Annotated in this window: 59 protein-coding genes, 7 tRNA genes, 1 riboswitch and 1 other annotated feature (1 of these 68 cut by a window edge); of the genes, 46 read left to right on the forward strand and 20 right to left on the reverse strand. The window is 46.6% G+C overall.

The genetic code is table 11. The annotated features are described in order from the left end of the window. Positions 1-37 precede the first annotated feature (37 nt). The 7 genes from V7728_RS03835 (at position 38) to V7728_RS03865 (ending at position 637) form a co-directional block, all read left to right on the forward strand. Positions 38-113, forward strand: a tRNA-Phe gene (locus V7728_RS03835). A gap of 20 nt (positions 114-133) precedes the next feature. Continuing rightward, positions 134-209: transfer RNA gene (locus tag V7728_RS03840), tRNA-His, on the forward strand. An 8-nt stretch (positions 210-217) separates the two neighbouring features. Continuing rightward, positions 218-291, forward strand: a tRNA-Gly gene (locus V7728_RS03845). A gap of 15 nt (positions 292-306) precedes the next feature. Beyond that, positions 307-383, forward strand: a tRNA-Ile gene (locus tag V7728_RS03850). A gap of 10 nt (positions 384-393) precedes the next feature. After that, positions 394-468, forward strand: a tRNA-Asn gene (locus V7728_RS03855). A 3-nt stretch (positions 469-471) separates the two neighbouring features. Further along, a tRNA-Ser gene (locus tag V7728_RS03860) sits at positions 472-562 on the forward strand. Between the two features lie 3 nt (positions 563-565). Next, positions 566-637, forward strand: a tRNA-Glu gene (locus V7728_RS03865). A 34-nt stretch (positions 638-671) separates the two neighbouring features. Here V7728_RS03865 and V7728_RS03870 read toward each other — a convergent pair. Together V7728_RS03870 and V7728_RS03875 are read right to left on the reverse strand one after the other, a co-directional pair. Continuing rightward, positions 672-1,142 carry a TspO/MBR family protein gene (locus V7728_RS03870; RefSeq protein WP_099567034.1) on the reverse strand — a complete coding sequence of 157 codons (471 nt, stop codon included), beginning with the start codon at positions 1,140-1,142 and terminating at the stop codon, positions 672-674. Positions 1,143-1,298: 156 nt separating this feature from the next. Further along, complete coding sequence (locus V7728_RS03875; RefSeq protein ID WP_007408850.1) at positions 1,299-2,018, reverse strand: TraR/DksA C4-type zinc finger protein; 720 nt, start codon at positions 2,016-2,018, stop codon at positions 1,299-1,301. Between the two features lie 282 nt (positions 2,019-2,300). On the opposite strand from V7728_RS03875, the gene V7728_RS03880 reads away from it, so the two are divergent. From V7728_RS03880 to menC, 6 genes are all read left to right on the forward strand, one after another. Continuing rightward, positions 2,301-3,716 carry an isochorismate synthase gene (locus V7728_RS03880; protein ID WP_025285163.1) on the forward strand — a complete coding sequence of 472 codons (1,416 nt, stop codon included), beginning with the start codon at positions 2,301-2,303 and terminating at the stop codon, positions 3,714-3,716. Next, positions 3,713-5,449, forward strand: coding sequence for a 2-succinyl-5-enolpyruvyl-6-hydroxy-3-cyclohexene-1-carboxylic-acid synthase (gene menD / locus V7728_RS03885; protein WP_099567033.1), 1,737 nt, complete (start codon positions 3,713-3,715; stop codon positions 5,447-5,449). The genes V7728_RS03880 and menD overlap by 4 nt, the downstream gene beginning before the upstream one ends. Then, complete coding sequence (gene menH, locus V7728_RS03890) at positions 5,437-6,261, forward strand: 2-succinyl-6-hydroxy-2,4-cyclohexadiene-1-carboxylate synthase (RefSeq protein WP_012118267.1); 825 nt, start codon at positions 5,437-5,439, stop codon at positions 6,259-6,261. The genes menD and menH overlap by 13 nt, the downstream gene beginning before the upstream one ends. 58 nt (positions 6,262-6,319) lie before the next feature. Then, a complete protein-coding gene (gene menB / locus V7728_RS03895; RefSeq protein ID WP_007408846.1) occupies positions 6,320-7,138 on the forward strand; it encodes a 1,4-dihydroxy-2-naphthoyl-CoA synthase in 819 nt (272 codons plus the stop codon). 87 nt (positions 7,139-7,225) lie between these two features. After that, the gene (locus V7728_RS03900; RefSeq protein WP_015240439.1) at positions 7,226-8,689 is read left to right on the forward strand and encodes an o-succinylbenzoate--CoA ligase; all 1,464 of its coding nucleotides are present in this window, start codon (positions 7,226-7,228) and stop codon (positions 8,687-8,689) included. Next, the gene (gene menC, locus V7728_RS03905; RefSeq protein ID WP_015240438.1) at positions 8,686-9,801 is read left to right on the forward strand and encodes an o-succinylbenzoate synthase; all 1,116 of its coding nucleotides are present in this window, start codon (positions 8,686-8,688) and stop codon (positions 9,799-9,801) included. The genes V7728_RS03900 and menC overlap by 4 nt, the downstream gene beginning before the upstream one ends. Positions 9,802-10,186: 385 nt before the next feature. Here the strand turns inward: menC and V7728_RS03910 are convergent, their stop codons facing one another. From V7728_RS03910 to V7728_RS03920, 3 genes are read right to left on the reverse strand one after another with little or no spacing between them, the layout of a single operon-like run. After that, positions 10,187-10,345 (reverse strand): DUF1540 domain-containing protein, encoded by a 159-nt coding sequence (locus V7728_RS03910; protein ID WP_007408842.1) that lies wholly within the window; start codon positions 10,343-10,345, stop codon positions 10,187-10,189. Between the two features lie 57 nt (positions 10,346-10,402). Further along, positions 10,403-11,443, reverse strand: a complete 1,041-nt coding sequence (locus V7728_RS03915; RefSeq protein ID WP_025285160.1) for a cytochrome d ubiquinol oxidase subunit II — start codon at positions 11,441-11,443, stop codon at positions 10,403-10,405. 22 nt (positions 11,444-11,465) lie between these two features. After that, positions 11,466-12,797 (reverse strand): cytochrome ubiquinol oxidase subunit I, encoded by a 1,332-nt coding sequence (locus tag V7728_RS03920; RefSeq protein ID WP_003152226.1) that lies wholly within the window; start codon positions 12,795-12,797, stop codon positions 11,466-11,468. Positions 12,798-12,994: 197 nt separating this feature from the next. Between V7728_RS03920 and V7728_RS03925 the strand changes: the two genes are divergently transcribed. Both V7728_RS03925 and V7728_RS03930 read left to right on the forward strand, forming a co-directional pair. Continuing rightward, a complete protein-coding gene (locus V7728_RS03925) occupies positions 12,995-13,243 on the forward strand; it encodes a type B 50S ribosomal protein L31 (protein ID WP_007613295.1) in 249 nt (82 codons plus the stop codon). Between the two features lie 118 nt (positions 13,244-13,361). After that, positions 13,362-13,931, forward strand: a complete 570-nt coding sequence (locus V7728_RS03930) for a beta-class carbonic anhydrase (protein WP_015240436.1) — start codon at positions 13,362-13,364, stop codon at positions 13,929-13,931. Here V7728_RS03930 and yidD read toward each other — a convergent pair. Then, positions 13,928-14,155: a membrane protein insertion efficiency factor YidD gene (yidD, locus tag V7728_RS03935; protein WP_003152235.1), complete on the reverse strand. Its 228-nt coding sequence runs from the start codon at positions 14,153-14,155 to the stop codon at positions 13,928-13,930. The genes V7728_RS03930 and yidD overlap by 4 nt on opposite strands. 124 nt (positions 14,156-14,279) lie before the next feature. Here yidD and V7728_RS03940 point away from each other — a divergent pair, with 124 nt between their 5' ends. After that, the gene (locus tag V7728_RS03940) at positions 14,280-14,753 is read left to right on the forward strand and encodes an S-ribosylhomocysteine lyase (RefSeq protein ID WP_003152237.1); all 474 of its coding nucleotides are present in this window, start codon (positions 14,280-14,282) and stop codon (positions 14,751-14,753) included. Positions 14,754-14,867: 114 nt separating this feature from the next. Beyond that, the gene (locus tag V7728_RS03945; protein ID WP_099567031.1) at positions 14,868-15,311 is read left to right on the forward strand and encodes a FixH family protein; all 444 of its coding nucleotides are present in this window, start codon (positions 14,868-14,870) and stop codon (positions 15,309-15,311) included. On the opposite strand, the gene ytzI is transcribed toward V7728_RS03945, so the two are convergent. Beyond that, entirely contained in the window at positions 15,308-15,457 is a 150-nt protein-coding gene (gene ytzI / locus V7728_RS03950; protein ID WP_015240433.1) for a YtzI protein, read from the reverse strand. The genes V7728_RS03945 and ytzI overlap by 4 nt on opposite strands. 124 nt (positions 15,458-15,581) lie before the next feature. Here ytzI and V7728_RS03955 point away from each other — a divergent pair, with 124 nt between their 5' ends. The 3 genes from V7728_RS03955 to ytkD all read left to right on the forward strand — a co-directional run bounded on the left by V7728_RS03955 (position 15,582) and on the right by ytkD (position 17,187). Further along, positions 15,582-16,019, forward strand: a complete 438-nt coding sequence (locus V7728_RS03955) for a Dps family protein (RefSeq protein WP_007408835.1) — start codon at positions 15,582-15,584, stop codon at positions 16,017-16,019. Between the two features lie 151 nt (positions 16,020-16,170). After that, positions 16,171-16,575 carry a phage holin family protein gene (locus tag V7728_RS03960; RefSeq protein ID WP_007408834.1) on the forward strand — a complete coding sequence of 135 codons (405 nt, stop codon included), beginning with the start codon at positions 16,171-16,173 and terminating at the stop codon, positions 16,573-16,575. A 132-nt stretch (positions 16,576-16,707) separates the two neighbouring features. Beyond that, positions 16,708-17,187: an RNA deprotection pyrophosphohydrolase gene (gene ytkD / locus V7728_RS03965; protein ID WP_003152244.1), complete on the forward strand. Its 480-nt coding sequence runs from the start codon at positions 16,708-16,710 to the stop codon at positions 17,185-17,187. Between the two features lie 35 nt (positions 17,188-17,222). On the opposite strand, the gene V7728_RS03970 is transcribed toward ytkD, so the two are convergent. Genes V7728_RS03970 through V7728_RS03980 form a run of 3 tightly spaced genes read right to left on the reverse strand, consistent with a single transcriptional unit; the run spans position 17,223 to position 19,808 of the window. Further along, positions 17,223-18,035, reverse strand: coding sequence for an ABC transporter permease (locus tag V7728_RS03970; RefSeq protein WP_014418698.1), 813 nt, complete (start codon positions 18,033-18,035; stop codon positions 17,223-17,225). Then, the gene (locus V7728_RS03975; RefSeq protein WP_072589486.1) at positions 18,010-18,792 is read right to left on the reverse strand and encodes an ABC transporter ATP-binding protein; all 783 of its coding nucleotides are present in this window, start codon (positions 18,790-18,792) and stop codon (positions 18,010-18,012) included. The genes V7728_RS03970 and V7728_RS03975 overlap by 26 nt, the downstream gene beginning before the upstream one ends. Before the next feature lie 11 nt (positions 18,793-18,803). Further along, complete coding sequence (locus V7728_RS03980; RefSeq protein WP_099567030.1) at positions 18,804-19,808, reverse strand: ABC transporter substrate-binding protein; 1,005 nt, start codon at positions 19,806-19,808, stop codon at positions 18,804-18,806. Between the two features lie 137 nt (positions 19,809-19,945). Between V7728_RS03980 and V7728_RS03985 the strand changes: the two genes are divergently transcribed. Both V7728_RS03985 and V7728_RS03990 read left to right on the forward strand, forming a co-directional pair. Then, complete coding sequence (locus V7728_RS03985; RefSeq protein ID WP_025285158.1) at positions 19,946-20,719, forward strand: alpha/beta hydrolase family protein; 774 nt, start codon at positions 19,946-19,948, stop codon at positions 20,717-20,719. A 57-nt stretch (positions 20,720-20,776) separates the two neighbouring features. Further along, a complete protein-coding gene (locus V7728_RS03990) occupies positions 20,777-21,019 on the forward strand; it encodes a DUF2584 domain-containing protein (protein WP_003152249.1) in 243 nt (80 codons plus the stop codon). 42 nt (positions 21,020-21,061) lie between these two features. Here V7728_RS03990 and pckA read toward each other — a convergent pair whose 3' ends face one another. Beyond that, positions 21,062-22,645 carry a phosphoenolpyruvate carboxykinase (ATP) gene (gene pckA, locus V7728_RS03995; protein ID WP_025285157.1) on the reverse strand — a complete coding sequence of 528 codons (1,584 nt, stop codon included), beginning with the start codon at positions 22,643-22,645 and terminating at the stop codon, positions 21,062-21,064. A 197-nt stretch (positions 22,646-22,842) separates the two neighbouring features. Then, a riboswitch (SAM riboswitch) is annotated at positions 22,843-22,982 on the forward strand. Between the two features lie 169 nt (positions 22,983-23,151). Here pckA and metK point away from each other — a divergent pair. From metK to alaP, 3 genes are all read left to right on the forward strand, one after another. Beyond that, complete coding sequence (gene metK, locus V7728_RS04000) at positions 23,152-24,354, forward strand: methionine adenosyltransferase (protein ID WP_003152253.1); 1,203 nt, start codon at positions 23,152-23,154, stop codon at positions 24,352-24,354. Positions 24,355-24,497: 143 nt separating this feature from the next. Then, complete coding sequence (gene asnB / locus V7728_RS04005; protein WP_003152255.1) at positions 24,498-26,396, forward strand: asparagine synthase (glutamine-hydrolyzing); 1,899 nt, start codon at positions 24,498-24,500, stop codon at positions 26,394-26,396. A gap of 205 nt (positions 26,397-26,601) precedes the next feature. Continuing rightward, positions 26,602-28,005, forward strand: a complete 1,404-nt coding sequence (gene alaP, locus V7728_RS04010) for an alanine permease AlaP (protein ID WP_099567029.1) — start codon at positions 26,602-26,604, stop codon at positions 28,003-28,005. Positions 28,006-28,179: 174 nt separating this feature from the next. On the opposite strand, the gene V7728_RS04015 is transcribed toward alaP, so the two are convergent. Further along, positions 28,180-28,695 carry a gamma carbonic anhydrase gene (locus V7728_RS04015; RefSeq protein ID WP_099567286.1) on the reverse strand — a complete coding sequence of 172 codons (516 nt, stop codon included), beginning with the start codon at positions 28,693-28,695 and terminating at the stop codon, positions 28,180-28,182. 46 nt (positions 28,696-28,741) lie between these two features. Between V7728_RS04015 and V7728_RS04020 the strand changes: the two genes are divergently transcribed. The 3 genes from V7728_RS04020 to V7728_RS04030 all read left to right on the forward strand — a co-directional run bounded on the left by V7728_RS04020 (position 28,742) and on the right by V7728_RS04030 (position 31,541). Continuing rightward, positions 28,742-29,521 carry an alpha/beta hydrolase gene (locus V7728_RS04020; protein ID WP_085342271.1) on the forward strand — a complete coding sequence of 260 codons (780 nt, stop codon included), beginning with the start codon at positions 28,742-28,744 and terminating at the stop codon, positions 29,519-29,521. 20 nt (positions 29,522-29,541) lie between these two features. Beyond that, positions 29,542-30,621 (forward strand): tetraprenyl-beta-curcumene synthase family protein, encoded by a 1,080-nt coding sequence (locus V7728_RS04025; protein WP_025285155.1) that lies wholly within the window; start codon positions 29,542-29,544, stop codon positions 30,619-30,621. 110 nt (positions 30,622-30,731) lie between these two features. After that, on the forward strand, positions 30,732-31,541 hold the full coding sequence (locus V7728_RS04030) for a glycerophosphodiester phosphodiesterase family protein (RefSeq protein ID WP_099567028.1): 810 nt from the start codon (positions 30,732-30,734) through the stop codon (positions 31,539-31,541). 17 nt (positions 31,542-31,558) lie between these two features. Here the strand turns inward: V7728_RS04030 and V7728_RS04035 are convergent, their stop codons facing one another. From V7728_RS04035 to V7728_RS04045, 3 genes are all read right to left on the reverse strand, one after another. Further along, positions 31,559-31,753, reverse strand: coding sequence for a hypothetical protein (locus tag V7728_RS04035; protein ID WP_003152265.1), 195 nt, complete (start codon positions 31,751-31,753; stop codon positions 31,559-31,561). 122 nt (positions 31,754-31,875) lie between these two features. Next, positions 31,876-32,457 (reverse strand): tRNA (mnm(5)s(2)U34)-methyltransferase, encoded by a 582-nt coding sequence (locus tag V7728_RS04040; RefSeq protein WP_003152267.1) that lies wholly within the window; start codon positions 32,455-32,457, stop codon positions 31,876-31,878. Then, positions 32,454-33,422: a TIGR01212 family radical SAM protein gene (locus tag V7728_RS04045; protein ID WP_007408822.1), complete on the reverse strand. Its 969-nt coding sequence runs from the start codon at positions 33,420-33,422 to the stop codon at positions 32,454-32,456. Before V7728_RS04045 ends, V7728_RS04040 begins: the two co-directional genes overlap by 4 nt. 237 nt (positions 33,423-33,659) lie before the next feature. On the opposite strand from V7728_RS04045, the gene V7728_RS04050 reads away from it, so the two are divergent. The 14 genes from V7728_RS04050 to V7728_RS04120 all read left to right on the forward strand — a co-directional run bounded on the left by V7728_RS04050 (position 33,660) and on the right by V7728_RS04120 (position 47,311). Next, on the forward strand, positions 33,660-33,932 hold the full coding sequence (locus V7728_RS04050; protein WP_003152272.1) for a YtzC family protein: 273 nt from the start codon (positions 33,660-33,662) through the stop codon (positions 33,930-33,932). Positions 33,933-34,279: 347 nt separating this feature from the next. Continuing rightward, positions 34,280-34,672, forward strand: a complete 393-nt coding sequence (gene ytrA, locus V7728_RS04060) for a GntR family transcriptional regulator YtrA (protein WP_003152275.1) — start codon at positions 34,280-34,282, stop codon at positions 34,670-34,672. Beyond that, positions 34,665-35,543 (forward strand): ABC transporter ATP-binding protein, encoded by an 879-nt coding sequence (locus tag V7728_RS04065; protein WP_007613240.1) that lies wholly within the window; start codon positions 34,665-34,667, stop codon positions 35,541-35,543. The genes ytrA and V7728_RS04065 overlap by 8 nt, the downstream gene beginning before the upstream one ends. Then, the gene (locus tag V7728_RS04070) at positions 35,537-36,523 is read left to right on the forward strand and encodes an ABC transporter permease subunit (RefSeq protein WP_061581839.1); all 987 of its coding nucleotides are present in this window, start codon (positions 35,537-35,539) and stop codon (positions 36,521-36,523) included. The genes V7728_RS04065 and V7728_RS04070 overlap by 7 nt, the downstream gene beginning before the upstream one ends. Positions 36,524-36,538: 15 nt before the next feature. Then, the gene (locus V7728_RS04075) at positions 36,539-37,525 is read left to right on the forward strand and encodes an ABC transporter permease (protein ID WP_061581840.1); all 987 of its coding nucleotides are present in this window, start codon (positions 36,539-36,541) and stop codon (positions 37,523-37,525) included. 36 nt (positions 37,526-37,561) lie between these two features. Further along, positions 37,562-38,542: an ABC transporter permease ytrC gene (locus tag V7728_RS04080; RefSeq protein WP_038459571.1), complete on the forward strand. Its 981-nt coding sequence runs from the start codon at positions 37,562-37,564 to the stop codon at positions 38,540-38,542. Between the two features lie 15 nt (positions 38,543-38,557). After that, a complete protein-coding gene (locus tag V7728_RS04085) occupies positions 38,558-39,253 on the forward strand; it encodes an ABC transporter ATP-binding protein (protein WP_007408816.1) in 696 nt (231 codons plus the stop codon). Then, a complete protein-coding gene (locus V7728_RS04090; protein WP_015240422.1) occupies positions 39,243-40,553 on the forward strand; it encodes an ABC transporter permease in 1,311 nt (436 codons plus the stop codon). The genes V7728_RS04085 and V7728_RS04090 overlap by 11 nt, the downstream gene beginning before the upstream one ends. A gap of 63 nt (positions 40,554-40,616) precedes the next feature. Further along, the gene (locus V7728_RS04095) at positions 40,617-41,312 is read left to right on the forward strand and encodes a response regulator transcription factor (RefSeq protein WP_014305616.1); all 696 of its coding nucleotides are present in this window, start codon (positions 40,617-40,619) and stop codon (positions 41,310-41,312) included. Continuing rightward, positions 41,305-42,309 (forward strand): sensor histidine kinase, encoded by a 1,005-nt coding sequence (locus V7728_RS04100; RefSeq protein ID WP_099567027.1) that lies wholly within the window; start codon positions 41,305-41,307, stop codon positions 42,307-42,309. Before V7728_RS04095 ends, V7728_RS04100 begins: the two co-directional genes overlap by 8 nt. A gap of 103 nt (positions 42,310-42,412) precedes the next feature. Beyond that, a complete protein-coding gene (locus V7728_RS04105) occupies positions 42,413-43,168 on the forward strand; it encodes an ABC transporter ATP-binding protein (protein WP_007408812.1) in 756 nt (251 codons plus the stop codon). Beyond that, on the forward strand, positions 43,165-45,105 hold the full coding sequence (locus V7728_RS04110; RefSeq protein WP_099567026.1) for an FtsX-like permease family protein: 1,941 nt from the start codon (positions 43,165-43,167) through the stop codon (positions 45,103-45,105). Before V7728_RS04105 ends, V7728_RS04110 begins: the two co-directional genes overlap by 4 nt. A 106-nt stretch (positions 45,106-45,211) precedes the next feature. Further along, positions 45,212-45,931 carry a YwaF family protein gene (locus V7728_RS04115; protein WP_099567025.1) on the forward strand — a complete coding sequence of 240 codons (720 nt, stop codon included), beginning with the start codon at positions 45,212-45,214 and terminating at the stop codon, positions 45,929-45,931. A 195-nt stretch (positions 45,932-46,126) separates the two neighbouring features. Further along, the gene (locus tag V7728_RS04120) at positions 46,127-47,311 is read left to right on the forward strand and encodes an MDR family MFS transporter (RefSeq protein WP_015240418.1); all 1,185 of its coding nucleotides are present in this window, start codon (positions 46,127-46,129) and stop codon (positions 47,309-47,311) included. 42 nt (positions 47,312-47,353) lie between these two features. On the opposite strand, the gene V7728_RS04125 is transcribed toward V7728_RS04120, so the two are convergent. Next, positions 47,354-48,139 carry an STAS domain-containing protein gene (locus V7728_RS04125; RefSeq protein WP_025285140.1) on the reverse strand — a complete coding sequence of 262 codons (786 nt, stop codon included), beginning with the start codon at positions 48,137-48,139 and terminating at the stop codon, positions 47,354-47,356. A gap of 387 nt (positions 48,140-48,526) precedes the next feature. Here V7728_RS04125 and V7728_RS04130 point away from each other — a divergent pair, with 387 nt between their 5' ends. The 4 genes from V7728_RS04130 (at position 48,527) to V7728_RS04145 (ending at position 52,690) form a co-directional block, all read left to right on the forward strand. Further along, the gene (locus V7728_RS04130) at positions 48,527-48,862 is read left to right on the forward strand and encodes a DUF4257 domain-containing protein (protein ID WP_015418038.1); all 336 of its coding nucleotides are present in this window, start codon (positions 48,527-48,529) and stop codon (positions 48,860-48,862) included. A 102-nt stretch (positions 48,863-48,964) separates the two neighbouring features. After that, positions 48,965-49,178: a binding site (T-box leader), on the forward strand. A gap of 108 nt (positions 49,179-49,286) precedes the next feature. Beyond that, on the forward strand, positions 49,287-51,701 hold the full coding sequence (leuS, locus tag V7728_RS04135) for a leucine--tRNA ligase (protein WP_038459560.1): 2,415 nt from the start codon (positions 49,287-49,289) through the stop codon (positions 51,699-51,701). Positions 51,702-51,817: 116 nt separating this feature from the next. Next, entirely contained in the window at positions 51,818-52,129 is a 312-nt protein-coding gene (locus V7728_RS04140) for a rhodanese-like domain-containing protein (RefSeq protein WP_003152299.1), read from the forward strand. Between the two features lie 84 nt (positions 52,130-52,213). Continuing rightward, complete coding sequence (locus V7728_RS04145) at positions 52,214-52,690, forward strand: GNAT family N-acetyltransferase (protein ID WP_079891821.1); 477 nt, start codon at positions 52,214-52,216, stop codon at positions 52,688-52,690. A 36-nt stretch (positions 52,691-52,726) separates the two neighbouring features. Here V7728_RS04145 and melA read toward each other — a convergent pair whose 3' ends face one another. The 4 genes in view from melA to V7728_RS04165 are tightly spaced (at most 22 nt apart) and all read right to left on the reverse strand, a layout consistent with a single transcriptional unit that may run on beyond the window. Continuing rightward, complete coding sequence (gene melA / locus V7728_RS04150) at positions 52,727-54,025, reverse strand: alpha-galactosidase MelA (protein WP_007408804.1); 1,299 nt, start codon at positions 54,023-54,025, stop codon at positions 52,727-52,729. Between the two features lie 22 nt (positions 54,026-54,047). Continuing rightward, positions 54,048-54,869 (reverse strand): carbohydrate ABC transporter permease, encoded by an 822-nt coding sequence (locus tag V7728_RS04155; RefSeq protein ID WP_007408803.1) that lies wholly within the window; start codon positions 54,867-54,869, stop codon positions 54,048-54,050. Continuing rightward, positions 54,866-55,780 (reverse strand): carbohydrate ABC transporter permease, encoded by a 915-nt coding sequence (locus tag V7728_RS04160; RefSeq protein ID WP_099567024.1) that lies wholly within the window; start codon positions 55,778-55,780, stop codon positions 54,866-54,868. Before V7728_RS04160 ends, V7728_RS04155 begins: the two co-directional genes overlap by 4 nt. Further along, positions 55,777-56,635 carry the 3' portion of an ABC transporter substrate-binding protein gene (locus V7728_RS04165; protein ID WP_099567023.1) on the reverse strand. 419 nt of this gene lie beyond the right edge of the window, so only the last 859 of its 1,278 coding nucleotides appear in the window; its start codon lies off the right edge, out of view; it ends in the stop codon at positions 55,777-55,779. Before V7728_RS04165 ends, V7728_RS04160 begins: the two co-directional genes overlap by 4 nt.

A 56,635-nucleotide genomic window follows, 5' to 3' on the forward strand; every position in this document is an offset into this window, starting at 1 on the left:
GTGGTTCGAGTCCCGTCCGGACCGCCATTTATAAAAAGGCTCGGTAGCTCAGTTGGTAGAGCAACGGACTGAAAATCCGTGTGTCGGCGGTTCGATTCCGTCCCGAGCCACCATTTAATTTAATATTGTTTTGGCGGTTGTGGCGAAGTGGTTAACGCACCAGATTGTGGCTCTGGCACTCGTGGGTTCGATTCCCATCAATCGCCCCAAACAACATGCGGGTGTAGTTTAGTGGTAAAACCTCAGCCTTCCAAGCTGATGTCGTGGGTTCGATTCCCATCACCCGCTCCATTTTTATATTGTCATGGGCCTGTAGCTCAGCTGGTTAGAGCGCACGCCTGATAAGCGTGAGGTCGGTGGTTCGAGTCCACTCAGGCCCACCATGATGATTTTTCCACAGTAGCTCAGTGGTAGAGCTATCGGCTGTTAACCGATCGGTCGCAGGTTCGAATCCTGCCTGTGGAGCCATACGGAGAAGTACTCAAGTGGCTGAAGAGGCGCCCCTGCTAAGGGTGTAGGTCGTGTAAGCGGCGCGAGGGTTCAAATCCCTCCTTCTCCGCCATAAGGCCCGTTGGTCAAGCGGTTAAGACACCGCCCTTTCACGGCGGTAACACGGGTTCGAATCCCGTACGGGTCATTAAAAAACCTTGCATAATATGCAAGGTTTTTTATTATGCGTTCATAGTGTAAATGGTAAAAGACAGGTATGTGGCAAAAGCGCTCCATAATAAATAAGGGACCAGAAGCCAGGCTGAAGCTTTACTGTATTTACCGGCAATGAGCAACAGAATGAGTGTTGTCACCGCCACAAGCAGGCAATCGATAGATGCAGCAAGCAAATTTTTCTGTGTGAATTGAAAATAGCTGAATCCTTGATTCACGATATAATTGATGAGAAGCATCACCCAAAAAGCTTTGGATTCTTTACATGAAAACTTTGCGTATATCAAGGCTGCTGAGAGCGAAATAAGCGCAAACAAAACCGCCCATATGATGCCGATCACTGATCCGCTCGGCGTCCAGTCAGGTTTTTGCAGTGCGTCATACCATTCACTGTCGATGGGAAAGAGAACCCCCGCTAAAGAAAACAAGACATATGTAATGATAAATACAATAATCGCACCGATATACTTCTTTTTCATTTGTTCCCTCCGTCATTCAATGTCAATACGTTAGTTCCCTTTTTTGGAAATATTAAACCTTTTAAAAGGTTCATGCATCATTAAGTGTATGAGTTTTCAGTGTAAAAATGCAGCAAACCATTTATTTGTATTCAAAAACCCCGGCAGGCCGGGGTTTTAATCAGCATGAAGATCGCCAAAGGTCGTCATAATTCCTTCTTCGTCCAGTTCCTGTTCATATTTTTCGTGTGCTTTGCTTGGATACACGGAAATGTTTTTTCCGGTAATATCTGTCGCGATAAAGTTTTCATAATCCTCAGCATAGCCGATGTTTTCTTCTGAGTTCATTGTCATATCCCCATAGCTGAGCGGAGGATCCTCTAAATCCTGAGGCGTTTCTGAGTTTCCGTATTCCTCAACATCCTGATAAGCATCTTCACTATCGTAAGTCGCCCGGATTGATTCATCATCATCAAATTCAAACTGTCCGAACGGTGTTTCCTCCTCAATCGGCCTGTCTTTGGAAACGGCATCCTGCGAGGAATATTCCGCCAATGTCGTAGCCGTCGGCAGAGCTTCGAGTCTGTCATAAGGAATGTCCTTGCCGCTGACTTCACATGTGCCGTATGTGCCGTTTTCAATTTGTTTCAGAGAGTAATCAATGTCGCGAAGGTGCTCCCGTTCATGGTCGAGCAAAGCCAGGTCTTTTTCCCGCTCGTATAATTCGGTCGCCTGATCGCCGGGATGATTGTCATAGGAAGACAATTCGCCGGATGACTGATACGGGAATTCATCAGCTAACTGAAATTGATCATTTTCTTTAAAGCGGCTTAAAATATCATGTCTGGCTTCTTCCAATTCTTTTTTTAAGTGTGTGATCTGTTCGTTTGTAAGCACATCAATCCCTCGTTTCTATGTGATGCTTACTGTTAGTATGAACGCTTTTGCGCAGAAAAATGGTGGATAAAAATAGTCATTTTCCCATGAGGAAGTAAAAGGATACAGTGATTGCCGAGAGTGGGGAAAGAAAATTCAAGTTTGTTTCTTTATTCATTTGCGCAAAAAGGTTTATAATAAGAAATGCAGGCATTTTGTCGTGCTCACATCTGTGTGTTTGACACAAAGTCATCACAGGTGTATTGTATTAAAAGCATTTAACGGATTATGGAGGAATGTCTCATGGTGACAACGGTGCAGCATACGTTCCGAGAGGAAGCAGATCATGCATTACATAAAGCCAAACAAGTCAACCATGCTGTCTTACTGAGCTATTCAAGACGTATTGCGTCTTTAGACCCTCTATCATTTTTCAAAGACGGAGCAAAAAAATATAAAGGCAAACGATTTTTTTGGTCAGAACCCGGTAGTGAATTAACAATAGTCGGTCTTGGCACAGAAGCGCTGTTCCAATCGAATGAAAAAAATGGAAAGCGTTATCACGACGTTTTTGAACAATGGGAGCGCTTTAAAAAGACGGCTTTTCATATTCATGAAGAAGAAGAGGCGGCGCATACCGCGGTCGGCCCTGTCTTATTCGGCGGTTTTTCATTTAATCCCGCTGAAGAGAGAGGAGACGAATGGAACGGGTTCGAAGAAGGACTGTTCTTTATCCCCTCACTCATGCTGACAAAGACGGCAGATGGTGATTATTTAACCGTCAATCAATGGGCGGCAGACGGTAATCAGGCAGAAGATACGCTGAAACGTCTGAAATCTTTTTCGGAAGCTTTTTCAGTTTCTTCAATCGAGTATGAAGAATATCCTGTTTTAACAAAAGCGGAAGAACTTGATGTGGAAAACTGGCTTGAAGCCATTAAAACAGCAACAAATGATATGAAAGCAAATCAATATGATAAAGTCGTGCTGGCAAGGGAAGTCGTTTTGTCATATGATGGGCCTATTCCGGCGGAGAGCGTTGTCCGCAAGCTTTTGACGGACCAAACGACAAGCTATGTTTTTGCGATTGAGCAGGGAGATAAATGCTTTGTCGGCGCTTCACCGGAACGGCTGATCAAAAAATCCGGCAAAGACGTCATGTCCACCTGTCTGGCAGGTTCAATTAAGCGCGGAGAAAATCAACAAGAAGATGAGCGTCTCGGCAAAGAGCTGCTGCATGACGAAAAAAATCTCGCGGAACATGATTTTGTGGTTAAGATGATACACGATTCTTTCTTGTCGAGCTGCAGCGATGTGAAAAAGCCTGCAGGTCCGCAATTATATAAAACAAAAAGTGTTCAGCATCTATATACGCCGATCACAGGCCATCTTAAAACGTCCGCTTCGCTGTTTGATTTAATTGAAAAGCTGCATCCCACACCGGCATTGGGCGGAGCTCCCCAGCAGAAAGCTGTTGAGATTATCGCTGATATTGAACCGATGACACGCGGATGGTACGCGGCACCGATCGGCTGGATGGACGGCAGGGAAAACGGAGAATTTGTCGTGGCTATCCGATCAGGGCTGATTGAAGGCAAAAGTGCGCGGCTTTTCGCAGGCTGCGGCATTGTTGAAGATTCAGATCCGCAATCAGAATATGAAGAAACACAAATTAAACTAAAGCCGATGATCTCTGCTTTAGGAGGTGAAAGGCTTTGACAAACCCGATTACACATTATATCGGAAGCTTTATTGATGAATTCGCTTTATCGGGTGTCACCGACGCAGTTGTTTGCCCGGGGTCGAGGTCAACTCCCTTGGCGGTTTTGGCGGCGGCCCACCCGGATATTCAAGTCCATATACAGATTGATGAACGATCCGCAGGTTTTTTCGCACTCGGTCTTGCAAAAGCCCGCCAGCGTCCGGTCATGCTGATTTGTACGTCAGGAACGGCGGCGGCTAACTTCTATCCGGCCGTGATTGAAGCTCATTATTCAAGAGTGCCTCTTATTGTCCTGACTGCTGACCGGCCTCATGAATTGAGGGAAGTGGGGGCGCCTCAGGCGATTAACCAGCATTTTCTGTTCGGTAACTTTGTTAAGTTTTTCACAGACTCGGCTCTGCCTGAGGAAAATCCTCAAATGCTGAGCTATATCAGAACATTGGCCGGCAGAGCCGTAAGTGAAGCCGGGAAGCGCCCGATGGGGCCAGTCCATATCAATGTGCCGCTCAGAGAGCCTTTGATGCCGGATTTATCAGCCGCACCTTTTGAAAGAATGAGAAAGGGGCGGCACGTCTCAGTCACAACAGGGATTCAGTCAGCTGATCAAGATTCTCTCTGTCATATTACAGAGCGTCTTGCGGGGACCGAAAGAGGTATGATCGTCTGCGGCGAAATTCACGGTGAAGCAGAAAAGCAGCAAATCATCGCGCTTGCCGAGATGCTTCAGTTCCCGATTTTGGCTGATCCGCTTTCAAACCTCCGAAACGGGGAGCATGATAAGACGCTGATTATTGATGCTTATGACTCGTTTTTAAAAGATGAAGAAATAAAAGAGGCGCTGCGTCCGGACGCTGTGATCCGCTTCGGCCCGATGCCGGTTTCCAAACCGCTCTTTTTATGGCTCAGAGATGATACTGCCATTGAGCAGTTTATCGTCGATGAAGACGGAGGATGGAGAGATCCCACCCAGGCCGGCGCGCATATGATTCATTGCCATCCGTCTGTGTTTTTGGAAGCGGTCCGTTCAGCTGAAACCGGAAAGCGGCCGTCCGGATGGTTTGAGAAATGGCAGTTTGTCAATGACCGGTTCCGGAGTCATTTACAGGACGCAAGCATGGATGATTTATCATTTGAAGGAAATGTATATCGTCAGCTTCAGCACCTTGTCCCTGAAGGCAGTTCGATTTTTGTCGGAAACAGCATGCCGATTCGCGACGTGGATACGTTCTTTGAAAAACAAGATCGCTCCTTCCGTGTTTATGCCAACCGCGGCGCTAACGGAATTGACGGAGTTGTCTCCTCGGCTATGGGACTGTGTGAGGGTACAAAAGCTCCTGTCACGCTTGTCATTGGAGATTTATCGTTTTACCATGATTTAAACGGGCTGTTAGCGGCTAAAAAACTTGGAATTCCGCTTACGGTTATTTTAATAAACAATGATGGCGGCGGGATTTTCTCGTTTTTGCCGCAGGCATCTGATAAGACTCATTTTGAAGAACTGTTCGGTACGCCGACGGGTCTTGATTTCCGGCATGCCGCCGCACTGTACGGCGGGACGTATACTTGCCCTGAGACATGGGAGGCATTTAAGGATGCGTATCAGCCGCAGGCGGACAAGCCCGGACTTCATATAATCGAGCTGAAAACAGATCGGACATCAAGAGTTCAATTCCATCGCGATCTGCTGCAGGCCGCAGTGCGGGAAGTGAAAAAAGAATGGAAACTGTAACAGTTAAAACGGCCGACGGCGTATGCTATCGTGCTGCTGATAGCGGACACGAATCATCTGAAGCTATTGTTTGTCTGCATGGATTTACGGGCAGCAAAGAATCATGGATGTTTTTACGCGGCATGTTTCCCGGCGAACGAATGGTGATGATTGACTGCCTGGGTCACGGGGAGACAGACGCGCCTGTGCAAGCGGCAAGGTACAGTGCGAGCCGGCAGGTTGCGGACCTTGCCGCCGTTTTTGATCAATTAAAACTTCACAAAGTGAAACTTATTGGTTATTCTATGGGGGGAAGACTTGCGTATTCCTTTGCACAGGCATTTCCGCATCGGGTGTCAGCGCTTGTTTTGGAAAGTACAACCCCGGGCCTCAGCACGCTTCAGGAACGCAAAAAGCGGATTCAGTCAGACCGGAAGCTTGCTGACTTTATATTGCGGGAAGGTATAACATCGTTTGTCGATTATTGGGAGGGCATTCCGTTGTTTGCCACGCAGCTTTCTCTGCCGGACAGCGTAAAGGCGTCCATCCGTGCCGGCAGGCTGAAAAATAATCCGTCCGGACTTGCAGGCAGCCTGCTCGGAATGGGGACGGGCTCACAGCCTTCCTGGTGGGAGGCATTACACCGCATCAAAGCGCCCGTCCTGCTCATATGCGGTGAATGGGATGAAAAGTTTTGCGCTATTAATCAAAAGGTGCATAACCTGCTCCCATCAAGTAAAATAGAGGTTGTCAAACAGGCGGGGCACACGGTACATGTGGAACAGCCGCGAATTTTTGGTAAGATAGTAAGTGAGTTTTTATACGGCTTGTAAAGCATAAAGAAAATAGCTTTTCGGCCGGACTCAGGCAAAAATGAAGGAGGTCATATCAATGGCTGCAGAATGGAAAAGTGAACGTCAGTACGATGAAATCCTGTACGAGACGTATAACGGTATTGCAAAAATAACAATTAACCGCCCGGAGGTACATAACGCATTTACCCCTAAGACGGTATCAGAAATGATTGACGCGTTTGCTCGTGCGCGTGATGACTCCAATATTGGTGTCATCGTTCTTGCGGGAGCGGGAGATAAAGCATTCTGTTCAGGCGGAGACCAAAAAGTCCGCGGTCACGGCGGATATGTCGGAGACGATCAGATCCCGCGTCTGAATGTGCTTGATCTTCAGCGTTTGATCCGCGTGATTCCTAAACCGGTCGTAGCGATGGTATCAGGCTATGCCATCGGCGGAGGCCATGTGCTTCATATCGTCTGTGATTTAACGATTGCGGCCGATAACGCGATTTTCGGCCAAACCGGACCGAAAGTGGGAAGCTTTGATGCCGGTTACGGCTCAGGTTACCTGGCGCGTATCGTCGGACATAAGAAAGCCCGTGAAATCTGGTACCTGTGCCGTCAATACAACGCGCAGGAAGCGCTCGACATGGGGCTTGTCAATACAGTTGTCCCATTAGAGAAACTTGAAGAGGAAACAATTAAATGGTGTGAAGAAATGCTTGAGAAAAGCCCTACAGCCCTTCGTTTCCTTAAAGCGGCATTTAATGCAGATACAGACGGCCTCGCCGGAATTCAGCAATTTGCAGGAGATGCAACGCTTCTTTATTACACGACTGACGAAGCGAAAGAAGGCCGCGATTCCTTTAAAGAGAAACGCAGTCCCGATTTCGGTCAGTTCCCTCGTTTTCCGTGATCAGATGACACTACGAAACAGCTTGAGCCGCTCTGGTCCAAGCTGTTTTCTTTTCAAAAACAGTACTTTTACCTCGGAGATGATAACATGCTGACAGAACAGCCGAATTGGCTCATTCAAAGGGCTCAGCTGACACCAGAGAGAATTGCTCTCATATTTGAAAACAAACAGATGACATTCAGAGAATTATATCATGCTTCTAAACAAATGGCCGCGCGGCTGTATAAATACTGCTCGCTTAAAAAAGGAGACCGCGCTGCGATTTTGCTTTCTAACAGACCGGAAATGGTTTATGCCGTTCACGCCTGCTTCTTATTAGGGGCGGAAGCTGTGCTGTTGAATACGAAGCTCTCAAAACAGGAACGGTTGTTTCAGCTCGAAGATTCACAGGCAAAGCTTTTATTGACGGAGGACGGTTTTTGCCGCGAAGAATATGAATCTGCGGTCGCCGCTGCAGATGTGGACGAGCTGCAGGCTGAAGAGGCGGGAGACATTGAACCTGAAGCTTATGTAACGCTTGATGATACGGCGACTCTTATGTATACGTCAGGAACAACGGGAAGGCCGAAGGGGGTGCAGCAGACTTTCGGTAATCATTATTCCAGCGCTGTATCGTCTGCGCTGAATCTGGGGGTCACGGAGCGGGACCGCTGGCTTATTGCGCTGCCGCTGTTTCATATCAGCGGTCTGTCTGCGCTGTTTAAGTCGGTCATTTACGGCATGCCTGTCGTGCTTCATCAAAAATTTTCTGTCACTGATGTGCTGGACAGCATCAGCTCCCATCAGGTCACGATCATTTCAGCGGTGCAGACCATGCTTTCGGGCCTGCTTGCGGAAACTGAACAATGTCCTGAATCACTGCGCTGCATTCTGCTTGGCGGGGGTCCGGCACCGCTGCCGCTCCTTGAAGAATGCCGCAGGAAACAATTTCCGGTATTCCAATCTTACGGCTTGACTGAAACCTGCTCACAGATTGTCACGCTTTCTCCGGAATTCAGTATGGACAAGCTCGGCTCGGCCGGTAAACCGCTGTTTTCATGCGAAATTAGAATTGAAAAAGACGGAAACCCTTGTGCGCCGTTTGAACACGGTGAAATTACGGTGAAAGGCCCGAATGTAATGAAAGGGTATTACCATCGTGACGACGCAAACCAGGCCGCTTTTCATAATGGATGGTTTAAAACGGGCGATCTTGGCTATTTGGATGATGAAGGGTTTTTATACGTGCTGGACAGGCGGTCGGACCTCATTATTTCAGGCGGAGAAAACATCTACCCGGCAGAAGTGGAAGCGGCGCTGCTTGCCCATCCGGCTGTAGCAGAGGCCGGTGTTTCGGGAGCCGAAGATCCGAAGTGGGGGAAAGTGCCGCATGCTTTTCTCGTGCTGACTTCTTCTGTCAGTTCTGAGGAGCTGACCGCCTTTTGCCGTGAGCGGCTTGCAAAATATAAAATACCGGCTGCTTTTTTCGAGGTTGACGGGCTCCCGCGGAACGCGTCCAATAAACTGATGAGGCATCGGCTGAATGAGCTTCGTAAAGGAGAATTATCATGATTAAGATTGAAAAAATCACCCTTTATCATGTAAGTATGAGGCTGAAAAAACCGTTTAAAACAAGTATTGAAACGCTGCAGGATCGTAAATTTTTGATCGTGGAAGCGATCGATGAAACCGGGAGAACCGGCTGGGGGGAGGTATCGGCGTTTTCTTCTCCGTGGTATACAGAAGAAACGATTCAGACATGCGCGCATATGCTGAGAGATTTTTTCATCCCAAATGTCGTAGGCCGCGAGTTTTTCCATCCGTCAGAAGTGCCTGACAGTCTCGCGCGTTTCAAAGGAAACCGCATGGCAAAAGCGGGGCTGGAATCAGCCGCGTGGGATCTATATGCCAAGAAAAAGGGGATATCTCTCGCAGAAGCCTTAGGGGGCAAAAGAGATAAAGTGCCCGCCGGCGTGGCGGTGGGTCTGGCTTCGGCTGATGAGATGCTTCGGGAAATTGAGCAATACGTAAAAGAAGGTTATCAACGTATAAAAATAAAAATTCAGCCCGGCCATGACGTTGATCTGGTCAGAGCCATCCGCAGCCGTTTTCCGAACGTACCGCTGATGGCGGATGCCAACTCGGCATATGAACTGAAAGACATCAGCAGGCTGAAAGAGTTGGATGAATTCCAGCTCTTGATGATAGAACAGCCGCTTCAAGCAGATGATATTGTCGATCACCGCCACCTGCAGAAACACTTGAGAACCGCGGTATGCCTTGATGAAAGCATATGCTCATATGATGACGCAAGGCGGGCGATTGAGCTTGGGAGCTGTAAAATCATTAACATAAAACCAGCGCGTGTAGGAGGCCTGACAGAGGCTTTAAAAATACATGACTTATGCAGAGAGCATCACATGCCGGTTTGGTGCGGCGGAATGTTTGAAACCGGCATTTCGAGAGCGCAGACAGTCGCGCTCGCTTCGCTGCCGCAATTTACGATACCGGGTGATATTTCCTCATCAGACCGATACTGGGAGGAGGATATTGTCACTCCCGACATACGTATCGAAGAGGGATTCATCTCTGTTCCGGACGGTCCCGGACTGGGTGTTGAAGTCAATCAGGAAATAATGAGAAAATACGTCACCCAAATGGACGTTTTTACGACAAACAACTGATAAAAAGACATTTCAGCGAGTTGAGCTGCCTGTATGCTGCTGTTATATTGAAATTGTTCATCATCACCCCTTCCCCCGTTTGAACCGGCTGTATCAGCCGGTTTTTTTAATAGGCGAATGCGATGATTTTTTTATTCTTCAAACAGTGTCGGCTTTACATCGCAGGTGTTGCTTTCTGGCTGGGGCAAAGATGTACATCTTGATAAAAAATTCTGTGCTTGTCATGAATGCGATACTGATCGTACCGTCTGCCGCCTATATTTGCCGACGAACCGCCTTTCTGCCATGCTTCTCATCCGCGCGATTTTCTCCGGCTCAGGGGCTGATTTCAAAAAGGCTTGCGGCGCGGAAATGAAAAAGAGCTGTATAAAACAGCTCTTTTCTTTTATAAATCATGCGGTTTAAAGGTTTTGCAATCCGTTTCTTCACTTTTTTCAGCGGTTTCGCCTGTATGGCTGACTACATAAATAGCGTCGGCCGTGCATTTGTTTCCTCTGCCCCAATATGAACAGTTATTGACTTCACACAGAATTTTTTGGTCCATGCTGGCTCCCCTCCAAGATAAAAGGTACGCCATTAGTATGAGCCGCCCTGATTTTTGTTATTCCTCCTGGCGGATATAACGTCTGTCTTTCATAAAGAGCTTCCAGAAGAAATAAAACCCGGGAAACAAAATAATGAAAGCGACGATATACGTCATAAACAGCGCCCTGAAGGTGGCCGGCTCCGTAAATCCTGACATGACCGTAATATCCGGATAAATCATATAAGGAAGATGCGCCCGTCCGTATGCATAGCTTGCCAGAAAGTATTGAAGCGCAATGGCGATCATGGCGATTCTCGGTTTGCCGAGGTTGCGGCCGAAGCGCTTATTCGGCAAAAACAGAGCCACGCCGGCAATGATAAATGTAATGACAGACAGAATGAGCCATGTCTTGTCTTTCATCATCCCCGTATACAGCCAGCCGGCTTCAGAGCGTAATGTCAGCATAATGAAGAAGGCAAAAAGAAGCGACAGCGGCCCTGTTAGTAAAGAGCTCCGTCTGTAGATGCGGTACGCATGCTCCTCTTCCGCAACATTTGAAAAATCGGCCAGAAGCAGTGAAGATAAAAATAAAGTGCTTAAAATGGCAAAGCCGATAAACGCATACGCATTAAGGCTTGTAAAGACATTTGCCAAATTCAGGTGATACACGCCGCCCGTCTTCTCAATAAATCCTCCGTGTGTGACCGGAAGGACCAAAATCAGCACAGCGGGAATAATGAAGCCCGAAATTCCGGAGATATATCTCATGATTTTTCTTTCCTTCGCCGTATTGGAGAAAACGAGAAAGCCGCTGCGGATGGCTAAAAGCAGCAAAATAATACTCCCCGGGATCAATAAAACGGTTCCCAGCACGAAGGTTGCCCCTGGAAAGAAGCTGAATAGGGCGACAACGATTGCGACGATAAAGACGTTGGTCACTTCCCATGTCGGGGACAAATAACGGTTGGCGATGTTTGTCGCCTTTGTTTGTTCTTTATTTAAATAAATCATCGACCAAAAGCCGGCTCCGAAGTCCATCGTTGCCATGACCGCGTAGATAAACACGAAGCCCCATACGATTGATATCGCAATGAGAGCATCCATGGTAATGTCCATTTTAATTCAGCCCTTTCTATAGTTAGGATTCCGCCGCTTTTACATCCTCCTCAACGGGATGTTTGCGGAAATAATAAAGCAGCACATAAATGACTGCAGCTGCCAAAATGGCGTAAACGACCGTAAACAGGATGAACAGCAAACCGATTGAACCGGTTGTCGTGACGACATCAGACGTTTTCAAGAGATGGTAAATCACCCATGGCTGCCGCCCCGTACAAGCGAATATCCACCCGAATTCAATTCCGATCAGACTGAGCGGTCCTGCGGTTAAAAATAAAATCAAAAGCCAAGTCGGAAAGCTGTCTTTCTTTAAAATTTTTCTCCACACGATGCCGATGATTGAGTACAAAATGAGCAGCATCCCGATGCCGACCATTCCGTTAAACAGTGTATGGATGAATAAAGGCGGCCACTCGTCTTTCGGAAACGCGTTCAATCCTTTGACGACGGTATCAAAGCTGTTTGCAGCCAAAAAGCTTAAAGCCCACGGCACTTCTATCGCCCATTTTACTTTTTCTTCTTTTGCATCAGTAAAACCCCCGATCGCAAGCGGAGCGTGTGATCTAGTTTCAAACAGCCCTTCTGCGCCCGCAAGCTTCTCAGGCTGGTATTCGTAAAGAAGCTGGGCTGACTCGTGACCGTTTAAAGAGGCAATAATGGAGAATATCCCGCCGATCGTTAAGGCGAGCAGCAGCGCTTTTCGGTGAAAGCGGTATACCTGCTCCTGTTTTCTCGTTCTCAGCATTTTATAAGCCGCAACTGACGCAACGATAAATGCCCCGGTCATGAAAGCCGTCAGAACGACATGGCCCGCGGTGGTGAAAAAGCTTGGATTAAAAAACGCTGCCCACGGTTCGACGTCAGTGATTTTGCCGTTTAAAATTTTAAAGCCGGCCGGCGTTCCTTCAAATGCGTGAACATTTGTGATTAAGACGGCGGATGCCGCGGCGCCGATCAAAACGAAAATTACGGCAATGATGCGCATCGCCGGAGTCAGCCGGTCAGCGGCGTAGACATAAATGGACATAAACAGCGCTTCGATAAAGAATGCATAAATTTCAATCTGAAACGGGAGTGACATCACCCTGCCGATGACTTCCATGAATCCGGGCCACAAAAGGGCAAGCTGTGTACCCGCGATCGTTCCGGTCGGTATCGCCACGCCGAGCAGAACAGCCTGCGCCTTCGTCCACCGTTTTGCCATAATGGCATAATGCGGATCTTTTGTTTTTTGGTAAATCAATTCAGCCATTAAAATCATCAGAGGCAAGCCGACACCAAGCGTCGCAAAAATAATATGAAAGCCCATGGTTGTACCGAACAGACTTCTGGCTAATACTAAATCATCCACGATCATAAACCGCCTTTCTAAATTACCGTTTTATGTAATGTGGTTATATTATTTGCTGAAGCGATTAGATTATTCTTCCGATTCCATATATGTGCAGGGTTTAGAAATCAGGGGATCAGGGCATATATGATTGACAAGCGGATATTTAAGGTTTAAAATAAAACGTAATTATTACGATTTGAGAAAGGGAGATCAGCATGAAAAAAGATATTCATCCGGATAACCATCAAGTGATTTTTCAAGATGTGAACAGCGGCTATCGCTTTTTAAGCCATTCTACGAAAAAATCAGAGGAAACAGCAGAGTGGGAAGACGGAAAGACATACCCGCTGATTAAAGTAGAGGTCAGCTCAGATACGCATCCGTTTTATACAGGCCGCCAAAAATTCAACGAAAAAGGCGGGAGAGTCGAACAGTTCAACAAAAAATACAATATGGGGAAATAAGACAAGCCCAATGGGGTTTGTCTTATTTATTGAGCACTTTGTCATCTCGTGCGGGGAGTGACGAAATGACCCGTCTTATGTTATATTGTGAATAAAAAAGCAGAAAGGAAACACCAAGATGAGTCTTCTAAACGATATCATGCAATTTAATGAGCAGTTCACTAAAAACAAAGATTATGAAAAATACCAAACATCTAAATTCCCGGATAAAAAAATGGCGATTTTGTCCTGTATGGACACACGTCTTGTAGAATTGCTTCCGCATGCGATGAACATGCGAAACGGCGATGTGAAAATTATTAAAAGTGCCGGCGCGCTTGTCGCCCACCCGTTCGGAAGTATCATGCGCAGCCTTTTAGTGGCCGTATACGAATTAAACGCCGATGAAGTCTGCGTTATCGGCCACCATGATTGCGGCATGAGCAAAATCAACAGCGAGGATATGCTCGATAAAATTATCGACCGCGGTATTCCGAAAGAGCGGATTGACATGCTGAAGCACTCAGGAGTTGATCTTGATCAATGGCTGAAAAGCTTTGATTCAGTAGAAGCGAGTGTTACAGACAGCGTAAACGTCATTAAACACCATCCGCTATTCCCTGACAATGTGCCGGTGCACGGTCTGGTGATTGATCCTGAAACCGGTAAACTTGATCTGGTGATCGACGGCTACCGGCATATGGACTAATGTTTTTGTTTTTTGTCCGGTACGGGATCAACACCGCCCGGATGAAAAGGGTGGCACTTTAAAATCCGCTTCAGTGTCAGCCATCCGCCTTTTAATGCGCCGTGAGTCTTGACGGCTTCGATTCCGTACTGCGAACAGGTCGGATAAAAGCGGCATGACGGCGGCGTCAGCGGAGAGATGAACTTCTGGTATCCGCGGATTAAAGCAATCATTATGGTTTTCATCAAAAAACCGCCTTTCTGATGCTAGTATAGAAAAAAAATTTCAGATTGAAAAGCTTCCGCCACAATTCTTATCGGAAAACTGTGTTATAATGGATGCATATTCTGAAAAAAAGGGAGTGCCATTATGCCTTCAGTAGAAAGTTTTGAGCTTGACCATAATGCGGTTGTGGCTCCGTATGTAAGACATTGCGGAGTGCATAAAGTCGGAACAGACGGCGTCGTGAATAAGTTTGACATTCGCTTCTGCCAGCCGAACAAACAGGCGATGAAGCCGGATACGATTCATACGCTTGAGCACTTGCTTGCGTTTACGATTCGCACACATTCTGAGAAATACGATCACTTCGACATCATAGATATCTCACCGATGGGCTGCCAGACAGGCTATTATCTTGTTGTCAGCGGCGAGCCGACAGCGGAAGAAATTGTAGACCTGCTTGACGCTACGCTGAAAGAAGCCATCGATATTACGGAGATTCCGGCGGCCAACGAAAAACAGTGCGGCCAGGCGAAACTTCATGATTTAGAAGGCGCGAAACGTCTGATGCGTTTCTGGCTGTCACAGGATAAAGAAGATTTGCTGAAAGTGTTCGGATAAAAAACAGGCCTTTTTGCTGACATGCAAAAAGGCTTTTTTACATATTTCTAAAAAATGTCACACCTTATGTGTAAGCGTTTGCTAAAATAGAAGCAAACATGAAGGAGTGATGGGATGAAACGGGCTGTATTGGCAGGTATGTGCGGTATGGTATTTCTATTATCTTCCTGCGGGGGCAATTCGGATAAAACCTCCGCGGATGAAGAGCCTAAAGCGCTTGAGGTCAAGCTTACAGGACCGGAAACGGCAGCACCGCATGAAAAAACGGAATACAAGGCGGAGGTTTTTTACGGCGGCAAGCGTGTCACGGATGCGGATGAAGTCATGTTTGAAGTATGGAAAGAAGGAAAAAAAGGCAGCAGCAAAACAAGCAAGGCCAAGGAGGAAAAAGGGGCGTATCACCTGCGGACTGAATTTGATGAAGAGGGTGTGTATACCGTTCAATCCCACGTAACGGCAAATCAGCAGCATAATATGCCGACTGTAAAAGTGCGTGTCGGGGATGCTGAAGCTGCCGATGATTCCTCCGGCTATGAGGAACAGACGCATCATCATTAAGGATTTTTTTTATCCGTCAAGCCTTTTGATGCGTCCTCCGGCGGGTCAATCGTATGTTTTACATTATAAGCTCTTACAGTCGACCAGATGGATAAAAGCAGCACGGCGAGCACGATAAGAAAGCCGAAGCTCAGAAGAAGCACCATGAAATCCCTCCTTTTTAACAAATCATAACATATTTTCCATCCGTAAAACCAAGGGCTAAAAATTTATGTTTTAACACACGATATATAGGGTATATCAATAGTAAACCAAAGGAGGAAGATAGGCATGTCAGAAAAACTATTGGACGCAGTCAATAAGCAAGTTGCAAACTGGACGGTCATGTATGTGAAATTACATAACTATCATTGGTATGTCAAAGGGAAGGACTTTTTCACATTGCATGAAAAGTTCGAGGAGCTGTATAACGAAACGGCTACATATATTGATGATCTGGCAGAACGTCTGCTGGCATTAAACGGCAAGCCGATCGGCACAATGACGGAATCATTGAAGACAGCGTCTGTAAAAGAAGCGGAAGGCAATGAGAGCGCAGAACAAATGGTACAGAACATTTATGATGATTTCACTGTCATTGCGGAAGAGCTGAAAAGCGGCATGGATCTCGCAGATGAGGTAGGAGACGAAACGACCGGTGATATGCTGCTTGCCATTCACCAGAATATCGAAAAACATAACTGGATGCTGAAAGCGTATTTGGGATAATCAACAAGGGAGGACCGGGGCTATAAAGCACTCGGTCTTTTATTTGGCTGCCGAAGAGAGGTGTTGTCCATTTTTCTGAAAAATCCAGTCCGTTCCATTCACTTTTCATAGAATAATGTAAGGCCGTTTCTGTGAAAGGATGTTGGATCAAGTGGGCAAAGACTTTGGCATCTTTTCGTTTTTTGCAGTGATCGTGTCGGCAGCGGGGTTTTTCTTCGGAGGTTTTCAGTATTCGTTTCTGATTTTGCTATCGGTCATGGCGATTGAGTTTATCAGTACAAGCTTAAAAGAATCTCTTTTGCAGCAGCTGAGCGCAAGAAAGCTTTTTGCGCGGCTGGTCAAAAAAATCGTGACCCTGGCATTAGTCTCAGTTTGCCATTTTTTTGACCAGCTGCTTCATACCGAAGGCGCCATCCGTAATTTGGCTATCATGTTTTATATCTTATACGAATCGGTTCAGATCGTGATTACGGCAAGCTCGCTGGGCATACCGGTTCCGCAGGTGCTTGTCGACCTATTGGATACTTTGAAAAATAAATTCAAGCGCAAACCGTAACATTTGCTTCAAAGGAGGCTATACTAGCGGGTATGATGGTTTTCCTCTGAATTTTTGATAAAGGGCTTCCGAACAAACGCAACTGTGGTATGATGTATGGAAGATATGAAGGAACGGATTAGAGGGATAAACATGTACGAGTTTAAAGACTATTATCAGAACACTGTTCAGCTCTCCTTTGAACACCAGCCTTTTTCAGACAGCCCGAAGCACGTGTGGGTCATATGCCGATATGGAGATAAGTGGCTTTTGACTGAGCACGAAGACCGGGGGTTTGAATTTCCGGGCGGAAAAGTGGAGCCGATGGAATGTGCGGAGGAAGCGGCCCTGCGCGAGGTGAAAGAAGAAACCGGTGCCGCGGTAAGACATCTGAAGTACGTTGGACAGTATAAAGTTCTCGGCAGGGAAAAGGTAATCGTGAAGAATATTTATTTTGCCGATATTGAAAAGCTTGAAAAACAGGCTGACTATTTTGAAACAAAGGGGCCGGTGCTGTTCAGCGAACTGCCGGAGAATCTCCCGCGAAATAAAAAATTCAGTTTCATTATGAAAGATTCGGTGCTTCCGATCAGTCTGAAAAAGCTGAAAGAGGACGGCGTATTTCAATCATAAAAAACGGAGACCCGGCGTTTACGCACGGGTCTTTTTTAAATTTTTCCTTTCGTCCATTTTCTTTCTAACAGTTCGACTCCCTGATACATCAATGTCGCAAAAATTGCGATGATCAGAAGGCTTAAGAACACAAGAGTGAAATTGAAGACCTGGAATCCGTAAATGATCATGTAGCCCAGACCTTTTTCGGAAACGAGAAACTCGCCGACGATGACACCGACCCAGGATAAACCGACGTTCACTTTAAGCGCGGAAATAATCGCGGGGGCGCACGCCGGCAGAATGACTTCTTTAAACATGATGCTTCTTTTCGCTCCGAAGGTTTTCATCACCTTAATATAGTTTTCATCCACTTCCTGAAAAGCCGTAAAGACGACGATTGTCGTGATAATGACACTGATGACTGCTCCCATGGCGACAATGCTTGTGAAATTCGGTCCGAGTGCCACGATGAGAATCGGTCCGAGTGCGACCTTCGGCATCGCGTTTAAAATGACGAGGTACGGGTCTAAAACCCGGGCGAGCCTGTTTGACCACCATAACAGAGCGGCGAGGCATGTGCCGAGGAGCGTGCCGAGCAAAAAGCCGAGAACGGTTTCTCCTAAGGTTACGCCGATGTGCGCCGCAAGGGATCCGTCCGCAATCTTTTCAACTAAAAGCCTGCAAACGGCGGAGGGTGAGCTGAAGATTAACGGATCGATCCAGCCCGCCCTGCTCGATATTTCCCATCCGGCAAAAAATACGATAAAAATGGCGGCCTGATACGCACGGATCCGGAGCTTTTCTTTTTGGTGTCTTTTCTTAAACTGCTGATGAAGCTGTTCAATCGTGCCGCTGCTGTTTTTCAAGGGAATTCAGCTCCTTCCATATGGTTTGAAACAGCGGCTGAAAGGCCGGATCCTGACGCGCGTCAAACGGATCTAAAGCCGCGAGCTCCTTAGGCACGGTGAATATTTGGTGGATGGTGCCCGGCTGATTCGAAAATAAATAGATCGTATCGCTCATGGCGATGGCTTCACCGATATCGTGGGTGACGAGCACGGCGGTTTTTTGAAAATCCTTTAATGTTCTGAAGACAAGGTTTTCCAAAGAAAGCTTCGTTTGAAAGTCCAGCGCGGAAAACGGTTCATCAAGGAGCAGCAGTCCCGGGTCCGGTGCAAGAGTTCTGACAAGTGCCGCCCGCTGCCGCATCCCGCCTGACAGCTCTTTCGGGTATTTCTTTTCAACGCCGATTAATCCGAGCTTAGGCAGAAGGCTGAGAACTTCAGCTCTTTTTTCTTCTGTTAATGTTTTTGAAATGTGTAAACCGAGCAGCACGTTTTCCTCAATTGATTTCCAAGGAAATAAATAATCCTGCTGAAGCATATAACCGATTTGGTGTTCTTTATGGTTCGGCACGCTTCCTTCAATCAGCACCCGGCCTTGCGCAGGAGTAATAAGGCCGGCCAGAATGGACAGGAGTGTTGTTTTTCCGCATCCGCTCGGTCCGAGAAAGGAGATGAAATCCCCTTTTTCAATCTGAAAATGTATATCTTTCACGGCGGTTGTCTTTTCTTTCAGCGAGAAATAAGTATGTGTTACATGATCCACATGTAAAAAAGACATTCATGTTCCTCCTATTGTTCTGAGGTGACTTTTTTGGCGATTTTTGTGTTGACGAGTTTGCTGTACGGAATGTGTTTCGGGAGCTCTCCGGCTTCATCCATAATAGATTGAAGCTGTTCCCATTCATCCTTTTGCAGAACTGGGTCTGCAGAGAATGACTTTTGTTTTTTATATCGCTCTATTGATGTTTCGATAATGGCCGGATCGGTATCGGCAAATTCCTTCTGAATCGTTTTTGCGATGTCTTTGGCCGGATGGCTTTCCACCCATTGCTGGGCGCGATAGATGGCGCGGGTGAATTTTTCCGCCGTCTTTTCATTGGTTTTCAAATAACTTTCTTTTGCCATAAAGGTTGTGTACGGCATTTGGCCGGAAGCTTCTCCGAAGGATGCGACGATATGGCCGATGCCTTCTTTTTCAAATTGGGATGCCGTCGGTTCAAACAGCTGCACATAATCACCCGTTCCGGATGCAAATGCGTTGGAAATATTGGCGAAATCAATGTTTTGAACGAGGTTAATGTCTTTTTTCGGCTCTATGTGATTCTTTTTCAGGACGTACTCACCGGCCATTTGGGGCATGCCGCCTTTTCGCTGGCCGAGAAATGTTTTTCCTTTTAAATCGCTCCATTTGAATGAATTCTCATCCTTCCGTGACACGAGAAATGTGCCGTCCGTCTGTGTCAGCTGCGCGAAGTTGATGACCGGATCTTTTGCTCCCTGCGCCTCCACGTAAATGGATGTTTCAGAACCGATCAGCGCGATGTCTGACCCGTTTGACAAAAGCGATGTCATTGTTTTGTCTCCGCCCCATGTTGTTTGAAGTGACACTTGGAGCCCTTCTTTTTTAAAGAAACCTTTTGCTTCAGCGACATACAGAGGCGTATAGAAGATGGAGTGTGTGACTTCCGCCACCTTTACCTTTGTCAGACTTTCTTCCTGTCTGCAGGCCGGAAGAATGAGCAGGAAAAAGGCGGATATGACAAAAACGCAGCCCGTTTTGAGCCATTTGTTCACGGTGTAACCTCCTTGTTTTAAGCGTTAAATAACCTTTTCTGCTTTACATATCGTATGATGGGTATAAAAAATGTGTGAGTGCCCATATTCACGTTGGGAAAGAATAAAAAAACTGATGATATAAGGAGGCCATTGTTTTGCTGGTAGAAAAGAAAAGGTTCCCGTCTCCGAGTCCGCATATCCGCCTCTTTGAGGTATGCTATGAGTCAGAAGGGCTGAAGGTAAAGGGGCTTCTTGCCGAGCCTGCGGCGCCGGGAACATATGACGGTTTTTTATATTTGCGCGGCGGCATAAAAAATGTCGGCATGGTACGCCCCGGAAGAATCGTTCAATTCGCTTCCCAAGGCTTTGTCGTGTTTGCGCCCTATTACAGAGGCAACCAGGGCGGCGAGGGAAATGAAGATTTTGCGGGAGAGGACAGAGAGGACGCGTTTTCCGCTTTCCGCCTGCTTCGGGAGCATCCGAACGTCAGGGAAGGGCGGGTGCATATTTTCGGTTTTTCCCGGGGCGGTATCATGGGGCTTTTGACCGCGATTGAAATGGGGCATCAAGCGGCTTCGCTCGTATCATGGGGCGGTGTGAGCGATATGGTGCTTACTTATGAAGAGCGGAAGGATATGCGGCGGATGATGAAGCGGGTGATCGGAGGCACGCCGAAAAAGGTGCCGGATGAATACAGATGGCGTTCACCGTTTGAAAACGCAGACCGCATTCAGGCCCCTGTGCTGCTCATCCATGGAGAGAATGATGAGAATGTTTCGATCGAACACGCCCGAATGATCGAGGACAAGCTGAAAGAGGCGGGGAAACCGGTGGAAACTTGGTATTACAGCGGTTTTACGCATTATTTTCCGCCGCAGGAAAACAGACGCATTGTCCGGCGGCTGGCGGAATGGATGAAGACACGGTAAGATGCCTGATTTATGATATGATAATAAAGAATAAGAGAATGAAAGGGGATTTTCATTTTGGGAATGCCTGTTGAATTTAATACCATGATTGTGACAAAAGGCAATGAAAAACGGATAGAGGAAAATATCTTTTTATTGGAGAAAGAGGGCTACCGCGTCTATCCTCTTGATATTCCGATGGACGTGCGCAAAACGAAAACCGGCGAGAAATCCGGCACCGGCGAGGTTCAAAAGCTCGAATGGGCGAACGGCCGGACAAGCATTACATACAGACTCACGTCGCTCCATTCGACAAACTGAAAAAACAAAAGCCAAGGGCATAAACGCCCTTGGCTTTTTTGATTACACGAGAGGTCCGCCGGCTTTGGCAATCGAGTCTGCATGGGAAAACTTTTTAAAGTTTTCTTTAAACTCATTGGCTAAAAACAGCGCTTTTTCGTTGTATGCTTGTTTATCGCTCCATGTGTTTTCAGGCTGAAGAACTTCATCCGGAACGCCCGGAACATGAACGGGACTGCGCAGGCCGAAAATGCTGTCTGCCGCCATGTCAGTCTGGTTCAGTCTGCCTTCAATAGCGGCCTTGACCATCGCTCTTGTATACGAAAGTTTCATCCGTTCTCCGACTCCGTACCCTCCGCCGGTCCAGCCTGTGTTGACCAGGAAGACTTGAACGCCGTGTTCGTCGATTTTATGCCCGAGCATTTCGGCATATACATGCGCCGGAAGCGGAAGGAACGGTGAACCGAAGCACGTCGAGAAAGTCGTTTGCGGAGATGTCACGCCGCGCTCGGTTCCCGCGAGTTTACTGGTGTACCCGCTTAAGAAGTGATACATCGCCTGTTCCTTCGTCAGTTTGCTGATCGGAGGAAGCACGCCGAATGCGTCCGCCGTTAAAAAGACGATCGCCTGCGGATGGCCGGCAATGCTCGGCTGCACGATATTGCCGATCATCTCAATCGGATATGCGGCTCTTGTGTTTTCCGTGTAGAAGGAATTGTCGTAATCCGCTTCACCCGTTTTTTCATCAAGCACGACATTCTCAAGAACAGACCCGAAGCGGATCGCACGAAAAATCTGCGGTTCTTTTTCCTCGCTGAGATTGATACATTTAGCGTAACATCCGCCTTCAATGTTGAAAACGCCGGAATCTGACCAGCCGTGCTCGTCATCGCCGATCAGTTTGCGGTCCGCATCGGCTGAAAGCGTCGTTTTCCCTGTGCCGGAAAGGCCGAAAAACAGGGCGACATCGCCTTTTTCACCGACATTGGCTGAGCAGTGCATCGGCAGTATATCCTGCTGCGGAAGCAGGAAGTTCATAATGGAGAATATTGATTTTTTCATTTCTCCGGCGTATTCGGTGCCGCCGATTAAAATGACGCGCTTTTCGAAAGAGACAATGATAAATGTTTCCGAATGCGTGCCGTCCGTCTCCGGATCTGCTTTAAAATGCGGAGCTGAGAGAATGGTGAAAGGCTGCGCTTGCGTGTCTCTTTCATCCGTCTCCGGTCTGATAAACAGCTGGCGCGCGAATAAATTGTGCCACGCAAATTCATTTACGACCGTAATCGGGAGTCTGTATTTTTCATCCGCTCCCGCGAATCCTTCAAATACAAACAGTTCATCCCGCTGTTTTAAGTAGCTGACGACTTTGGCGTACAGCTTTTCAAACGCCTCTTCAGAAATGGGCTGATTCACCGCGCCCCAATCAATTTGATTTTCTGTGCTTTGTTCACGGACGATAAATTTATCTTTAGGTGACCGGCCTGTATATGCGCCGGTGGTGGCGCGTACGGCGCCCGTTGATGTCAGCGTTCCTTCATTTCGGCTGATCACTTTTTCGGTAAGTTTTGGAGCTGATAAATTATGATGCACATTCGGACTTGCAAGTAATGCTTGAAGATCTGCGGTTAAATCAACTAATTTCATAAAAACCTTCCTTTGCCGGTTTATTTGTATTTCGCTGAATGTGGAATTAGTATAACATATATCTGAAAATAGTCTATACTATTTGCGGTTTTTTGTTTGTGTTTTTCCATTGCTTCCCGAAATAAAGGCGCGTAATCGCTTTAATTCATATTGACACTTTCCGCCCTTTTACGATAAGATATTTCATTGAGCGGATACTCTTATCCCGAGCTGGCGGAGGGACAGGCCCGATGAAGCCCAGCAACCGGTTTCTCTGTAAAAAAGCAGGTGAAAACACTGTGGGAAACCAAGGTGCTAACCTGATGCAAGGTTTAATATTTTCCTTGAGCGATAAGAGTGAAAGGCACACAGACCAAACCCTTTCCTCGAGTGGAAAAGGTTTTTTTATTTCATAAAATATGCCAATTAACATTCTCTGATATAGTATGACATTGTATTAAGAGGGAGCGAGTTCCGTATCATATGAAAAGGTCTTGCAAAAGATCTTTTTTCAGGAGGAAAAGTGAATGAGTAAAAACCGTCGACTATTTACATCTGAATCTGTTACTGAGGGTCATCCGGACAAAATCTGTGACCAAATTTCTGACAGTATCTTAGATGAGATTTTAAAAAATGACCCGAACGCGCGCGTGGCCTGCGAAACATCTGTAACGACAGGACTTGTGCTGGTAAGCGGAGAGATTACTACATCAACATACGTTGACATTCCGAAAACAGTCCGTGAAACGATTAAAGAAATCGGCTACACACGCGCCAAATATGGATTTGATGCGGAGACTTGCGCTGTTTTAACATCAATTGATGAACAGTCTGCGGATATCGCAATGGGTGTCGATCAGGCTCTTGAAGCGCGTGAAGGCACAATGAGCGATGCTGAAATCGAAGCAATCGGAGCGGGAGACCAAGGCCTGATGTTCGGTTATGCGTGTAACGAAACGAAAGAGCTTATGCCGCTTCCGATCTCTTTGGCGCATAAATTAGCCCGCCGTTTGAGCGAAGTCCGCAAAGAAGACATTCTTCCGTACCTTCGCCCTGACGGCAAAACGCAAGTTACCGTTGAATATGATGAAAACAACAAGCCGGTCCGCATCGACGCGATCGTCATTTCAACTCAGCACCACCCGGAAATTACGCTGGAGCAGATTCAGCGCAATCTGAAAGAGCATGTCATTAATCCTGTCGTGCCTGAGGAACTGATCGATGAAGAAACAAAATACTTCATCAACCCTACGGGACGTTTCGTAATCGGCGGACCTCAAGGTGATGCGGGTCTGACCGGCCGTAAAATCATCGTTGACACATACGGCGGATATGCACGCCACGGCGGCGGCGCATTCTCCGGTAAGGATGCGACGAAGGTAGACCGTTCTGCGGCATACGCTGCGAGATACGTAGCGAAAAACATCGTGGCAGCAGGTCTTGCTGATTCTTGTGAAGTGCAGCTTGCATACGCAATCGGCGTGGCACAGCCTGTTTCTATTTCCATCAATACATTTGATACAGGAAAAGCTTCTGAAGAAAAACTGATCGAAGTCGTACGGAATAACTTCGACCTGAGACCAGCCGGCATTATTAAAATGCTTGATCTGCGCCGCCCGATCTATAAGCAGACAGCTGCTTACGGCCACTTCGGACGTCATGATGTGGATCTTCCTTGGGAGCGTACTGACAAGGCGGATGCGCTTCGCAAAGAAGCACTAGGAGAATAATTTTATAGCCGCTTACTTAAGCGGCTTTCCCTTTTTGTAGATGCTGCCATGCTTATTTTTTACATAGCGTGAAACCAATGGCGTAACAAAGCGTCTATAAAAAGGGGGTCCAATTAGAAAATTACACTTATGGAGGCTATACTATGTGTGGATTTGTCGGTGTTTTTAATAAGCATCCATTAACTCAAACCGCAGATCAAGAAGAGCTAATCAAACAAATGAACCAAATGATCGTTCACCGCGGTCCTGACAGCGATGGGTATTATCATGACGAGCACGTCGGATTCGGCTTCAGACGGCTCAGTATTATTGACGTAGAAAACGGCGGACAGCCTTTATCATATGAAGACGAAAAATATTGGATCATTTTTAACGGCGAAATCTATAACTACATTGAATTGAGAGAAGAGCTTGAAGCGAAAGGCTACACTTTCAATACAGATTCCGATACCGAAGTGCTCCTTGCGACATACCGTCATTATAAAGAAGAAGCTGCTTCAAAGCTTCGCGGAATGTTTGCGTTTTTAATCTGGAACAAAGCTGACCGCGTCATGTACGGCGCGAGAGACCCGTTCGGAATTAAACCGCTGTATTACACAACCATCGGGGACAAAGTATATTTTGCATCTGAAAGAAAAAGTTTAATGGCCGCTCAAAACGGCATTGATCTTGATACAGCTTCTTTACAGCAATATATGTCTTTCCAATTCGTTCCTGAACCGAGCACGCTTGACGCTGAAGTGAAAAAAGTTGAGCCGGGCAGCCAGTTTACGATCCGCCCGGAAGGCGACATCGCGTTTAAAACATATTTCAAAGCGAACTTTAAGCCTGTTCAGTCTGATGAAGATAAATTGGTGAAAGAAGTCAGAGACGCAATCTTTGACTCTGTCAAAGTTCACATGAGAAGTGACGTTCCTGTCGGTTCGTTTCTATCCGGCGGTATCGACTCTTCTTTTATCGTCTCAGTTGCGAAAGAATTTCACCCGAGCCTCAAAACATTTTCCGTCGGTTTTGAGCAGCAGGGCTTCAGTGAGGTTGACGTAGCGAAGGAAACGGCTGCCGCGCTCGGGATTGAAAACATCAGCAAAGTCATTTCTCCTGAGGAGTATATGAACGAGCTTCCGAAAATCGTCTGGCACTTTGATGACCCGCTTGCAGATCCGGCGGCGATTCCTTTGTACTTTGTCGCGAAAGAAGCGAAAAAACATGTAACGGTCGCGTTATCCGGGGAAGGCGCGGACGAGCTGTTCGGCGGGTACAATATTTACCGCGAACCGCTTTCGCTTAAACCGTTTGAACGCATTCCGTCCGGTCTGAAAAAAATGCTTCTTCATGTGGCGTCCGTCATGCCTGAAGGAATGAGAGGGAAAAGCCTCTTAGTCCGCGGCTGCACACCGCTTGAGGAGCGCTATATCGGTAATGCGAAGATTTTTGAAGAGCCCGTGAAAAAACAGCTGCTCAAACATTACAATCCAGAGCTTTCATACCGTGATGTCACGAAGCCGTACTTTACGGAAAGCCGTTCATACAGCGACATTAATAAAATGCAGTATGTTGACATCCATACGTGGATGCGCGGCGACATCCTGTTAAAGGCTGACAAAATGACGATGGCCAACTCATTGGAACTGCGCGTGCCGTTCCTTGATAAAGTCGTGTTTGACGTGGCTTCTAAAATTCCGGATGAACTGAAAACGAAAAACGGCACGACGAAATACCTTCTGCGCAAAGCTGCTGAAGGGGTAGTGCCTGATCATGTGCTTAATCGCAAAAAACTCGGCTTCCCTGTGCCGATCCGCCACTGGCTGAAAAATGAGATGAACGAATGGGTTCGCAACATCATTCGTGAAAGTGAAACAGATGCTTATATTGAAAAGGATTATGTCCTTCAGCTTCTGGAAGATCATTGTGCCGACAGAGCGGACAACAGCCGCAAAATCTGGACCGTGCTGATCTTTATGATCTGGCACAGCATCAATGTTGAAAAAAGACTGGTGCCGGAAGAGCTGAATCATCAGCCGAAAGAAGTCATTTTCGTTTAATCCAAAAGGCTTTCGATGTTATCGAAAGCCTTTTTTCTATTGTTTTTTTTGTAAACCGTCTATTCCGCTCTGTTTTCGACAAAGTATTACGCAATATTCAGAAAAAGGTTATAATAGGACTAATCGGGTAGATTCCGGAAAGTGTTTTCTGGCTATTTCGTCTCGGTTTGTTGTTTCTTTGTCAAAATCAGGGGGAGGGAGAGTTATGCAAAACAAAGAAAAAACGCTTCACCGCGGCTTGGAAGAGCGGCATATCTCGCTTATGTCGTTGGGCGCCGCGATAGGAGTCGGGCTGTTTCTCGGGTCGGCTTCTGCCATAAAGCTTGCCGGGCCGGGGATTTTAGCCGCTTACGCCTGCAGCGGACTGATTATGTTTTTTATTATGCGGGCATTAGGGGAAATGGCGATTCAAAAGCCTGTAGCCGGCTCATTCAGCCGGTATGCCAGAGATTACCTCGGTCCGCTTGCCGGGTTTTTAACAGGCTGGAATTATTGGTTTTTATGGGTTGTTACCTGCATGGCCGAAATCACCGCGGTCGGCATTTATATGGGCTACTGGTTCCCTGACGTGCCGTCATGGATCTGGGCGCTTTGTGCACTCGTCATTATGACGGCTGTCAACTTTCTGGCGGTCAAAGCGTACGGTGAGCTTGAATTCTGGTTTGCGCTCATTAAAGTCTTGGCGATTCTGTCAATGATCGCGATCGGTCTGGTGATGATCGTATTCGGTCTCGGAAACGGAGGCGTTGCGCTCGGAATCAGCAATTTATGGAGCCACGGCGGCTTTTTCCCGAATGGGATTAAAGGGGTGCTGCTGTCGCTTCAAATGGTCATGTTTGCCTATCTCGGGATTGAGCTGATCGGTGTCACAGCCGGTGAGGTCAAAAATCCTGAAAAATCACTGGCGCGTGCCATAGATACTGTTTTTTGGCGCATTCTCATTTTTTACGTCGGAGCTTTGTTTGTCATTATGTCAATTTATCCGTGGCAGGAAATCGGTTCAGGCGGAAGCCCGTTTGTTTTGACATTTGAAAAAATCGGAATACCTGCTGCAGCCGGAATCATTAATTTTGTCGTATTGACGGCGGCCCTTTCTTCCTGCAACAGCGGGATCTTCAGCACGGGGCGCATGCTGTTCAATCTGGCGGAACAAAATGAAGCGCCTAAAGCATACGGTACGGTCACAAAAGGCGGTGTGCCGGGAAAAGCGGTATTGGTTTCAGCGGGCGCGTTATGCATCGGCGTTTTGCTGAACTACGTGGTGCCGGCGAAAGTGTTTACGTGGGTGACGAGCATTGCGACGTTCGGTGCGATTTGGACATGGTCGATTATTTTGCTTTCCCAAATGAAATACCGGAAAAGCTTACAGCAAGAACAACGGAAAAAACTGAAATATAAAATGCCTTTATACCCCTTTTCCTCATATATCTCATTGGCATTTCTCGCTTTTGTCGTTGTGCTGATGGCTTTTAATGCAGAGACCCGGGTGGCCGTCATCATCGGGCCTGTCTGGTTCGGCATATTATTAGCCGCCTATTACGGGAAAGGTTTCCATAAAAGAAAAGACATAGGTCTGGAAAACGGACAGACATTCGCCGAAAAAGCGTAAAAAAAGAGCCCGGGACATGGGCTCTTTTTTTCATAGGATCGGGCCGGCGGGGAAGAATAAAACAAATTCCTGAACATTTTGCTTCTGTTTCCTGACAATCGGGAGAATGCAAATGGTTTTTACTTAAATAATATTTTGAAAAATGGTACAGTAATAAAACAAAGCTGATCTTTTTTATTTCTCTTGCAGTGTTTTATAGTATCGGCCTTTTTCAACATATTCCGTTCTGATTCTTTCCATGTCCCGTATGTCTTCTTCTGTCAGCCGGCGGATAACCTTTGCGGGCCGGCCGAACGCAAGACAGCCGGGAGGAATGGTTTTGCCCGGAGGAACGAGACTTCCGGCGCCGATAAACGCGCCTTCTCCGATTTCCGCCCCGTCAAGAATGACGGAGCCCATACCGATTAAAGCATTCTTTTTGATGATTGCGCTGTGCAGTGTAACCTGATGGCCGATCGTGACGTCATCTTCAATAAGAAGCGGGCGGTTCGGACTTTGATGCAGACAGCTCAAGTCTTGTATGCTGACTCTTTTTCCGATCCTTGTCGGCGCAACATCCCCCCGGATGACGGCTGAGAACCAAATGCTTGATTGTTCTCCGATCACGACGTCGCCCGTAATGACGGCGTTATCCGCAATGAACGCTTCAGAATGTATGTCAGGCGTAAATTGTTTATAAGGGTAGATTATCATGTCTCATCCTTCTTTCTCTAAATTTATGTAAGAGGTGAACTGCATGTGGACTTGGAAAGCAGACAGGCCCGTCGGTACCATTGTCATTATCCACGGGGCAAGCGAATACCACGGACGTTATAAATGGCTCGTTGAAATGTGGAGATCTTCCGGATATAACGTGGTGATGGGCGATTTGCCCGGTCAGGGAACGTCGACCCGCGCCAGAGGGCATATTCGCTCTTTCCAAGAATACATTGATGAAGTAGATATATGGATTGATAAAGCGAGAACGCTTGAAGCGCCCGTTTTCCTTTTGGGCCACAGCATGGGCGGACTGATTGCGATAGAATGGTTTAAGCAGCAGAGAAATCCCCGCATTACGGCACTCATTTTATCATCACCTTGTCTGGGTCTGCAAATAAAAGTCAATAAAGTCCTTGATTTTGCGTCTAAAGGACTGAACGTCCTCGCTCCGTCCCTCAGAGTGGATTCCGGCTTATCACCTGATATGGCAACGAGGAATGCGGATATGATTGAAGCGGATCAAAACGATTCTTTATATGTCACGAAGGTATCCGTAAGATGGTACAGAGAGCTTTTAAAAACCATTGATGCCGCTATGGTGCCGACTGATGCGTTTTTAAAGGTGCCGCTTTTGCTTATGCAGGGCGGAGATGACAAAATCGTCGATAAAATGAAGGTCCGCAAATGGTTTTCCGGTGTGGCTTCCCATAATAAATCGTACCGGGAATGGGAAGGGCTTTATCATGAAATTTTTAATGAACCGGAAAGAGAAACTGTGTTTAAGGCGGCAAAAGTCTTTACAGATCAGTATATTTGAATTCGCTGGGGGTGCATATGTTGACAGTACCGGAACATCCTTTTAACCTTATGGCAAAAGTGTATCGGGAAATTTTTCCGCTCGTTCATCAGGAATTGAACATGTGGCGGGAAAAATCAGATTCCATTAAAAATACCGAACTGCGGCAGCAGGCGGCCGCAAGTATCCGCGATAAGTCGTTTCATTGTGAAGGCGGCGGCATTTTAGCCCTGCTTTCGGGAGAGCAGAAACAGAAATGCGTGCAATTTATCATCGCGTATCAGACAATCAGTGATTATCTGGACAATCTGTGCGACCGCAGCACCTCGCTTGATCCCGAGGACTTCCGCATGCTTCATCTCTCCATGCGTGACGCGCTGACGGTCGGTGCCGAGGTGCGGCCGTACTATCAGTACAGAGACGAGCGGGATGACGGCGGTTATCTTCATGAGCTGGTCAGAACATGCCAGCGGGTGCTCGGGTCAATAGAACATTACGGTATCATTAAACCTTATTTGCTTGAGCTGTGTGATTATTATTGCGATCTTCAGGTTCATAAGCATGTCGTTGAGCATGAACGCGTTCCGAGGCTTAAAGGCTGGTTTGAGCAGTACCGGTCACAGCTTCCGGAAATGGAGTGGTTTGAGTTCTCGGCTTGCGCCGGATCGACGTTAGGCATTTTCTGTCTCGTTGCTTACTCATTCCAGCCTGATTTTAACGAACATACCGCTGAGAAAATCCGCAGCAGTTATTTTCCGTACATACAAGGGCTGCATATACTGCTTGATTATTTAATTGACCAGGAAGAGGATCTGCTTGAAGGCGATCTGAATTTCTGTACGTATTATCAGTCTCATGAAGAAATGATGCAGAGACTGCAGCATTTTATTGAAAAAGCGGATGAACATTTGCAAGGCATTCCGCATGAAAATTTTCACCGGCTGATCAACAGAGGGCTGCTCGGCGTCTATTTATCCGATGACAAAGTCGCCGGCCAAAAAGAAATGGGCCGCCTCGCGCGAAAGCTGATCAGGGCAAGCGGAAAAACGTCATTTTTCTTTTATATCAACGGAAGAGCCTACCGCAAATTTCAGAAGATGGCTTGGACGAAAAGTTCGTAATGGGTGAACTGCGCCTCTCGTGTAAATCACGACGGCGCAGTTTTTTATTTATGACGTGAAGTATGAAATGAAACATTGTTTGCGCCTGCAGAATATGATACTTTAATTTTATGAAAAAATTAAAGTATTTAGCGGCCATAGCATTACTTTCCATTTCCGGAGGCTGCTCCGTCATCCATGCTTCCGCCGGCTATCATCCTGTCTTGATAGCGCACAGGGGCTCTTCTGCGATTGAGCCGGAACATACAGCTTTGTCTTATGCGCGTGCCATTAAAGACAAAGCAGATTATATTGAGATAGACTTACGGGAGACGAAGGACGGCCGTCTGATTGGAATTCACGATAAAACGGTAGATCGGACAACAGATGGTAAAGGGATGACAGATGATCTGTCTTTGGCTCAGATTAAGAAACTGAATGCGGGAAAAGGAGAAAAGATTTTAACATTAGAAGAAATCATACAGAAATTCGGACAAACTGCCAATTACTATATTGAGACAAGAGAAAGCAACGGCAGCCTGGTGATGGAAAAGAAACTGATTGACATATTACAAAAACATAAGCTGATTTCCAGCCATAAAGCAGTCATTGAGTCTTTTAGCGGGAAGAGCTTAAAGAAAGTTCGATCTATGGATAAAAAAGTTCCTCTTGTTCGATTATTAAAAGATAACGAGGCTGAGGAGATAAATGATAAGCAGCTGCAAACCATCAGAACGTATGCTGATACAGTCGGGCTCAACGCCAAATTGGCAAATGAAGCAGTCGTGAAGCGCATTCATCACAATAAGATGAAAGTGCACGTGTTTTTTGATAAGGAAGACGAGCATACGCTGACGCCTATTATGCTGAAACAAAAAGCAGATGGTGTCTTTACGAACAATCCCGCTTATACACGCAGCGTGCTGCAAAACAGTAAATAAAAAGAGACATGCGCATTTTACGCTGTCTCTTTTTTTAACGGTTTCTTTTTTGCCGCAAGGTGCATTGCGAATTTGCCGATCAGCCCGATGACAAAAAATGCAGCAAACCACCAGTAATAGGTTTTTGCGAACTCAAATCCTAAATGTCTTGATAAAATGATGACGAACATCACATAGGGAACACTTGAAAATATGATGCGAAGAATATTCAAACTGCCGCTCCTCCCAGATGTTACACTTAAAAGATGTGCTTTTTTCCATTATTTCATAGTAATTGATTTTTCTTGAAAAGTAAACACAAAAAGAATCGGCCCGCTTATGACAGGCCGATTCTTTATTTGCCGGCAGATTTCTTTTCAATCGCTATAATAAACGGAGGGTCGTTTCGCTGGTTGAGAAAGCCGTAGCTCAGCACGCGCGCTTTTTCCTGATCAAGATTGCTGCAGTACTCCAGTAATGCACTTTTTTCCGTCTTGCCTTCAGGATGCCCGTGGTACACAACGAGAACGATCAGCCCGTTCTCCTTCAGCAGTTCAAGGAGCTGTTCGATCGCGGAAATGGTTGAGTGGCCGTTTGTCGTAATGCTTTTATCGCCGCCGGGCAGATAGCCGAGATTAAACACGGCGCAAGCCACACGACCGTGCGCATCCTCAGGCAGCGATGCCTTTATTTGATCATGGCTCTTATGGTGAAGCGTGACGCGCGGACTGAAGTCGGCACCGAGCCGCTCCTTCGTTTTAGCGAGTGCGTCCGCTTGAATATCAAAGGCATGGACATGTCCTGTCTCACCGACAAGGCCGGCCAGGAAATATGTATCATGTCCGTTGCCCATCGTCGCGTCAACCGTGATATCACCTTCCTGTGCGGCGGACTTCAGCAATTCTTTACTGAAAGGGAGGATGTGCATCAAGGTCATAGGGCGGTCTCCTCCCCGATCTTTCTGAAGAGCTTTCCTTGATAGCTTCCCCGTGTTTCCAGCTCTTTTTGAATGGCGCCCAGTACTTCCCACTTATTGACGCTCCACATCGGTCCGACCATTAATTCGATCGGCCCGTCTCCCGTAATGCGGTGAACGATCATTTCCGGGGGAATGATTTCGAGCTGATCACATACAAGACTTACATATTCTTCTTGAGAAAGGAACTCCAGCTTTCCTTTTTCATATTGCTTCACCATCGGTGTGCCTTTTAATAAGTGAAGCAGGTGAATTTTAATGCCTTGGACATCCAAATCAGCGACGGCTTTGGCCGTCTCCATCATCATGTCCCTGTTTTCAAGCGGAAGCCCGTTAATGATATGGGAACAAACGCGGATGCCGTGTTTTCTCAGTTTATTGACACCCTCAACATAGCAGTCAAAATCATGGGCGCGGTTGATCAGAAGGGCAGTCCGCTCATGCACGGTCTGCAGTCCGAGTTCAACCCACAAATAGGTCCGCTCATTCAGTTCGGCCAAATATTCCACGACATCGTCCGGAAGACAGTCCGGACGGGTCGCGATCGACATGCCGACAACGCCGTCAAGCTTGAGGACGGATTCGAATTTTTCTCGCAGCTCCTCTACCGGAGCATGCGTATTCGTGAACGCTTGGAAATATGCGATATATTTGCCGTCTTTCCACTTTTCGTGCATGCGGTTTTTGATATCGTGAAATTGCGTGAGTAAGTCATCGGCCCGATTGCCGGCAAAATCGCCGGAGCCCGCCGCGCTGCAGAATGTACAGCCTCCGTGTGCAACCGTGCCGTCCCGATTCGGGCAGTCAAAACCGCCGTCAAGCGCGACTTTAAACACTTTATGCCCGAAATGCTCCCGCAGATGATAATTTAATGTATGGTACCGTTTTTCCGTATTTGAATAAGGAAAAGGGTTATTCTCGTTCAATGTTCAAAAAGCCTCCCTCACATCAGATGCATCCTAAAATTGTAGCATGAATGATGGGGGTTCACAATCTGAAAACAGGATGCGGCTTTCTTTTGTTTATTATGACTGCGGGCAGGATTCTCATTCTTTTAGCTTAAACGCGGAAAATTTGGTTCTCTTTCCTGCAACCTTCGGGTGTTATTATTTTTGGTCCGCTCAAACTAAGTTTGATTTCCCATTCACTGAGGAGGGGTTTCGTTGGCAACAAGACAATCAGTAGATGAACATCTCCAAAGAAGCGAACAGGCGTATGAATTTGCGAATGAGCAATTTATGACCGCTTCGAAACAAGAGCATTATAATGATAATGAGTACAGTGAAGCGCAAATGATGCTTGAAAACGCGGTGAATGAATTAAACAAGCTGTCATTATCTGCGAATGATCAGCAAAGAGAGCAGCTTTACCGAATGAGATTGCAGCTGCAGACCTTGCAAAACAATATGATTTTGCAGCGTAATTTTGATTACTGACCGCGCCGTTTCAAATGGTTCAGCAAACCTGCCGGAATCCCGGCGGGTTTTTTTGTATTTTTTTAAAAAAAGAATTGACAATAGGGCGGAGTGTGTTTATTGTATTACGTGTACTACTTGATGTAATACACATAAAACACTCGAAAAATGAAATCGACATATAAATGTTAACCATAGGGAAGGGGAACTTTCATGAAAAACAAAAGATCCGTAAAACAAGATGTGCCTCTTATTATCGCCGCCTCGGTTTTGGCAAGCAGTCTGTTTGTCGTTCTTGTCGTCATCGGTTTTCAATGGCAGAACATTTAAAGAAAGAGAGCAGCTCGTAAAAGAAAGAAGGGAAGTAAATGATTCAAATCGATCCGAGAAGCTCAACTCCGATTTATGAGCAGATCATACAGCAACTGAAAGAGCTTTGTTTAAAAGGGATCATGAAGCCGGGGGATAAACTTCCTTCTGTCAGGGAATTGGCAACGATCATTATCGCCAATCCGAACACAGTCAGCAAAGCGTACAAGGAGCTCGAACGCGATGGTGTCATTGAAACGCTGAGGGGAAGAGGAACGTATATATCGGAGAATGCAAAAACGACATTGGTTGAAGGGAAGATGACGATGATAAAAGAGCAATTGAAACAGCTCATCATCGATGCCCATTACGCGGGAGTTGAGCTGGAGAAGCTGCAGGAATGGATAAAGGAAATCAGCGCTGATGTGAAAGGAGGCAAGGATCATGATTGAATTGCGGAATCTCTCAAAAACGATAGACGGTAAAGAAGTGCTCAAGGATATTTCGCTCACCATCGGAAAAGGGGAAATTTTCGGGCTGCTCGGGCGAAACGGATCAGGGAAAACAACACTGCTCCGGCTCATTCAACAGATTCTGCTGCCGGATCAAGGGACGGTTTTATTTAATCAGGTGGAAATAAAGCGGCATCCGAAAGTAAAACAGAACATCATTTATATGCCTGTTGAAAATCCTTTTTATGACAAGTATACATATAAACAGCTTGTTGCGATTGTAAGCAGAATCTATCCGAATTTTGATGTGACTTACGCCAATGAGCTGATGAACAGGTACGGCATTCCGGAAACGAAGAAATACCGTGAATTATCGACAGGCCTGAAAAAACAGCTTGCGCTCGTCCTTGCCTTTGCTTCACGCCCGGCACTTATTCTTTTGGATGAACCGACGGACGGAATTGACGCCGTAACGCGTCATGATGTGCTTCAGCTTATGGTGGATGAAGTGGCTGAACGGGAAACGAGCATTCTGATTACCTCACACCGTTTAGAAGATATTGAGCGAATGTGCAACCGGATCGGGTTTTTGGAAGGAAATCAGCTGACGAATGTGATGGACTTGGATGATATGAAGGAAGAGTACATGAAAATCCAAATGGCATTTGAAGAAAACGTCGCCTTGAAGATCAGAGAACAAAACATACCGATTCTCGACCATGCCGGTGTGTTTTATACGGTGCTGATTCAAAAGAACGATGAGAAGAAAAAGAACTTTCTGCAAGAGCTGCAGCCGAAAGTATGGAACGAGCTTCCTGTGAACTTAGAAGAAGTCTTCATCGCGAAGTTTGGAGGGAACCGAAGATGGTAGACAGGGGATTGCTGTACAGGGAATGGGTGCAGAATCGAACTGTTCTTGTGATGGTCGGCCTTTTTTTAGCCGCGGTCAATCCGTTTGAAGTGTTAAATACCTATCTGGTCTATCAAGGCTGTCTGGACACCCCGGAAGCATATTGTAACTTTTATGTGAATTCTTTGGATAGCGGAATGCTGAACTTGAACTGGGCGCCCGCTGTCATTTTGGCGGTTTGCTTATTCGGACTGGAGCGTACGAAAGGTACGATTGATACGCTTTTCAGTCTGCCTTATTCCCGCGCTCAGGTGTTTCACACTAAATTTTGGCTCGGGGCGGCGGTCATTGCCGGATTCCAAATCATCGGCTACGGGCTGGCTGAACTGCTCATTCTTCTGTTAAAGCCTGAGCGCGTATATTTCTTCCACCATTACAGCGTCGGAGAGATTATTGTGAGTGTTTTGGCTTTTACATTGGTCGCGAGCGCAGGCTGCTTAACGGGGAATACGTTCGCCCAGCTGTTAACGGCGTTTGCCGTGTCGATAGCGCCTTACCTGATTATTACGCTGCCCCTGTCCAATGTAGAAGTCATCTTCGGAGTCAGCATGTATGAGCTGATGCCGTCAGTCGAGGCTTATCTTAAAGTAAACAATCTTTTTCAATACTTGAATCCGATCATGTACATTGATACAGATTGGGTATCTGCCAGCAAGTATATATTACTCATCCCGGCAGTGATGAGCATTCTATTTTATGCCATTGGGTACTTTTGCTATGTCAGGCAGCCGGTGGAACGGAACGGCCGTTTTTTTCTCTGGAGACAGCTTGACCGGCCCATTCAGATTGTGGTGATTATAATCGCCGTTCTCGGTTTTGGCCTGGCGGGGTACTCGACGGGACATACGATGACAGGGTATGTGGCCGGGATGATTGTCGGGGGAGCGGTCGGATTTTTGGTCAGTTATTTTGTGATTTATAAAAAAACGAAGCATGTGTAAGAGAGGAGGACCGGAATGATACCGCGGGGATTGTTGTACACAGAATGGAAGAAAAATCAGTGGTTGTTTTTATGCAGCGGCATTCTTTTAATGGCGGCAAACCCTTTTATGGTTTATAACAACTACTCAACATATCAAGAATGTTTGAATAACCCAGCTCTTCAAGATTGTGAATTCGTTGTCAATTATACGAATGGGTCGCCTCTTTCCTTCAGCTGGAGTGTAAGTGTCATCATTGCTGTCTTCTTATTAGGCTTGGAACGGACAAAGGGAACGATGGATGCCTTGTTAAGCATGCCTTACAGCAGAGGCCAAATCTTTCAGACGAAATTCTGGCTCGGCGCAGCAGTCATTGTTGTTCCTCAGGCGATAGGCTATGGAGCGGCGTCATTGCTGATATCTTTGCTGAAACCGAGCCATACGTACGATTTTGATCATTTTTCAATCGGAATGATTGTCATCAGTTTTATGGCTTACGCCTTGTTAATGGCATCCGGCGCATTAACGGGACAGATATTCGCCCAGCTGTTAACGGCGTTTACCGTCACGGTTCTGCCCTTTTTACTCATCGGTCTGCCGGCCGCGAATTTGGAGGTCGTTTTCGATATTAGTGTGGGAAGTCAATTTTCTTTTATCAGCAGTTATATCGAATCCCGTCTTTTTATATTTGTAACCCCTATTGGATATGTGTTTAACGACTGGATCAGAGAAAGGGATTTGGTTTTAATCATTCCGATTGTGATGAGCCTTGTCTTTTATCTGATCGGTTATGTCAGCTTTCTGAAACACCCGAATGAACGGAACGGCAGATTCTTTCTTTGGAGTAAGTTGGACCGTCCGGTGCAGATCTTGGTGATTGCCTTTGCTGTTATGGGTTTCGGCGTTTTCGGATATGGGGTCACAGACACGATGTTCGGCTATTTAGCCGGCATTATCTTCGGCGCGGTTATCGGGTTTTTCATCAGTTATTTTACGGTTTACAGGAAGTCAAAGCATATGTAGATCTGTTTGAAAATGAGCAGTTTGGAGGAAGGCAAGGTGCCGATTAGCGGTTTGCTTTATAAAGAATGGAAGCAGCGGCAGATGCTGCTGCTTCTTACAGCGGGGTTCTTAGCTATTTTAGGCCCTTTGGCAATTATAAATGAGTATTTTCACTATAAGGATTGTTTGAGTGCGCTTCATCAATATTCAGGTTCAGTTTGTACGTTCAGTATTGATTACAGCAATCGGAATTTGATCGGGCTGCATTTCATTCCTCCGGTTATGATGGGGCTTTTTCTGATAAGAGGAGGCCGGGCTGAAAGGATGTTTACACTGAGTCTTCCGTATTCGAGAAGCCGGATATTTCATACGAAGTTTTTCTTGGGAGCAGCCGTGTTAGCCGGCTCGCAGTTTGTTTCTTACGGAGTATCTGACATATTGTTTCTAGCGCTTAATCCTGACGCTGTCCATCATTTTCAATCGTTCAGCGCAGGGATGCTGGTCATCAGCTTGATGATTTATGCATTAGTGACAGCTGCCGGCACGATAACGGGCAATTTAGCGGCGCAGCTGATCACAGCGTTCACGGTTTCCGTCTTTCCGATCGTGGTTATGACGATTTACCTGTTAAACGCTGAGTTCCTTTTTGGCAGGCAGGCTGTGCCGGATATTGATTTCCCTTGGAGCGGATTTCTGATCTATTTCATGCCTGCCGCTTACATCCATACATCATGGATGTATTACATGAAACACGCATTGTTAATTTCCGCATTAATGGGATGTTGTTTCTATCTATTCGGTTATGTGAATTTCCTGAAAATGCCGAGTGAACGAAGCGGACATTTTATCCTAAGCAAACACATTGAACGCATCATTCAATTGCTCGTCATGTCGCTCAGTATGCTGGGAAGTGCGGGGGTATGCGGATATGCTTATAACGGTTCGTATACCGGTTACATATTCGGCATGCTTATCGGCGCGGTTATCGGGTTTTTCATCAGTTATTACTTCATCTATAAAAAAACGAAACAGATATAAGGGGGAGTGGTGTACGTGATAGAAGTACAGCATATTGATCATTCATTTAAAATCGGCAGGAAAGGCAGAGAGAGTGAGGTTCCGGTATTGAAGGATGTCTCTTTGACCGTTGAAAAAGGGGAAATTGCCTGTATCGTCGGTCGGAGCGGTTCCGGAAAATCAACGCTTCTGAATTTAATATCCGGATACATAGCGCCGACGAAGGGCCGTATCGTCATTAACGGCACTGATGTGACGGGCTTCAGTGAAAAAGAGTGGGCGCAGTTCCGCCTCGGGCATTTCGGCTTTATTTTTCAAAGCTTTCAGCTCATTCCGAGTCTGACAACCTATGAAAATGTTGAAATGCCGCTTGCCTTAAAAGGCGTCAAACCGTCTGAACGCAAGCAGAAAGTCGCGGACATGCTGAAACGGGTCGGACTTGAGAATCATGCGAATCATTATCCGAATGAGCTGTCAGGCGGCCAGCAGCAGCGTGTCAGTATTGCAAGAGCCCTGATTTTAAATCCGTCAATTATTTTAGCTGATGAGCCGACGGGAAGCCTTGATTCAGAAACGGAACTTGAGGTGCTTGCATTAATTCAGCAGCTGAACCGGGAGCGCGGGATTACATTTGTCATCATTACGCATGACGATGAAGTCGCTTCGATCGCGCATTCAAAATTCCAGCTGCATGACGGTGTATTAAAAGGGGGCGTTACTGTTGAGATTTAAGGATCAGATTCACTTTATCAGAAGAAATATGAAGAAAAACCGGCTGCGTGTTTTCATGACGGTGCTGGCGACGACAATGGCGTGCGCGTTTTTAGTGGTGCTGGCTTCCGTCGGATTCGGCATCCAAAAAACGATTACAGACATTACCATGAGCCAGCAGATTGTTACGGAAATCAATGTGCTCGGCCAAGAGAACGGAAAAGCCGTGAAGAAGTCAGACTTGGAAAAGTATAAAAATGTCAAGTCTGTCGTTGAAAGAACACAAGTGTATGAACCGAACAAAGCGTCATTGGGAAACCGAACAAATGAAGATTCAGCCATTGTGCTGACAAACATGAACGATGAAGTCAAAGCCAATATGGAGCTTGATCAGGGAAGAGTCGCCCGCACAGAGAATGAAATCGTGGTCGGCTATGATTTTGCGAAGAACCTATTGACGAAAAAAGAGGCTGACGCTTACGACAAAGAGTTAAATGATCACCAAGGCGACATGTCGGAGGTGAAAAAACCAAAAGGCTATACGAAAGACCTGCTTAATAAAACGATACAGCTGAGCATCTCCAAAACTAACAAAGACGGAGACGTTGAGAAAACGAAAACGTACGACTTTAAAGTAGTCGGAATTACAAAAAAACCGTCCCAAGATTGGATGGAGGATACAAATATTTTTGTGAGTGACCAATTCAAGAAGGACTTCTCAACATTCTTGGATCTGAAGAATGGAAATGCGGAAAAAAGCATCAATGTGTATGCGGACAAATTCGATCATGTCGATCAGCTTACCCATGACCTCACGGATGACGGCTTTTATGTCAGATCTGTCACAACCGAGCTGAAGGGCGTCAACACCTTTTTCCTCGTCTTTAAAATCGGCCTGATCTTTGTCGGCTTTATCGCCGTCGTGATTTCTGCCATCGGTATTTTCAATACGATGACGATGGCGGTGACGGAACGAACGCAGGAAATCGGGATTATGAAAGCGATCGGCGCAAGCCCGTCCATCATCCGCAGAATGTTCCTGATGGAAAGCGCCTATATCGGGATATTAGGTTCTGTCATCGGGATTATCATTTCTTACGGAGTGAGTTTTGCCGTCAATCTGGCTGTGCCGGTTATCTTGAAAGCGGTAGGGGGAAATACCGGAGCCGAAGATCTTCATTATACCTTCTCCTATATCCCGCTCAGCCTCGTTGTGATTGCAGTTGTCATTTGTGCGGGGGTCGCGGTGATTTCCGGTATGAATCCGGCCCGCAAAGCGACAAAAACCAACGTTCTGACTGCATTAAGAAGAGAACTGTAAAGGAAAAAAGCCGGCTGGACATCAGCCGGTTTTTCCTCTATCTATCAGAAAAGGGCGGATACCATGTTTCACATTTTGTTAATAGAAGATGATAACACTTTGTTTCATGAGATGAAAGAGAGATTAACGGGCTGGTCATTTGCGGTGCACGGAATAAAAGATTTCAGCCGGGTCATCCGGGAGTTTACCGAAATCAAGCCTGATTTGGTGATCATTGATGTACAGCTGCCGAAATTTGACGGCTTTCATTGGTGCAGAATGATACGCTCCCAATCAAACGTGCCGATTCTCTTTTTGTCCTCGCGCGATCATCCCGCGGATATGGTCATGTCGATGCAGCTCGGGGCAGATGATTTTATTCAGAAGCCTTTTCACTTTGATGTGTTAATCGCGAAAATACAGGCGGTGTTCCGCCGTGTGCATCAATACGGCACAGAACCGGCACTGATGAAAAGATGGTGCGGGGCGGTCATTGACACAGAAACCAACACGGTCAGCCGTAAAAACGGTTCGGTCGAGCTGACCAAAAACGAAATGCTGATCTTAAAACTGCTGGCTGAGCAGAAAAATAAAATCGTCAGCCGGGAAGAACTCATCAGAAGCCTATGGAATGATGAGCGTTTCGTCAGTGATAATACGCTGACGGTGAATGTCAACCGGCTGCGGAAAAAACTCGATCAATTAGGCATCGGGAAAATGATTGAAACCAAGGTGGGGCAGGGATACATCGCAAAGGAAGAAGACGGTCTTTATGATTAAATCATTTCTGCTCGAAAGAAAGAGCTGGATCGCGATGTTTCTTTTGCAGCAGGCTGTGCTCCTTTTTGCGGCATATATTGATCCGTCTATTCCGTTTCTTTCAGTGCTGTATTTCGTTTACCTATCGCTTCTTGTGTTTCTTGTATTTCTCTTGTTCCGCTATCGTAAAGAGACCGCCTATTATAAAAGCTTAAGAGAGTGGGACGCCAATTTAGACATGTCTTATCTGAAAGCGCCTGAAAGTCCGTTTGAGTCTATCGTTGAAGAAAGCATTGAAGGGCAGACAGAGCAGTTAAGAAAAAGCTCACTTCACCTTCAGGCGGCTTCAGAGCATGAAAAGGACGATCTGATGTCATGGATTCACGAGGTCAAAACACCGATGACAGCGATGCATCTCATGATTGAGCGTCTTGATGAACAGCCGCTGAAAGCCCCTTTGCTGTATGAATGGCTGCGGATTCACCATCTTCTGGACCAGCAGCTTCATCAGAAACGATTGTCCTTTATTGAAAATGATTTATCATTCCAGCGCATTCAGCTCAGGCCGCTCGTTTTCAAAGAAATTAAAAATCTGCAATCATGGTGTATACAAAAAGGGATCGGGTTTGACATTCAGCTTGATTCACCAGACGTTCACAGTGACGGAAAATGGCTTTCCTTCATCATCAGGCAGCTGTTAAGCAATGCCGTCAAATACAGTGAGGCGGATGACATTACCGTAAAAAGCTATGAACAAAACGGGCGGGTGCATGTGGATATCGAAGACCGCGGCATCGGCATCGAGCCCAAAGATCTTCCGCGCATTTTTGAAAAGGGATTTACCTCGACGCGAATGAGGCGTGATCACGCGTCAACGGGGATGGGCCTGTATTTGGCTCAAAAAGCCGCGGCACCGCTTCTTATCCAGATCAGCGTGCGCTCTGAGCCGGAAAGCGGCACGGTTTTTACCTTGGTGTTTCCGAAACAGAACGATGCCGTCAGCATGTTCAGCGTGTGACAAAAGTGTCACATGCTTTTCTCTTTTGTTCGCTTAATCAAACGAAAAAAACGGCTTCTGTTTTTTAAAATAGAGATAACCAATGTAAAAGGAGAATCAGAACGTGATGATTTTAGAAGCAGGCAATATCCAAAAAAGCTACGGAAACAAGCTGAATAAACAAGAGGTGCTGAAAGGAATTGATCTTCAGATTCACAAAGGGGAATTCGTCAGCATTATGGGCCCTTCGGGATCAGGGAAAACGACCCTTTTGAATGTGCTTTCCTCCATTGATAAAGTGAGCGCGGGCACCATTAAACTGAATGAGACGGAGATTACATCCATGAAAGAAAAACAGCTTGCCGAATTCAGAAAACGGCATCTCGGCTTTATTTTTCAGGATTATAATTTATTGGATACCCTGACCGTGAAAGAAAACATACTCCTGCCGTTATCCATTACGAAAATGTCTAAGAAAGAGGCGGACCTGCGATTTGCCGAGACGGCAGAGGAGCTTGGGATCTATGATTTGAGACATAAGTATCCGAGTGAAATTTCCGGCGGGCAAAAACAGCGGACGTCTGCCGCAAGAGCTGTTATTCACGAGCCGGGCATTATTTTTGCTGATGAGCCGACCGGAGCGCTCGATTCAAAGGCTGCCATGGATTTACTGAATAAACTCAGCCGTCTGAATCAAAAACGCCGCGCCACCATTGTGATGGTGACGCATGATCCGGTTGCCGCCAGCTATTCCGGACGTGTGGTTTTCATTAAAGACGGCCGTGTGTATACACAGCTGAATAAAGGCGGCCAGGACAGACCGGACTTTTTTCAGGATATTATGAAAACGCAAAGTGTATTGGGCGGGGTTCAGGCATGAGTATTCATCATTTGATCTTCCAGAACCTGAAAAAGAATTTGAAAAACTATTACCTTTACGTTTTTGCGCTGGTGTTCAGCGCCGCCCTTTATTTCGCGTTTGTCACGATGCAATACGATCCGGCGCTTGATGAAATGAAAAGCTCCATAAAAGGAGCGGCGGCAATCCGGGCCGCCTCTGTACTGCTTGTGGCGATCGTGTCGGTATTTCTTTTATACGCCAACACTATTTTTATTAAACGGCGCGGCCGGGAAATCGGCTTATTCCGATTAATCGGCATGACGAAAATGCACATTTTCCGCATACTCAGCACAGAAAATTTCATTTTGTATTTCGGATCGATTTGGATCGGTATTTTTGCCGGCTTTTCTCTCTCGAAATTATGTATGATGATGCTGTTTCATACAGTCGGTGTGAAAGCCTCTGTCTCACTGTTTTTTTCAAGCAAGGCGCTCGTTCAGACGTTAATTGTGTTCGGGGCGATTTACGTGCTGATTATGATGATGAATTACTTATTTATTAAACGGCAAAGCATTTTGTCTTTATTTAAAACCGCGTCATCGTCAGAAAGCGGCATAAGACGGCTTTCTTGGGTGCAGATGTCGATCGGCGTTGTCGGTATTGCGGCCATTATCGCCGGCTATGCCGTGTCCGCGGATTTATTCGGAGGCAGTTTTACGAGCATGAATGAACTGTTTTCGGCCATGGTGTTTATTCTCGGCTCGGTCATTATCGGAACCTATCTGTTTTATAAAGGTTCGGTCAGCTTTCTGGCAAATCTCATCCGGAAATCAAAAGGCGGGTATCTGAATGTCAGTGAAGTGCTGTCTTTGTCATCCATCATGTTCCGGATGAAGTCAAACGCCGTCCTGCTGACGATTATTACGACTCTTTCGGCGCTGGCAATCGGTTTGCTGTCTTTAAGCTATATCTCGTACTATTCCGCGGAAAAATCGGCTGAGCAAAATACAGCCGCGGACTTTGCGTTTGATAACCAAAAGGAGACTGACTCATTTACCGCTTTATTGAAGAAAAACGGAATTGAACACAAAGTGAAAACAATCAAGACCATTCAAGCCGGTGTCAATATGAAGAACATCATAAACGGCGATATGAAAAGCTTTCAACAAGACCCGTCCAGCTTGGCGCTGCCGATTATAAGCGAGAAAGACGCAGAAGGGACGGAGCTTTCTGACGGAGAAGCCGTGTTTACCGGATATAATGATATGATGAAAAGATTTCTCGACCTGAAAACGTCAGGTTCCATTGATATAAACGGAAAAACGGATAAAATACCGCTGACGTATAAGGGCTTGAAGAACGACTTCCTCCTGTCATATACATTTACAAGCGGAGGGCTGCCGACCGTTATCGTCACGCAGCAGGTATTTGATCGGATCGAGAAAGATATCGACCCGTCCATTCAGGGAAAATCAAATCGGTTTTTCGGCATTACACTCAAACGTGAAGAGGACATCCAAAAAGCTGATGGTCTGTTTCAGGCGCAGCACTATTCTGACGGCGCGCTTTCACAATTTGAAACGGCTGACACCCAAAAGAAAAACATGGGGCTGATCATGTTTATTGTCGGCTTTTTGGGGTTAACCTTTCTGATCACCTCAGGCTGTATCCTTTATTTTAAACAAATGGGCGAGTGTGAGGATGAGAAGGCTGATTACACGATATTGCGGAAGCTCGGCTTCACAACGGGGGATCTGCTGAAAGGCATCCGCCGGAAGCAGGCGTATCATTTCGGCATCCCGCTCGTTCTCGGGCTGTTCCACAGCTATTTTGCCGTTCAGTCAGGATGGTTTTTATTCGGAACGGAAGTGTGGACGCCGATGATCATCGTCATGGCGCTGTATACGCTGCTGTACTCCATCTTCGGCATGCTGTCGGTGCTATACTATAAAAAGGTCATTCAATCCGCCTTGTAAAACAAGTTGAGGAGCCTCCGCATAAGCGGAGGCTTTTTTGTATGAATAGAAGAAAGCGATTTTTAAAAGAATAGACATACGTCATTTTTTCGCGCGGGGGAGCCTTATGCAGAGATATTTTCAATTGAAATCTGAAACAGGAGCCTTTCATCTTTTTTCCAAGGAACACATTTTCACGCTGTTGATCATCGGATTGCTGGGGGCGGGCGTGATCGTATTCCGGAAAAAGCTCAACTACGGCCGGTCGAATCGCGTTTTCCGCTATGTACTGTTCATTTTCCTTGCCGTGTCGCAGATCAGCTATCATATATGGCTGCTTTGTCATCATGCCTGGTCGCTGAAAACAGCTCTGCCGCTGCAGCTGAGCGACCTTTCCGTCTATTTGGCAATGCTGATGGTCATGACAAAAAGCAAAAAACTGTTCGCCTTCCTCTATTTTGCCGGTTTGGGCAGCGCCGTACAGGCGATGGCAACACCTGATTTAGGGGCGTATTCTTTCCCTCATTTTCGGTACATCGTGTTTTTCGTCTCCCACGGCTGTGTTTTTCTTACCTGCCTATTCATGGCCGCTTCAGAAAGGTACAGACCGTCGGCGCGCGGACTGTGGGTGTCTGTGCTGATCGTAAATCTGTACGGGGCGTGTGTCTTTTTTATTGATCGTGTGCTGAATGCAAATTACTTATATTTAATGAAAAAACCGAAGACCGCTTCGCTTCTGAATGTTTTCGGACCTTGGCCGTGGTATCTTCTATCAATGGAAGCGGCGGTGATATTGAGCTTTTTCATTCTGTATATTCCGTTTTGGCTGCTGAGGAAAAGAGCATGAGGCCGGCCTGTTTTTGTGAATCCAATCATTTGTAATTTTTTCAACATTCCGGCATTATTTTTTTCAGATTCTGATGTTGAAAAAAGACGTCCGCGGCGATAGAATGAATGTGCTATGATAACGTGTTCGATACGGAGCCGCGGCTTGCGGTTTCCGTTTTTTCATGGGGTTTTTTATAGAGAGAGGGGGATCGGTATGCCGCGCGCTTTGAAGATATTAATCATCGGAATGTTTATCAATGTGACGGGCGCATCTTTTTTGTGGCCGCTGAATACGATCTATATTCATAATCATTTAGGGAAATCGCTGACTGTTGCGGGGGTGGTTCTGATGCTGAATTCCGGGGCCAGTGTGGCGGGGAATTTATGCGGCGGATTTTTGTTTGATAAAATCGGCGGATTCAAATCCATTATGCTGGGCATTATGATCACATTGGCAAGTCTTCTCGGACTCGTTCTGTTTCATCAATGGCCCGTTTATATTTGGCTGCTCATCATTGTCGGCTTCGGTTCCGGTATCGTGTTTCCGGCCAGTTACGCCATGGCGGGAGCGGTATGGAAAGAAGGCGGGCGGAGAGCTTTTAATGCGATTTATGTAGCTCAGAACGCAGGTGTCGCCGTGGGCTCGGCACTCGGCGGGATGGTTGCGGCGTACTCGTTTACGTACGTGTTTTTAGCCAATGCTATGCTGTATGTGCTGTTTTTCCTTATCGTATTTTTCGGGTTTCGAAATATCAAAACCCAAAATGCGAGCCAGGTTTCTGTTCTGGACTACGAGCCTGTCAGCAGCAGAACGAAATTTACGGCGCTTCTCATATTGAGCGGCGGGTATGTTCTCGGGTGGATCGCCTATTCGCAGTGGTCCACAACCGTTGCGTCACATACTCAAAGCATCGGTATGCCGCTTTCATTATACAGTGTGCTCTGGACCGTAAACGGAATATTAATTGTCGCCGGACAGCCTCTCATGGGAGCTGTTCTGAAAAAATGGTCCGGTGCGTTAAAAACGCAGATGGTCATCGGCTTTTGTATTTTTATCGTCTCGTTCGGCGTGCTTCTCAGCGCCAAGCAATTTCCGATGTACCTCACCGCAATGGTGATTTTAACCGTCGGAGAAATGCTTGTCTGGCCTGCCGTGCCTACCATTGCCAATCAGCTTGCGCCTAAGGGGAAAGAAGGATTTTACCAAGGATTCGTCAACAGTGCGGCGACGGGCGGCAGAATGATCGGGCCGCTCCTTGGCGGCGTGCTGGTTGATCAGTACGGAATGAGCGTGCTGCTGTTGATCCTGATGGTGCTTCTTGTTGTCAGCATCGCAGCGACGGTGCTGTACGACAAACGCCTGAAAACCGTTAATAAACAAAACGTCCAAGTGCGATGACGACATAAAAAAAATCCCGCTGTTTCGGCGGGATTTTTTTGTTTATACGACCGGAAGCACGTTGACGGCGTCCTTAACGTTTAAATATGTCTTTAATGAAGAAAAGCTGGCATCAAGCTGATTCATTCTCATGGCGAGGGTAGGCTTGATACCGGTGATAATCAATTCTGTGCCGATTAATTTAAGCAGGTGGTGCAATTTGAAAATCCGGTCTGCGGTCTGTTCGTTTACCTCGGCCAGACCTGATAAGTCTATAATTAAGTAATCATCTTTAGATGCGGTTAATATGTCTGTCAAAGTTGTCACAATTGAATCAAATCGTTCTTCCGTTAAGTTTCCCACTAACGGCAAAGCGGAGATGCCGTTTCGGATCGGAACAATCGGTGTTGACAGCGTCGTGATTTCTGTGAGGGAATCCTCAAGGAGCTTTTCGTATTCTTTCTGCTCTGTAATGTCTTTTTGAAAACCGACAAAATAGAGCTTGTCTTCAACATAAAGAGGATCAATGTTGAGTTCATTCCAAAACGGGGTGCCGTCTTTTTTGACGTTTTTCAGCCGCACCGTGATCTTTTCTTTCTGGGTTAAGCTCTTTCTGATTTTCGCGACTTGTTGACGGTCGGTTTCTTTGCTTTGCAGAAATCTGCAGTTCTTACCTAATATCTCTTCGGAAGAGTAGCCTGTCATATCCATAAATCCCTGATTTGTATATATGATGGGATTGTCCTCAAGAGAGGGGTCTGTAATCACCACGCCGATGCGTGCGTGATCAAGCGCCTTTTTGATAAGCTCCAGCTGCTCCAGTTTTCCGGATACATTTGAGTCAGCCATGTAAAACCCCCTTTTGGCCGTAAAGCTGCGCGCTTTTTCAGCCGTGTTTCTCCCCTTTTTAAATGAATCTACAGTAACCGTAGCATAACATATGTTCTGATTCAAGCAGCCGAAGTTTGCAATTTGTCATTCGGGCTTGTCCTCATATACACTGAATATATAAAGGGAAGGCACATCATCGCTAAGTAAGTGACTAGGTCATTGTCACTGGGTGAAAAATGAATCTAATGCATCAAGCTTACCGATCATGTGTTCACATATAATGGAAGAAACAAGCTTTTTACTTTCCTGCTCAATCGCCGGTATGTAGATATCGAAAATCATCGTATTCGTAAGGGGGCTGGATGGCCTGAAGTCGCTTTACTAAATAAGGGCTTTAGGAAGGTGATGAAGATGCTGCATCAGGTAATAATTGCTTGTGTAATTGGAGGAATCATGGGGGTTCTCGGTCATGTGAAAAAGAGAGGCAGGCTGGAGAAACCCAGAATGACAAAGCGGTTTATCTATCTCGGTTTTTTGGAAGATGGTTTTATCGGAATGGCTGCTTCCATCTTACTTGTCTTATCCGCTGACCCCGATTCAGGAATTCAACTCGTCATCTTATCCATAATCGCAGGCTACGGCGGAGAAGCTGTTCTCAGGAGCTTTGATTTTGTCAGAGAACAAAACAGTGATTCGGCCGAAGCAAAACCACACCAGCAAAAAAATCCTCCATCAAAATAATATCCCCGCTCATGACCCGTTCCGGGTACATTCCCATTGTATACAAACCTGCTTGCACTTATGAACAGAATTCTATAAAATACAGGTAAGATTACGGTAGCGATAAGAACAGTGAAGAGGAGCAGTAAGAAGCAGATTTTGCAATCAGAGAGTTGACGGCCGGTGCAAGTCAATCAAGTCTGTTTCCGAACTCGCCTCAGAGTTGCAGCGGCAAAACCGCTGACGCATAACTGCGTTAAAAGTATCAAGTGAGTGCGGCTCAAAACCGCGCTAACGAGGGTGGTACCGCGGGAAATAAAAATCTCTCGTCCCTTTTTGGGATGAGGGAGTTTTTTTAGTTTTAGAATAATCTGAATATAATCTTTCTCATCCCGTCAATACTTGGACTACATACGCCGTATTCAATCAGAAGGAGGTTTTTACGTTGAGTTTTCAGCATGAAAAAATAGAAAAGAAATGGCAGAATTACTGGTTGGATCATAAAACGTTCGCCGTCAGTGAAGAGAATGACAAGCCGAAGTTTTACGCGCTTGACATGTTCCCGTATCCTTCAGGAGCCGGCCTTCATGTCGGACATCCGGAAGGCTATACGGCAACCGATATCCTTTCGCGCATGAGACGCATGCAAGGATACAATGTGCTTCATCCGATGGGATGGGACGCGTTCGGGCTTCCTGCCGAGCAATACGCGCTTGACACGGGGAATGATCCGGCTGAGTTCACAAAACAAAATATAGATAATTTCCGCCGCCAGATTCAATCGCTCGGATTTTCATATGATTGGGATCGTGAAATCAATACGACTGATCCGGACTATTACAAGTGGACGCAGTGGATCTTCACCAAGCTGTACGAAAAAGGGCTCGCTTACGTAGACGAAGTGCCGGTCAACTGGTGCCCGGCGCTCGGAACGGTGCTTGCGAACGAAGAAGTCATTGACGGCAAAAGCGAGCGGGGCGGCCATCCGGTTGAACGCCGCCCGATGAGACAATGGATGCTGAAAATCACCGCTTATGCGGACAGGCTTCTTGAAGATTTAGAAGACCTTGACTGGCCGGAAAGCATTAAAGACATGCAGCGCAACTGGATCGGACGCTCAGAAGGCGCAAACGTCCATTTCGCGATCGACGGCACTGATGACACGTTTACCGTGTTTACGACAAGACCGGACACGCTGTTCGGCGCGGCTTATGCCGTACTGGCTCCTGAGCATGAGCTTGTGGAGGCCATCACGACGCCTGAACAAAAAGAAGCGGTAGACGCTTATGTTAAAGAAGTTCAGGCGAAAAGTGACCTGGAACGGACGGATCTTGCGAAAACAAAAACGGGCGTCTTCACGGGCGCATATGCCGTAAACCCTGCAAACGGAGAAAAGCTGCCGATCTGGATAGCGGATTATGTCCTCGCCTCTTACGGAACGGGCGCTGTAATGGCCGTGCCGGCGCATGACGAACGTGATTTTGAATTCGCCAAAGTGTTCAGCCTGCCTGTCAAAGAAGTCGTAAAAGGCGGAAACACGGAAGAAGAAGCGTATACGGGAGACGGAGAGCATGTCAATTCCGGCTTTCTGAACGGACTGAATAAAGCGGAAGCGATTGAAAAAATGATCGCCTGGCTTGAAGAAACGAAAAACGGTGAGAAAAAAGTGACATATCGTCTGCGTGATTGGCTGTTCAGCCGCCAGCGCTATTGGGGCGAGCCGATTCCGGTTATTCATTGGGAAGACGGCACGTCAACAGCCGTTCCGGCGGAAGAGCTGCCGCTGATTCTGCCGAAAACCGATGAAATCAAACCGAGCGGAACAGGTGAATCACCGCTTGCCAACATTAAAGAGTGGGTGGAAGTCACTGATCCTGAAACGGGCAAAAAAGGCAGAAGAGAAACGAACACGATGCCGCAATGGGCGGGAAGCTGCTGGTATTTCCTCCGCTTTATCGACCCGAAAAATCCGGATCAGCTCGCTTCACCTGAGAAACTGGATAAATGGCTGCCCGTTGATATTTACATCGGAGGAGCGGAGCATGCCGTGCTTCACCTTCTGTACGCGCGTTTCTGGCATAAATTCCTCTATGATATCGGTGTCGTGCCGACGAAAGAACCGTTCCAAAAGCTGTATAACCAAGGAATGATTCTCGGGGAAAATAATGAAAAAATGAGTAAATCCCGCGGAAACGTCGTCAATCCGGATGAAATTGTGGCGTCTCACGGAGCAGATACGCTCCGCCTGTACGAAATGTTTATGGGGCCGCTTGATGCATCTATCGCCTGGTCTGAATCAGGCCTTGACGGAGCGCGCCGCTTCCTTGACCGCGTATGGCGTTTGTTTATCGAGGAAAACGGCGAGCTGACGGGCAAAGTGACAGAAGGCGCAGGCGAAACTCTTGAGCGCGTCTATCATGAAACGGTCATGAAAGTGACAGAAAACTTCGAAGCCCTTCGTTTTAACACGGGCATTTCTCAGCTGATGGTCTTCATTAATGAAGCTTACAAAGCGAATGAACTGCCGAAAGAATATATTGAAGGTTTTGTGAAGCTGCTTTCTCCTATTGCGCCGCATTTGGCTGAAGAACTGTGGGAAAAACTTGGCCACGAAGGTTCGATTGCATACGAGGCTTGGCCTGCATATGACGAATCAAAACTGGTGGATGATGAAGTGGAAATCGTCGTCCAGCTGAACGGAAAAGTAAAAGCGAAATTAATGGTTCCGGCTGATGCTGATAAAGCAGCGTTAGAACAGCTCGCACAAGCTGACGAAAAGGTAAAAGAGCAGCTTGAAGGAAAAACGATCCGAAAAATCATTGCCGTACCGGGCAAGCTTGTCAATATCGTGGCAAACTGACCGGGCGAAGCCCCTCTCCTACAGAGAGGGGCTTTTTTATCAGGCCTCTATCATAGAAATTGCACCGCGGGCTTTGGTATACTTAACACCATAAAGATGAATGGGAGTGTCACACATTGAAAATAAATGAAATCAGCACAGCCGCACTGGAAGAAAAATTAAAAGCGGGAGAAGAGCTGTATCTGATTGATGTCAGAGAAGACGAAGAAGTTGCCGAAGGAATGATTCCGGAGGCCGTTCACATCCGCATGGGGGACATCCCTGAGAAGATGGATGCGTTAGACAAGGACAAGGAATATGTATTTATCTGCCGTTCCGGAAAAAGAAGCATGAACGTTTGTATGTATTTACATGAGCAGGGCTTCCGTACGGTTAATGTTGAAGGCGGCATGCTGGAGTGGGAAGGCGAAACAAAGCCGAAGAAATAACGCTTTGAAGTGAAAGAAGAAAAGGGACGTGCGTCTTTTTCTTCTTTTTTTATAAAAAAACGGGAGGCGAATCAGGTGAAACCGATGATCCGCGCGATGAAAACAAACGATATCAAACAGGTCCGGCAAGTCGCAGAACGAAGCTGGCATCATACGTATGAAGGGATTATTCCCAGACACATTCAGGATCAGTTTCTCGAATCCGCCTATCAGGATGAGATGATGGAACGCCGGCTCTTGCATTCTCTGTTCTTTGTGGCAGAAGAAGAGGGGCGAGTGCTCGGTTTTGCAAATGCCACCCCGGTTCAAAAAGACGGAAATGCGGAGCTGACCGCCATCTATATTGACCCGGATTGCCAGGGAAACGGGATAGGCACGGCACTCCTTAAAGAATGCATCAGGCAGTCCGGCGGGGTAAAAAAGCTTTATGTCCATGCAGAAAAAGAGAACCGCATTGCCTTATCCTTTTATCAAGCGAAAGGGTTTCAATGGGTATGTGAATTTGAAGAAGACTTTAAAGGACACACTTTACAGACGGTCAAACTGGTACTGAACATATAAAAGCATCCGGCCCGCCCAGGACCGGAACGCGAATGATCAGTGATAAGCCGGAAGCCGGTCTTTGTGCGCTTCAAATAAGTCATCGCACAAAGAGATGATGTCATTCATGGAAAGCTCGGCGCTCGTATGCGGATCAAGCATGGCCGCCTGATATACGGCTTCCTTTTTTAATGTAACGGCCGCTTCGATGGTTAAAAGCTGTGTGTTAATGTTTGTTCTGTTGAGCGCCGCGAGCTGCTCGGGAAGTTCGCCTGAATAGCACGGCATAATGTGGTTTTTGACGGCTGTGCAAGGCACTTCAACGACCGCTTTCGCCGGCAGATTCGGTATCAGCCCGGTATTCAGCACATTGCCGCCGAATGTGAACGGTTTGCCCGTCTCCATCGCTTCAATAATTCTCGAACCGTATTCTTTTGAGCGTTCATGCGTCAGGTTTTGGTTGTTGATGATGCCGTCTCTCATCGTTTCCCAATTGTTGATTTGTTCCGCGCATCTCCTCGGATATTCATCAAGCGGGATTTGGAGTTCATCTATCAGCTCAGGATACCGGCTTTTTATAAAATACGGGTGATATTCGGCATTATGCTCAGATGATTCCGTTACGTAGCAGCCGAATTTATCCATCAGCTCAAACCGCACCATGTCCTTATGTTTCGTCTTTTGTTTTTCGCGTGCCCGTCTTTTAATTTCAGGATATAAATCAATTCCGTCTTTTTTAATCTCCAAAAGCCAAGCCATATGGTTGATGCCGGCAATGCGTTCTTCCGTCCCTTCGTGATCCATGCCGAGTGAGTCAAACAGATCTTTGGTACATACCTGGACGCTGTGGCACAGGCCGACCGTTTTGACATTTGTATGTCTGAGCATCGCTCCGGTCAGAGAGGCCATCGGATTTGTATAATTTAACAGCCACGCATCCGGGCAGACCTCTTCCATGTCTTTTGCGATGTCAAATAAAACGGGGATGGTGCGAAGGGAACGGAAAATACCGCCTATTCCGACGGTATCGGCAATCGTCTGGCGGAGACCGTACCGCTTCGGGATGTCAAAGTCAATGACCGTCGCGGGTTTATAGCCTCCGACCTGAATGGCGTTTATCACATAGCCGGCGTGTTTCAGCGCCTGTTTTCGGTCATCGTAGGAGATGATGGATATACTCGTATTGTAGCGGTCTCTCATGTTTTCCAGCATGAGCTGGGATTCTTTCAGCCGTACAGCGTCAATATCATAAAGCGCGAATTCAAATCCGTTTAATGCTTCAGTCAGTAAGCAGTCCCCCAATACATTTTTGGCGAAAATCGTGCTCCCCGCTCCGATAAACGTAATTTTCTTCAACAGAAATTCCTCCCTTTTCTTCTCAGCCTTTGACCGCCCCGGAGGACAGCCCTGAGATAAAATATTTTTGAAGCGCCAAAAACAATACGACCATCGGCAGCATCGCCATGATCGCGGCTGCGGCGACTAAGTGAAGATTGTTCGCGTTTTCGCCGAAAAATCCCGCCATGGCCACGGTCAATGTCTGCACCTTTTGATCTTGTAAAAAGAAAATCGCAAATTGGTAATCGTTCCAGATAAACACGCAGGAAATTATGCAGACCGTTGCGGTAATCGGTTTCAACAAAGGAAACACGATTGTATAAAAAGTCCTGATCAATCCCGCGCCGTCCATCCTGGCGGCTTCCTCAAGCTCTTTCGGAATGGAAGAGCGGATAAACCCTGAATATAAGAAAACGGTCAGCGGCATATATGCAGCCGTATTAATGAGAATGGCTGCGGCATGCGTATTGATCAGCCCCGCATCAGCGACCATCTTGTATAAAGGAACCATGGAAGTCAAAGGCGGGATGATCATGATTGAAATCAAAAGGCCGAAGACGATTTTGTTCAGCTTTGTATTTCTTCTAGCGAGCGGGTATGCGGCAAGCGAACCCATGAAAATTAACAAAGCGGCGGAAACGGCTGTAATGATGATCGTGTTCAGAAAGGATTGCCCGAGAGAGGCACGTTCCCATGCTTCACGAAAATTCTGAAATGAAAAGGCGGATGGCAGCGACCATTTTGAACTGTAGTCACCTTTTGCTTTTAATGACGTGGTCAGCAAAATATAAAAGGGGACAATATGAACGCACGAGATAACGGCTGCCAACAGCGTAAAAATCCGCATTCGGGCTGTTTTCATGACATTTCCGTCTCCTTTCGCTTGAAATACACGAGAGCCGAAAAACTGATGACAAGAATCATGACGGACATAAACACGCCTTGGGCGGCGGCATATCCTGCATCCTGCCGTTTAAAATATAAATCATACATAAACGTTGACATCGATTGAGAGGAATTGCCCGGCCCGCCTGCGGTCAGCGCGAAAATGACATCAAACAGCTTCAGCCCGCCGATGATATTGATGACCATGTTGATGGTGACAGCCGGCATCAATAAAGGCAGGGTGATGGTGAAAAACGGCTGAAGACCTCCCGCGCCATCCATTTTTGCGGCTTCGTAATAATCTTTCGGAATGCTTTGCAGCCCCGCCAAATATACAATCATCGCAATGCCTGCGTATTGATACGTGTTAATCATGACGATAATCCACGGGTTTGCCGCAGGGCTTGCCAAGGCGTTGACAGGACCGATTCCCAGTGCGCCAAGCACATCATTCAGCGCACCCCCGTCATATGAGAAAATAAAATACCAAATGTATCCCATAATCAGCGGACTGATAATGACGGGCAAGTAGACGATCGTTCTTGTGAGCGCCTTCATTTTTAAGCTCTGATTCAAAAGCAGCGCATATAAAAGTCCAAGCATATTCTGAAAAAAAGTGCTTCCGATGCCGTAAAGCAAAGTGTTTTTCACAACAAGCCACGTGTCCGGATCTGTAAAAAGCCTTTTATATTGAGTAACCCCCACCCATTGATACGTCTGTGAGAAGCCGTTCCAGTTTGTAATTGTGATAAAAGCGCCTTTTACAAACGGAAAAATCATGAAAATAAAAACCGTGGCAAGGGCGGGAACGTACATCCACCATAGTGACGCGGATTTTACCGGCTTTTGATGTTGAAATCCTTGGGTTTCTCTTGCAAGATCACTCATTCTTTTTCAGCTCCCCGTGAATCAGATTGAAGCCGGAGCCGCTTATATTCCCTGCCGAGTTTCGCTGAAACTTCAGCGGGGGTTAAGATATCGGCCATCAGCTCCTGCCCGGCTGTTCCCATCACATCCCACATTCCGTTCGGCAAATAAAGGCGGTCAAAATAAGGCTGCACCTTAATATGCTGATAGCGCTTATAGTCATTTGCGTAGAAAATGTCCGTTTGCACATTCACTAATCCGGCCGGAAGCGAGGTCGCTTCGGCAATTGATTTTGCATGCTCGGGTCGGGCCATAAATGCGATAAACTGTTTCGCTTCTTTAAGCCGCGGGGAATCCTTGAATGCCGCCAGCGTGTAACGTTCGCCTCCGATCCAAACCGGCGCGTCTCCCTTGTGGACGGCCGGGGTCGGTATGATGCCGACTTTTACCTTCGGATTGATTTGAGCGACATCTTGGCCGAGAGTGCCGCCCTGCAGCGTAAAGGCGATTTTGTTTTGCGCCATCAGTTCAATGAGCTGGGACCGTTTCGCCGTCACGGCATCTATATTGAGCAGGTTTTCCTTTTGCATCTCTTTCAGTTTGTCAGATAAATAGGTGAAGTGTGTCCAGCGGAAGGTTCCGTTTAACAGTTGTTTTTTGTAACGGTGTGCGGGATCTGTGATGAGAAGCGGTGCGGCGAGTTGATCGTAATATTGGGCAAATGAGCTTTTCTCATAGCCGGCAAACCAGAAGGGGGTGACTGTTCCGCCGCTTTTTTCTTTAATCTGTCTCAATGCCTTCATAAAATCATCCATTGTTTCCGGCGGTTTTATTCCGTATTTTTCCAACAACGTACGATTGTAGGCCAGTCCGTCC

The organism is Bacillus sp. JHAA, assembly GCF_036961585.1.
Lineage (GTDB): Bacteria > Bacillota > Bacilli > Bacillales > Bacillaceae > Bacillus > Bacillus velezensis.

What these genes read in the sequence shown, in the direction of transcription:
- ytrA (WP_003152275.1), top strand. Translation starts at nt 34,280, where the DNA reads ATGATTCAAATCGATCCGAGAAGCTCAACTCCGATTTATGAGCAGATC.
- V7728_RS03915 (WP_025285160.1), bottom strand. Translation starts at nt 11,443, where the DNA reads ATGGACATTACCATGGATGCTCTCATTGCGATATCAATCGTATGGGGC.
- V7728_RS03910 (WP_007408842.1), bottom strand. Translation starts at nt 10,345, where the DNA reads ATGGACCAAAAAATTCTGTGTGAAGTCAATAACTGTTCATATTGGGGC.
- V7728_RS04130 (WP_015418038.1), top strand. Translation starts at nt 48,527, where the DNA reads ATGAAGATGCTGCATCAGGTAATAATTGCTTGTGTAATTGGAGGAATC.
- V7728_RS04100 (WP_099567027.1), top strand. Translation starts at nt 41,305, where the DNA reads ATGATTAAATCATTTCTGCTCGAAAGAAAGAGCTGGATCGCGATGTTT.
- metK (WP_003152253.1), top strand. Translation starts at nt 23,152, where the DNA reads ATGAGTAAAAACCGTCGACTATTTACATCTGAATCTGTTACTGAGGGT.
- V7728_RS04095 (WP_014305616.1), top strand. Translation starts at nt 40,617, where the DNA reads ATGTTTCACATTTTGTTAATAGAAGATGATAACACTTTGTTTCATGAG.
- V7728_RS04040 (WP_003152267.1), bottom strand. Translation starts at nt 32,457, where the DNA reads ATGACCTTGATGCACATCCTCCCTTTCAGTAAAGAATTGCTGAAGTCC.
- yidD (WP_003152235.1), bottom strand. Translation starts at nt 14,155, where the DNA reads ATGAAAACCATAATGATTGCTTTAATCCGCGGATACCAGAAGTTCATC.
- V7728_RS04155 (WP_007408803.1), bottom strand. Translation starts at nt 54,869, where the DNA reads ATGAAAACAGCCCGAATGCGGATTTTTACGCTGTTGGCAGCCGTTATC.
- pckA (WP_025285157.1), bottom strand. Translation starts at nt 22,645, where the DNA reads ATGAAATTAGTTGATTTAACCGCAGATCTTCAAGCATTACTTGCAAGT.
- V7728_RS03945 (WP_099567031.1), top strand. Translation starts at nt 14,868, where the DNA reads ATGAAACGGGCTGTATTGGCAGGTATGTGCGGTATGGTATTTCTATTA.
- ytkD (WP_003152244.1), top strand. Translation starts at nt 16,708, where the DNA reads ATGTACGAGTTTAAAGACTATTATCAGAACACTGTTCAGCTCTCCTTT.
- V7728_RS04160 (WP_099567024.1), bottom strand. Translation starts at nt 55,780, where the DNA reads ATGAGTGATCTTGCAAGAGAAACCCAAGGATTTCAACATCAAAAGCCG.
- menB (WP_007408846.1), top strand. Translation starts at nt 6,320, where the DNA reads ATGGCTGCAGAATGGAAAAGTGAACGTCAGTACGATGAAATCCTGTAC.
- V7728_RS03900 (WP_015240439.1), top strand. Translation starts at nt 7,226, where the DNA reads ATGCTGACAGAACAGCCGAATTGGCTCATTCAAAGGGCTCAGCTGACA.
- alaP (WP_099567029.1), top strand. Translation starts at nt 26,602, where the DNA reads ATGCAAAACAAAGAAAAAACGCTTCACCGCGGCTTGGAAGAGCGGCAT.
- V7728_RS04030 (WP_099567028.1), top strand. Translation starts at nt 30,732, where the DNA reads ATGAAAAAATTAAAGTATTTAGCGGCCATAGCATTACTTTCCATTTCC.
- V7728_RS04065 (WP_007613240.1), top strand. Translation starts at nt 34,665, where the DNA reads ATGATTGAATTGCGGAATCTCTCAAAAACGATAGACGGTAAAGAAGTG.
- V7728_RS03925 (WP_007613295.1), top strand. Translation starts at nt 12,995, where the DNA reads ATGAAAAAAGATATTCATCCGGATAACCATCAAGTGATTTTTCAAGAT.
- V7728_RS04115 (WP_099567025.1), top strand. Translation starts at nt 45,212, where the DNA reads ATGCAGAGATATTTTCAATTGAAATCTGAAACAGGAGCCTTTCATCTT.
- ytzI (WP_015240433.1), bottom strand. Translation starts at nt 15,457, where the DNA reads ATGGTGCTTCTTCTGAGCTTCGGCTTTCTTATCGTGCTCGCCGTGCTG.
- V7728_RS04125 (WP_025285140.1), bottom strand. Translation starts at nt 48,139, where the DNA reads ATGGCTGACTCAAATGTATCCGGAAAACTGGAGCAGCTGGAGCTTATC.
- V7728_RS04020 (WP_085342271.1), top strand. Translation starts at nt 28,742, where the DNA reads ATGTGGACTTGGAAAGCAGACAGGCCCGTCGGTACCATTGTCATTATC.
- V7728_RS03955 (WP_007408835.1), top strand. Translation starts at nt 15,582, where the DNA reads ATGTCAGAAAAACTATTGGACGCAGTCAATAAGCAAGTTGCAAACTGG.
- V7728_RS03975 (WP_072589486.1), bottom strand. Translation starts at nt 18,792, where the DNA reads ATGTCTTTTTTACATGTGGATCATGTAACACATACTTATTTCTCGCTG.
- asnB (WP_003152255.1), top strand. Translation starts at nt 24,498, where the DNA reads ATGTGTGGATTTGTCGGTGTTTTTAATAAGCATCCATTAACTCAAACC.
- V7728_RS03930 (WP_015240436.1), top strand. Translation starts at nt 13,362, where the DNA reads ATGAGTCTTCTAAACGATATCATGCAATTTAATGAGCAGTTCACTAAA.
- V7728_RS04110 (WP_099567026.1), top strand. Translation starts at nt 43,165, where the DNA reads ATGAGTATTCATCATTTGATCTTCCAGAACCTGAAAAAGAATTTGAAA.
- V7728_RS03940 (WP_003152237.1), top strand. Translation starts at nt 14,280, where the DNA reads ATGCCTTCAGTAGAAAGTTTTGAGCTTGACCATAATGCGGTTGTGGCT.
- V7728_RS04070 (WP_061581839.1), top strand. Translation starts at nt 35,537, where the DNA reads ATGGTAGACAGGGGATTGCTGTACAGGGAATGGGTGCAGAATCGAACT.
- V7728_RS04075 (WP_061581840.1), top strand. Translation starts at nt 36,539, where the DNA reads ATGATACCGCGGGGATTGTTGTACACAGAATGGAAGAAAAATCAGTGG.
- menC (WP_015240438.1), top strand. Translation starts at nt 8,686, where the DNA reads ATGATTAAGATTGAAAAAATCACCCTTTATCATGTAAGTATGAGGCTG.
- V7728_RS03870 (WP_099567034.1), bottom strand. Translation starts at nt 1,142, where the DNA reads ATGAAAAAGAAGTATATCGGTGCGATTATTGTATTTATCATTACATAT.
- menH (WP_012118267.1), top strand. Translation starts at nt 5,437, where the DNA reads ATGGAAACTGTAACAGTTAAAACGGCCGACGGCGTATGCTATCGTGCT.
- V7728_RS04145 (WP_079891821.1), top strand. Translation starts at nt 52,214, where the DNA reads ATGATCCGCGCGATGAAAACAAACGATATCAAACAGGTCCGGCAAGTC.
- V7728_RS04120 (WP_015240418.1), top strand. Translation starts at nt 46,127, where the DNA reads ATGCCGCGCGCTTTGAAGATATTAATCATCGGAATGTTTATCAATGTG.
- V7728_RS03880 (WP_025285163.1), top strand. Translation starts at nt 2,301, where the DNA reads ATGGTGACAACGGTGCAGCATACGTTCCGAGAGGAAGCAGATCATGCA.